Genomic DNA, 55494 nt, shown 5'->3' on the forward strand with positions numbered 1-55494 from the left:
CGCCGTCACCCAGGACGAACCTTGGGCTCCGACTGTTTGTAAGCATCCGGTTTCAGGTACTGTTTCACTCCCCTCGTCGGGGTGCTTTTCACCTTTCCCTCACGGTACTGGTTCACTATCGGTCGCTGAGGAGTACTTAGGCTTGGAGGGTGGTCCCCCCATGTTCAGACAGGATTTCACGTGTCCCGCCCTACTCAAATCCAACCCTCTCACTGACTCGTACGGGGCTATCACCCATCATGCCTGCTTTTCCAAACAGTTCCGATGACGATCAGGTTGGCATGGGCCTGGTCCGCGTTCGCTCGCCACTACTAACGGAGTCTCAATTGATGTCCTTTCCTCCAGGTACTTAGATGTTTCAGTTCCCTGGGTTCGCTTTAAACCCCTATGAATTCAGGGCCTAATACCTTCATCAGACCCTCCGTAGTGCAACGCCACCCAAAGGATGTCGTCACAATACAAAGGGTCGAAGGTGGGTTTCCCCATTCGGAGATTCTTGGATCAAAGCTCGTTCGCAGCTCCCCAAGACTTATCGCAGCGTACCACGTCCTTCATCGCCTCTCAGCGCCAAGGCATCCACCAGATGCTCTTACGACACTTGATTACTCTCATGATCGATGTCCGCTCGGCAGCGGCCATCGACCCAAAAGAAAGACCTGTCTTCGGATTGCTCCAAAGACATGTTTTGCTTGCCAAAGCATATCCGGCGCACCTGGCTGCGGGCCAGGGCTGGTTCGCGGGACTAGGTTGCCCGCTGGCCGAATATGCCGCCTCTTTACGATTTCAAACATCCGCGCCGCTCCCCCACAAGAGGGGAGGGCCCGAATTCGACAAGATCCCGCGCGCCCCAAGCGCGCAGAATTCCGGAACCACCCATCACCACCATCGCACCAAAGCAATGGTGGAGCCTGTCGGGATCGAACCGACGACCTGAAGCTTGCAAAGCTACCGCTCTCCCAGCTGAGCTAAGGCCCCGTTGACAATGGTGGGCCTGGGACGACTCGAACGTCCGACCTCACCCTTATCAGGGGTGCGCTCTAACCACCTGAGCTACAGGCCCGATCCGCCGTTAAACGGCAGGGTTTTCCGGAGAAGAAGAAGCGAAGACGGCAGCGTCCCGCAAAATAGGGTCTGACTTGACCCTGTATGTTCCAAGCGTTCCGATGTGAGCGACAGCCTGTTCGAGAACAGGAGCACCCAATCAAGAGAACATCCTTAGAAAGGAGGTGATCCAGCCGCAGGTTCCCCTACGGCTACCTTGTTACGACTTCACCCCAGTCGCTGACCCTACCGTGGTCGCCTGCCTCCTTGCGGTTGGCGCAGCGCCGTCGGGTAAGACCAACTCCCATGGTGTGACGGGCGGTGTGTACAAGGCCCGGGAACGTATTCACCGTGGCGTTCTGATCCACGATTACTAGCGATTCCGCCTTCATGCACTCGAGTTGCAGAGTGCAATCTGAACTGAGACGGCTTTTTGGGATTAGCTCCCCCTCGCGGGTTCGCTGCCCATTGTCACCGCCATTGTAGCACGTGTGTAGCCCAGCCCGTAAGGGCCATGAGGACTTGACGTCATCCCCACCTTCCTCGCGGCTTATCACCGGCAGTCCCCCTAGAGTGCCCAACCTAATGATGGCAACTAGGGGCGAGGGTTGCGCTCGTTGCGGGACTTAACCCAACATCTCACGACACGAGCTGACGACAGCCATGCAGCACCTGTGTTCCGGCCAGCCGAACTGAAGGAGAATGTCTCCACTCCCCACACCGGACATGTCAAAGGCTGGTAAGGTTCTGCGCGTTGCTTCGAATTAAACCACATGCTCCACCGCTTGTGCGGGCCCCCGTCAATTCCTTTGAGTTTTAATCTTGCGACCGTACTCCCCAGGCGGAATGCTTAAAGCGTTAGCTGCGCCACTGACGAGCAAGCTCGCCAACGGCTGGCATTCATCGTTTACGGCGTGGACTACCAGGGTATCTAATCCTGTTTGCTCCCCACGCTTTCGCGCCTCAGCGTCAGATCCGGACCAGTCAGCCGCCTTCGCCACTGGTGTTCTTGCGAATATCTACGAATTTCACCTCTACACTCGCAGTTCCACTAACCTCTTCCGGTCTCAAGCCTTGCAGTATCGAAGGCAATTCTGTGGTTGAGCCACAGGCTTTCACCCCCGACTTACAAAGCCGCCTACGCGCCCTTTACGCCCAGTGATTCCGAACAACGCTAGCCCCCTTCGTATTACCGCGGCTGCTGGCACGAAGTTAGCCGGGGCTTCTTCTGCGGGTACCGTCATTATCGTCCCCGCCGAAAGAGCTTTACAACCCTAAGGCCGTCATCACTCACGCGGCATGGCTGGATCAGGGTTGCCCCCATTGTCCAATATTCCCCACTGCTGCCTCCCGTAGGAGTTTGGGCCGTGTCTCAGTCCCAATGTGGCTGATCATCCTCTCAGACCAGCTACTGATCGTCGCCTTGGTGGGCCATTACCCCACCAACCAGCTAATCAGACGCGGGCCGATCCTTCAGCGATAAATCTTTCTGCTCTCGCACGTATCCGGTATTAGCCCAAGTTTCCCTGGGTTATTCCGAACTGAAGGGCACGTTCCCACGCGTTACTCACCCGTCTGCCACTCACCCCGAAGGATGCGTTCGACTTGCATGTGTTAAGCCTGCCGCCAGCGTTCGTTCTGAGCCAGGATCAAACTCTCAAGTTGAACTTCAGAATTCGATCTCGACTGTTCGTCTTGAAAACGCAAAATTGACAGAGCACCTCTCACTCCGGCCAAAGCCAGAGCGGTGTACTCACCAAAAGCGCAAGACCATGGTCGATGTCTTGTTCAAAGCAGCCCCAAAGGGCCGCCGCAAGGACACCGCCGCCTGCGCTTCTTCTTCCTTCTTCACTTGTCAAAGAGCAGCATCGTTAGATGCGATTTCCGAAGACGACAGCGCCTCACTCCGGTTTTACCCGGCTTGAGCCGCCAGCCTGTCAGGGAAACATCGGAACTGCCCATTTGGGACAGCGCCGCGATGAACCCGATTTAGGATCATTCAACCAGCTTGTCAACCCCATTCTTTTCAAAATCGGGCAGCCCGTCCGAAGACGGATCCAACTCGAAAGCTGCCCTCAAATCCGACTTTCGTCAGGTTTGCCGACCCGCTTTCTGGAAGGTGCTGGCGCCGTTCGCATTCAGCGGCGGCGTCGATGGGCGGGTTATAAGCCCGGCCCCTCCGGACTGTCAACACGGTTGTGAAGGTTTTTTGACAGCCGGCGGGACATTCTCGGATCCTCTCCTCACAGGATTCGATGGGTCCCGCCTCACTGCCGACACAGTAGCGGTTGAAGCAGCCTCAGCGACGCCTCTCCATCGGAGGAGCATCCGAGCGGCCTATTTCCTCTTATGCTGTGCCGGTGCCGTCTCTTGTGTTAGAGCGCCTCTACCCCCTATGGATTAGGCCACTCAATCGGATACGACTTCTCATGAGCCATGTTCCTCCTGATAACGGCCTGCCGAAGGCTTCCCGAAGGGAAGTGTTTCGCAAGTCGTCGGGAGTCGAGCTGGGCCATGAGCCGGCCTTGACCGCCAGCGGCGCCTCGGCCCCCGAGATCGACAAGCGCGAAATCAATCTGCGCTGGCTCGGCGCCAGCGTCCTGACAGGCGTCACCGGCGCCGTCCTGATCGGCGCTTCGATTCATGTTGCCATCGAGGGCGCCACCAATGCCGTTCAGCCTCCGGAACGCACTGCGGTGAGCGCCTATTCCCGTCCGGAATCGGAAGGGGAGCGCGCCACGAACGCCGCCCGCAAGGGCGACCGGCTGAACATGACCGAGATGACGGCCTCCGCGAAGCAGAGCTTCAGGGCTGCCATGACCATCCGCAACGGCGACCGCGAAGCGATCAAGGTCCGACAATTCGTCAAGATCGCCACGAACCTGTCTCTCACGGCCGGCACCTATGCGTCCGATATTCCTCCGTTCAATCCTATGCGGCTGTTCGCGGAGAATACTCAGGAGAAGATCGATCAGGTGCCTGAGATCACCGATGCCGATGTATCCGTGCTCCGGCGGGACCTCGCCTCCATGGTCATCGAGGCGAGTTCGCCGACACTGACGGACGACGACGTCCAGGCCATGCTGGAGGAGGAGCGGCGCGTCGGAGGAGGCGCCGGGAGACGCGCCTCCGTGCCGATTCCCGCTCAGCAAATGCTGTCCCGCACCCTGCGCCAGCCCGACAGTCTCGGGGATGCCCTTGGCTATGCGCGTGTCGTCGATGCGCCGTTCAGCACCATCGAAGTCCGGGTGGTGCCTGAAAACGTCACCGATCTGCCGAAGATCGAGCAGCGGGCCGTTCCGCCCCTGGTCGAGGAACGCGACGTCGTCTTCAAGAAGGGTGAGACGCTCGAGACGGTCCTGCGCAGCTACGGGGCGACTCCGGAGCAGATCGCGGCCATCACGACGGCTCTGTCGGCGCGGATGAAGGTCGCGACCATGGGGGAAGGCGCCCATCTGCGCATTCTCATCGCCCCCGGGCCGCGCCTGGGTGATCCCAAGCAGATCGTGCGCGTCATCGCGTTCGGCGAGAAGGGGATCGACGGCATCGCGGCCACGAACGATCGCGGCGTTTTCGTCTCCGTGACGCCTCCCGAAGATCTTTCAGACCGCAAGGCGACGGCCGACGTGCAGGAAGAGGATGAGGAGGAAGGCAGCGGCGGCGTCAGGCTCTACGAGAGCCTGTACGAAACGGCCATGAAGAACGATCTGCCACCGGAGACCGTGGAGGAGCTCATCCGGATCTTCGGCTACGACGTCGATTTCCAGCGCCGGGTTGCGCAGGGCGACAGCTTCGAAGTGTTTTTCGGCGCGGACGACGAGAATGCGCCGCCGGAAGTGCTCTACGCCTCGCTGACGATCGGCGGGGAGGCGCGCCGGGTCTACCGCTTCCAGGGGGAAGACGGATCGATCGACTACTTCGACGAGACCGGCCGCTCCCTGAAGAAGTTCCTGCTCCGCAAGCCGATCTCGGACGGCATTCTGCGGTCGGGCTTCGGATCCCGCTTCCACCCGATCCTGGGCTATAGCCGGCCGCATACGGGAATCGACTGGGCGAACAAGGTCGGCACGCCGATCCTGGCCGCCGGCAACGGCACCATCCGCATGGCGGACTGGAAATCGGGCTACGGCCGCCACATCGAGATCCAGCACGCCAACGGCTATGTGACCACCTATTCGCACATGTCGGGCTTTGCCAAGAACATGGCTGCCGGCGTCAAGGTCCGCCAGGGGCAGGTGATCGGGTATCTCGGCAGCACCGGCCTCTCGACCGGCCCCCATCTCCACTACGAAGTGCTGATCAACGGCAGCTTCGTCGACCCCCTGAAGATCCGCCTGCCGCAGGGCCGCGAGCTCGACGGCCGCAGTCTTGCCGAGTTCAAGCGCCAGCGTGAGCAGGTGAACGACCTGATGAGCCAGGCGGGCGCCACCGCAAGCCTCGCCCAGCGTGCCGAGTTGCGCTGAACCTAATGCTCGACCTGCTCACGATCGTCTTTCCGGTCTTCGGCCTGATCGGAATCGGGTATCTCGCACGCCGCACGGGGTTCGTCTCCGAGCGCATGGGCGAGGGTCTCTCGGAATTCGTCTTCACCCTGTCGGTCCCCTGCCTGATCTTCCGCACGCTCGTGAAGGCCGAGATCCCGCAGACGCAACCGTGGGGCTACTGGATTGCCTATTTCGTCGGCGTGGCCGTCGTCTGGGTCCTCGCGACCGCGATGGCCAAACGATATTTCGGGGTCAAGGGAGTCGCGGGCGTCGTGGCCGGGTTCTCGGCGGGACAGGCCAACACCGTCTTCGTCGGCGTGCCCATGATCCTCAAGGCCTATGGGGACGAAGGCGCCGTCCCGCTCTTCCTGCTGCTCGCCGTACATCTGCCCGTGACCATGACCTTGGCGACCGTGCTGGCGGAGGGACGCCAAGCCTCGCCGCTCGTCATCCTGCGGCGTCTCGCGACGCATCCGATCGTGGTCGGCATTCTCGCGGGCTCCGCCCTTCGCCCCGTCGCGGCGGTGGTGCCGACGCCTCTGTGGCAGATCATGGACCTGCTCGCGAGCGCAGCCGTGCCCTGTGCGCTGATTTCCATGGGCATTGCGCTGCGCCGCTACGGGATGAAGACCGGTTGGAAACTGCCGGCGGCGATCTCTATCCTCAAGCTCGTGGTTCATCCGCTCGTGGTGCTCCTGCTCGCGACTTTCGTGTTCCAGATGCCACCTGTCTGGGCGGGCGTGGCCGTGCTCTTCGCGTCATGCCCCTCCGGCATCAACGCCTATCTCTTCGCCGAGCGTTATGGAGAAGGCGTGGCCCTCGCCTCCAGCGCCGTGACGCTCTCCACGATCCTGGCGATGGGCACCACCCTGCTCTGGCTCTACGTGCTGGGTGTGGGCTGAGGATAAAAACCCAGCCTCCCGCGGACCTCCGCGGCCGCCACCCCTCGGGTTCGCAACGCGCACAAGGCTTCCGACCTCCGGCTCTTCGCGAGCTTGTCGCCGCCCGGATCGAGGATCAGGCCGTGATGGTGATAGAGCGGCGTGTCCAGACCGAGCAGGACCTGCAAAAGCACGTGCAGATCGGTCGCCGCCTCCAGGTCCTGCCCGCGCACCACATGGGTGACGCCCTGCAGGGCATCGTCCACCACGACGGACAGATGATAGCTCGTCGGCACGTCCTTGCGCACGATCATCGCATCGCCCCAGCGCCAGGGATCGGCCGCGACGATCTCCTCGTCGCCCGTGAGCGAAAACCGCGTGAAGGCATAGGGACCGGGGTGAAGACGGCGGACCACGTCGCTGTCGATCCGCCAGGCATGCGCCTCGCCCGCACGGATCCGTCCCTCGGCCTCGCCGCCGGGAAGACCCTTGCAGATGCCTGGATAGAGCGGCGCGCCGTCGGGGTCCCGCGGCCAAGCCTCGCCGCTCTCCGCCTCGATGGCCTCGACCCGCTCGGCGATGCGCTTGCGCGAGCAGAAGCAGGGATAGACGAGCCCCCTCCCCTTCAGGCTTTGCAACGCCGACCGGTAATCCGCGAAATGCTCCGATTGCCGGCGCACCGGCTCTTCCCAGGACAGGCCGAGCCAGGTGAGATCCTCGACGATGCCCGCCTCGTATTCGGGGCGGCAGCGTGCGATATCGATATCCTCGATGCGCAGCAGAAACCGGCCGTCGAGCCGCCGGGCGAGCGCATCGTTGAGCAGGGCCGAATAGGCATGGCCAAGGTGAAGCCGTCCGTTGGGACTTGGAGCGAATCGGAATACGGGCTTCGTCGGCTTCGTCACGGACGTCCTTCAGACACAAGGAGCGGAATGGGATGGTCACCCTCCTCGAAACGGATGCGGTTCTCAAGAGGGGTTTGACGGCGCTCGCGAAGGCCGATCCCGTCATGGCGAGGCTCGCCGCCGAAGGCGTGGTCCCGCAACTGCGCAAGCGGCCGCCCGGTTTCGAGGGGCTGGCCTGGATCATCGTCGGCCAGCAGGTATCGACCGCAAGCGCCGCGGCCATCTGGGGACGATTGCGGCTGATCCTGGATCCGCCGGAGCCCGCGCGCTTCCTGAGCCTTTCCGACGAGGACCTGAGAGGAGCAGGCCTCTCCGCCATGAAGATCAGGACGATCCGCGCGACCGCCATGGAAATCGTCGAAGGGCGGCTGCCCCTCGACCGGCTGGACGAGCTCCCCGCCGACGAGGCGCACGGCCTCCTGACCCGGGTGAAGGGCATCGGCCCATGGACGGCCGATATCTACCTGCTCTTCTGTCTCGGTCATCCCGATGCCTTCCCGGGCGGCGACCTCGCGGTGCAGGAGGCCGCCCGCATCGCCTACGGGCTGGCGGCCCGGCCCGACGCAAAGGCCTTGACGGCCCTCGCGGAGAGCTGGCGCCCGTGGCGCGGCGTAGCGGCCAAAGTGCTCTGGGCCTATTACCGGGTAGTGAAGGCGCGGGAGGGCAGCCCCGTCACGTGAGTGCTCACCCCTGCTGCGCGGCCGCGAGAGAGGCCTGGGCGCCCGCCCTCAGCATGGCAGTGTCGCTGCCGATGGAGACCATGTTGAAGCCCTTGCGGGCGAGTTCCCCGGCCCTCGCGCCCGAAGGCGCATAGATTCCGGAGAGCTTGCCGGCGGCTCTCACGCGGGCGAGCACATGATCGAGCGCCTTGTCGACTTCAGGGCCGGCAGGGTCGACGCTCTTGCCGCCCGACAATGCGATGGAGAGGTCCGCCGGACCGATGAAGACACCGTCGATGCCAGGCACGTTGAGGATCTCGTCGAGAATGGCGAGCGCCTCCCGGGTCTCCACCATGGCGAAGGACACCGTCAGATCGTTGGCCTGGCGCAGATAGTCCGCCGCATCCAGGCCCGAGAGGGACAGAGCGCCATAGGCGCCCCAGCTGCGCTGGCCCACGGGCGGGAACTTCATGAACGAGGCGAAGAGCCGGGCGTCGTCGACGGTGTTGATCATGGGCGCGATCACCCCCGAGACGCCGGCATCCAGGAAGCGGGAGGCGGTGGCGAATTCGCCCACCGGAACCCGGACCAGGGCCGGCTTCCCGGCCGCCGCGATCAGCGGCACGGCCCGGAGCGCGGCCGCGAAATCGATGGAACCGTGCTGCATGTCCATGACGACCGCGTCGAACTCTTCCCTCGCGAGCAGGCCCGGAACCGACGGATCCGGGATTCCGCACCAGGCGGTGAGCAGGGGCGTGCCTGCCTTCAGGAGGTCGGGGAAGGATGGATTAGTCAGCATGGCGCTCTTTCTTGTCCTGGTGTTTGCTGTCGTGCCGCGGATTCCCGCAAGGCTGACGAGGCTCAACGCCCCGCCTTGATCTCCTCGATGGCTCGGGCCATCAGCTGCTGCAGCTTAGCGCCAAGCTCGGCTTCGTCGAGAGGCTTTCCTGCCTGATTGAGGTCCTGCCGGATCTTGCGAACCGCATCCGCGTCCCCCGGTGCCCGGAAATCGGCCTGGACGACGCTCGCGGCGTAAGCCTTTGCCTCGTCTCCGGTCTTGCCCAGTTTCCCGGCGACCCAAAGGCCAAGCAGCTTGTTCCGGCGGGCCATGGCCTTGAAGCGAAGGTCCTGGTCATGGGCGAACTGCTTCTCGAAGGCGTCTTCGCGCTCGTTGAAAAGGGTCATGGATGCTCCTCCCGGCCTGGGGTCATCATGCGATATAAGGGCGCACTCGCGTCATCACCATGTCATCACCACCTAAAAGAAGGTGCTTCGAAGGGGCCACACCCTGCCCTCCTCCGTGCCGCGTTGTGCTTGCCCCCTTGATCGGATAGGTTGCCCTGAAGCGGAGCGCTGGTTTAATGCCGCGCATACGCCAGCCGCGGAACTGCATCATTTGTTGACCCAGGAGCCCACGGCACTATGGATTTTCTCAAACCACGGTACACGCCTATGAATCGTCGCCGTCGCGTCTATGAAGGCAAGGCGAAAGTCCTCTATGAGGGCCCCGAACCCGGAACGCTCATTCAGCACTTCAAGGATGACGCGACGGCCTTCAATGCCAAGAAGCACGAAGTGATCGACGGCAAGGGCGTGCTGAACAACCGGATTTCCGAGTTCCTCTTCCAGCACCTGAACGATATCGGCGTCCCGACCCACTTCATCCGCCGCCTGAACATGCGCGAGCAGCTGATTCGGGAAGTGGAGATCATTCCTCTCGAGGTCGTCGTGCGGAACGTGGCCGCGGGGTCCCTCGCCAAGAGGCTCGGTCTCGAAGAGGGCACGCAGCTGCCGCGCTCGATCATCGAATTCTATTACAAGAACGACGAGCTGGGCGACCCGATGGTCTCGGAAGAGCATATCACCGCCTTCGGCTGGGCCTCTCCCCAGGAGATCGACGACATCATGGCGCTGGCGATCCGCGTCAACGACTTCCTGTCCGGCCTCTTCCTCGGCGTCGGCATCCGCCTCGTGGATTTCAAGCTGGAGACCGGCCGCCTCTGGGAGGGCGAGATGATGCGCATCGTCGTGGCCGACGAGATCTCCCCGGATTCCTGCCGTCTCTGGGACATCAAGTCCAAGGACAAGCTCGACAAGGATCGGTTCCGCCGCGACATGGGCGGCCTGGTGGAGGCCTATACGGAAGTGGCGCGCCGCCTCGGGATCCTGTCGGAGAACGAGAACGTCGTCGCCGGCGGTCCGCGCCTCGTGCAGTGAGGCCTGCATCCCGAGCAACGACCGAGCCCGGCCCCGCGCCGGGCTTTTCTTTATCCGCCCATCGACCTGACCCGCATGTTTGCGCTAGAAAAGGCAATGTCGTTTCGCCTGCCCCTCCCCGGCTTTCTCCTCCTCCTGACGCTCGGCCTGACCGGCTGCGGCTACATCCCTCGCACGGTCGAGGGTGTGCCCCCCGGAGCGCCCTGGCAGGCACTGCCGCTCCGCAAATGGCTCGCGGAGGACCGGGCCGAACCGGTGGCTCTGGCCCTCTGCGCTCCGCCACAATGCAGCCCGGGCTTGGCCGTCGGCGTCATCCGCCTTAACGGAAAGGACGCTCAGATCACGGAGGCCGTGCTCAAGGACCCGGAACGCCTCGCCCGCGCCCTCCGCTCACCCGTGGGCCGGGACAAGCCGGTGCGGAGCGCGATTTCCGTCGAGCGCCTGAAGGATGCTCCCTATCCCGGCTTCGCCATCAGCCTCGCCCCGGCGGACGGGCAAAAGGCCCCCGCCTTCGGGGCGGCCCTGGGCAGGCGCTCCGGCGAGGAGCTGGACGTGGTTCTCGTGATCGGCGACACGGCCGAGGCCGTACAGCAGACGGCCCGCCAGGTCGCGGCCCGAGAATTGGGCACCTGAGCCGGGTTCCTGCACGATCTCGGGAGAACCGGAGATCACTTTACCGGATCCTGCTCCTAAGACATTGTTTCTTGCGGCCATTGGCTTTATGGCGTGGGGCAAATCTCAACAGCCCGAGGCCTCCCATGAAAGCTCGCGTCACCGTCACCCTGAAGAACGGCGTTCTCGACCCCCAAGGCAAGGCCATCGAAGGAGCCTTGACGTCCCTGGGCGTGGAAGGCATCGCCGGCGTGCGCCAGGGCAAGGTCTTCGATATCGAGCTGGACACGGCCGACAAGGCTCAAGCCGAGGCCTCCCTCAAGGCGGCCTGCGAGAAGCTGCTCGCGAACACCGTCATCGAGAACTACCGCGTCGAACTGATCTGACCGTCATGCCCGGACCTGGTCCGGGCATCCACGTTTGACCCGCGCCGCATGGCGTGGATGGCCGGGACGAGCCCGGCCATGACGAGAGAAGGATGGACCCATGAAATCCGCAGTCATCGTCTTCCCCGGCTCCAATCGCGAAGGCGACGTGGTGCGGGCCCTCAAGCAGGCCGGCTCCGATGCCCAAAAGGTCTGGCACGCCGAGACCGAACTGCCCCACGGGACGGACCTCGTGGTCCTGCCGGGCGGCTTTTCCTATGGCGACTACCTGCGCTGCGGCGCCATCGCGGGCCGTGCGACCGTGATGGACGCGGTGCGGGCTCACGCGGCGCGCGGCGGCCTCGTGCTCGGCATCTGCAATGGCTTCCAGATCCTGTGCGAATCCGGCCTTCTGCCCGGCATCCTGATGCGCAATGCGAACCTCAAGTTCATCTGCCACCGCCAGTTCCTGAAGGTGGAGCGTACCGACACCGCTTTTACCAAGCGCTATGGGCAGGGCCAGGCCATCGACGTCTGCGTCGCCCACGGCGAGGGCAACTACACGGCGGATGCGGAGACTCTGAAGCGCCTCGAGGGCGAAGGGCTCGTCGCATTCCGCTATTGCGATGCGCAGGGCCATGTGACGCCGGACGCCAACCGCAACGGCTCCATGAACTCCATCGCGGGCATCTATTCCGACAAGCTCAACGTGCTCGGCATGATGCCTCACCCGGAAAACCTGATCGAAGATCTCGTAGGCGGCACCGATGGGCGCGGCCTGTTCGAGAGCCTCGTGTCGTCCTTCCCCCGCGCTGCCTGATTTTTGAAATTACGAGACCCTGATGATCCGCAACGACGTCGCCATCACCCCGGAGCTGGTCAAGGAGCACGGGCTGAAGCCTGACGAGTACGACCGCTTCGTGAAGCTCATCGGCCGCGAGCCGACGCTCACCGAGCTCGGCATCGTCTCCGCCATGTGGAACGAGCATTGCTCGTACAAATCCTCGCGCATCCATCTGCGCGGCCTGCCCACGAAGGCCCCCTGGGTGATCCAGGGGCCGGGCGAGAACGCCGGCGTGATCGATATCGGCGACGGCCAGGCCTGCATCTTCAAGATGGAAAGCCACAACCATCCGTCCTTCATCGAGCCATATCAGGGCGCGGCGACGGGCGTCGGCGGCATCCTGCGCGACGTCTTCACCATGGGGGCCCGCCCGATCGCGGCTTTGAACTTCCTGCGCTTCGGCGAGCCGGATCATCCCAAGACGCCGCACCTCGTCTCGGGCGTGGTCGCCGGCATCGGCGGCTACGGCAACTCCTTCGGCGTGCCGACCGTCGGCGGCAGCGTCGGCTTCGACAAGCGCTACAACGGCAATATCCTCGTCAACGCCATGGCGGTCGGCCTCGCCCGCACGGACGAGATCTTCTACGCGAAGGCCACCGGCGTCGGGAATCCGATCGTCTATCTCGGCTCCAAGACCGGCCGCGACGGCATCCACGGCGCGACCATGGCGTCCGCCGAGTTCGACGACGCCTCGGAGGAGAAGCGTCCCACGGTGCAGGTCGGCGACCCCTTCGCCGAGAAGCTGCTGCTGGAGGCCTGCCTCGAGCTCATGAAATCCGGTGCGGTGATCGCGATCCAGGACATGGGCGCGGCCGGCCTCACCAGCTCTGCGGTGGAGATGGGCGCGAAGGGCAATCTCGGCGTCGAGCTCGACCTCGACAAGGTGCCCTGCCGCGAAGAGGGCATGACCGCCTACGAAATGATGCTGTCCGAGAGCCAGGAGCGCATGCTCATGGTGCTCAAGCCCGGGATGGAGAGGCAGGCCGAGGCCATCTTCCACAAATGGGGGCTGGACTTCGCCGTGATCGGCAAGACAACCGACACGCTGCGCTTCGTCATCAAGCACCAGGGCGAGGTGAAAGCCGATCTGCCGATCAAGGAGCTCGGCGACGAGGCTCCGATCTATGACCGTCCGTGGGTGGAAAGCCCCAGGCAGCCCGTGATCTCGGCCGAAAGCGTCCAGGCGCCGGTCTCGGAGGCCGAGGCGCTCCTGCAGCTCGTCGGCTCGCCGGACCAGTGCTCCAAGCGCTGGGTCTGGGAACAATACGACCACCTGATCCTCGGCAACACGGTCCAGACTCCGGGCGGCGACGCCGCCATCGTGCGCGTCGAGGACGGCCCGAAGGGGCTGGCGCTGACCACCGACGTGACGCCGCGCTACTGCGAGGCCGATCCCTTCGAGGGCGGCAAGCAGGCGGTTGCGGAAGCTTGGCGCAACATCACGGCCGTCGGCGGCCTGCCGCTGGCGATCACCGACAACCTCAACTTCGCCAGCCCCGAGCGGCCCGAATCCATGGGCCAGTTCGTCGGCTGCCTCAAGGGCATCGGCGAAGCCTGCCGGGCTCTCGACTTCCCCGTCGTGTCCGGCAACGTCTCGCTCTACAACGAGACCAACGGCCAGGGCATTCTCCCCACCCCGGCCATCGGCGGCGTGGGACTGCTCGACGATGTGACGGTCAACGCCTCCATTGCGTTCAGGAACGAGGGCGAGGCGGTCATCCTGATCGGCGCGACGGCAGGCTGGCTCGGCCAGTCGATCTATCTGCGCGATGTCTGCGGGCGCGAGGAAGGCGCTCCGCCTCCGGTGGATCTCGCCGAGGAGAAGCGCAACGGCGACTTCATCCGCCAGCTCATCCGCTCCGGACAGGTGAAGACGGTTCACGACTGCGCCGACGGCGGCATCGCGCTGGCGCTGGCCGAGATGGCGATGGCGGGCGATATGGGCGCCGAAGTCACGGCCGTTCCCGAGAACATGCCGCTTCACGCCTTCCTGTTCGGCGAGGATCAGGCGCGTTATCTCGTGTCGGTCGACGAGGATGCGGCCGCCGATATCCTCTACGCGGCAGGGGCCATTGGCATTCCCGCCGTGACGATCGGCGTCACGGGCGGCGATTCGTTGATTCTGCCGGGCCATCAGGCCATATCCGTGAGGCAGCTGAAGACCGCCCACGAGTCCTGGCTGCCCGAGTACATGGCCGGAGAGGCCTGAGGAGTTCCGATCCATGGCAATGGATGCACGCGATATCGAAAGCATGATCAAGACCGCCCTGCCCGATGCGGTCGTCGAAATCAGGGATCTGGCGGGCGACGGCGACCATTATGCCGCCACCGTCACCTCCTCGGCCTTCAAGGGGAAATCCCGCGTTCAACAGCACCAGATGGTCTATGCAGCGCTGCAAGGCCGCATGGGTGGGGCGCTCCACGCCCTTGCATTGACGACGCTGACACCCGACAATTGAGACACGAACCCGGCGCCTTGACGGCCCAAGATCCATCTGCTCCGCATTTTCTTCGCAAAGCCGGACCCGCTTTTGCGGAAAAGCCGGGGAATACAGGAGACTTCCATGGCTGATGCCAACCAGATCATCGACAACGAAGTGAAATCCAACGACGTCGTGCTGTTCATGAAGGGCACGCCGCAGTTTCCCATGTGCGGATTCTCGGGCCAGGTGGTCCAGATCCTCAACTATCTCGGCGTGCCCTATAAAGGCGTCAACGTGCTCGAGGACGAGACCATCCGCCAGGGCATCAAGGATTATTCCAACTGGCCGACCATTCCCCAGCTCTACGTGAAGGGCGAGTTCGTCGGCGGCTGCGACATCACCCGCGAGATGTTCCAGGCCGGCGAGCTGCAGCAGCTCTTTACCGACAAGGGCATCCCGGTTCAGCAGAGCGCCTGACCGTCTCACTCCCCGAAACACGACTGCATCAAAGCGGGGCTTCGACCTCGCTTTTTTGTTGCGCGTATATCCCGGGAAAACGCGTTTTATGTCGCATTCCGAATAACGGCCCGACTTCCTACATAAGCCCTGAGACACGGCCGCCCAAAAAACACAACCGGGCGGCGCAATCGGGGGTCTTTCCATGTTCGAGCAAGAAACGACGAATGTCGTCGCGTTCAAGCCGCGCAAGCCAGCGGCCGCGCAACACCATCCCAAAACCCTGATCGAACGCATCTACGCCGCAGGCTCGCTCGCCGTGCGGGCGGACGATGCCGCCACCAAGATGGCGGCCACGATGCTGCAACGCCTCGGCTTTCTCGTAATCGAAGCCATTTCGGCCGACGGAGCGCCGCATCGTCTCGAGCCCGGCGAAACCCGTCAGGCCATGGACCGTCCCTGGCGGCTCTCGAAGCCTGCCTTCTCGGGCGAGCAGGGCCAGCCCGACGGCGAAGGCGCTTTCCGGTCTTAGAGCATCGGACGCGGGAAGTGGACTTGTAAAAAAGTGGACTTGCACTTTTGGGTTTGAATCCGATGCGTCCGCTAGAGCATCGGACGTGAAAAGTGGAATCCACTTTTAGGATCGAATCCGATGCCCCCTTCCTGGAAAACGCGCATCGTATAAGCGAAAAACCGGATCCACTTTTCGCACGATGCGCTAAGAGCGTCCCAGCGCCGTGCGGACGAACGCGATGGCGTCCGGAGAGGCCCATTCCGCCGGGCCCTTCAGGAGCGCGATCTCGCAACCCGTGGCGTCGACGATGAAGGTCGTCGGCAGCCCGACCACGTGGCCTGTCTTCTGCAGGGTCTGGAGCACCTTGCCTGATGGATCGGCATAATAGGCCAGATTCCTGATGCCGTTGTCCTGCAGCCAGGCCCTGGGCTTGTCGGGATTGCGGGTATCGACATTGATGGCGACCACCTGGAAGTCGCCGCCGCCGAACTCGGCCTGCAGCTTGTCGAGGGCCGGCATTTCCTGGCGGCAGGGCACACACCACGTCGCCCAGAGATTCACGAGGATCGTCTTGCCCTTGAAATCGGCCAGGCTCAGAGCCTGCCCGTCCGAACCGGCAAAGCTGATCCCCGGCGGTGGCTTGGGTGCGCTGCTCACGCCGAGAGCGGCCAGTTCGCCCTTCGCAAGCGGCTTCAGATTGTCCGCAGCGGCGTTCGAGGCGCGGCATTCGCCCGCCTGGGCGATTCCGGCCCCATCGTGCGAGAGACCGTACCAGGCCGCGCCTCCGGCCAGGAGCGCGACGGCGGCAAGACCGGCAACCCAAGGGCGGCTGCGGGTTTTCACAGGGTCCGATGCGTTCGAGGTTTCCGGTGCGTTCGACATGGGCCCGATGTGGCTCTTTTTCGGCCAAGCCTCAAGCCCCCGTGGGGAAATCTCTCATCACGATGCCGTGGACGGGCGAAGCGTCGGGACAGGGATGACGAAGCCCCACCTTGCCTCTCGCATTGCCCATCGGTTCCCGTTATGGTGCGGCCATGTTTCGGAGCCTCTCGATGTCGACCTGCGTTTCCCTTTCCCGTACGGCCCTCGTGGCCGGCCTCATCGTTCTCGGCCTTTCGGCCTGCGGCCGCCGCGGCGCGCTCGAGCCGCCGCCGAACGGATCCGCCACGGCTCAGCCCCAGCAGCAAGACGCCGAGGGCCAGGCTACGCTCCCCTCCCCGGTCGGCACGCCCCGCTCGAAACCCAGCCGCGCCTATACCGTCCCCAACAAGCCCTTTATTCTCGATCCGCTGCTCTAAGGCAGACGACCCATGCACCATTTCGCCTATCGCGACGGCGTCCTCCACGCGGAGGATGTCAGCCTGCACCGCCTCGCGGACGAGGTCGGGACCCCTTTCTACTGTTACTCGTCGGCGACGCTCGAGCGGCATTATCGCGTCTTCGCGGAAGCCTTCGCGGGAACGGATGCTCTCGTCTGCTACGCCATGAAGGCGAATTCCAACCAGGCGGTGCTCAGGACCCTGGGCCGCCTGGGCGCGGGCATGGACATCGTCTCGGAAGGCGAGCTGCGCCGCGCGCTGGCGGCCGGGGTGCCGGGCGAGCGGGTGGTGTTCTCAGGCGTCGGCAAGACCCGGGCCGAGATGGCCTTCGCCCTCGACAGCGGCATTCTTTGCTTCAACGTCGAATCGGAGCCTGAGCTGGAGGCGCTCTCGGACGTGGCCCTCTCCAAGGGCCGGCGCGCGCCGGTCTCGATCCGAATCAACCCGGACGTGGACGCCAAGACCCACAAGAAGATTTCGACCGGAAAGTCCGAAAACAAGTTCGGCATCCCGATTTCCCGCGCCCGCGAGGTCTATGCCCGCGCGGCAGGGCTGAAAGGCCTCGAGATCACCGGCGTCGACATGCATATCGGCAGCCAGATCACGGATCTTTCGCCCTTCGACAACGCCACGGCCCTTCTGGCCGAGCTCGCCCGCGACCTGATGGCCGACGGGCACAAGCTCCATCATATCGATCTCGGCGGTGGCCTCGGCGTGCCTTACCGCGACGACAACGAGCCGCCGCCCGATCCACAGGCCTATGCGCAGATCATCAAGCGCCACACTAAGGATCTCGGCCTCAAGCTCGTTTTCGAGATGGGCCGCCTGATCGCCGGGAATGCAGGCGTTCTCGTGGCGAAAGTCATCTATGTGAAGGAGGGCGCGGACCGCACCTTCGTGATCGTCGACGCGGCCATGAACGATCTCATCCGCCCGACGCTCTATGACGCCTATCACAACGTCAAGCCGGTGGCGGAGCCTTCGGCCGATACCCCCCGCATCGTCGCCGACGTGGTCGGCCCGGTCTGCGAGACGGGCGATTACCTTGCGCTCTCCCGCGACATGCCGGCCGTGAAGCCGGGCGATCTCATCGCCGTCATGACGGCAGGCGCCTATGGGGCGGTTCAGGCCAACACCTACAACACGCGTCTGCTCGTGCCGGAGGTTCTGGTGCGCGGGATGGACAGCGCCGTCGTGCGGCCGCGTCCGACCTACGAGGATCTCATCGGCCTCGACCGCGTTCCGGACTGGCTGTCCTGATCATTGAGGGAAACCCCTCCGTCGGAGAAACGCCCCTATCCGAACAAAAAACCCCGGTGGATCTCCACCGGGGTTTTTAGTGTTACACGCCTCTACACGAGCCGGACGACCTTAGAAGACGAAGAAGTCCGCATTGGTCATCTTCAGGCCCTTGTCGAGCTGGGCGAACTTGACCGCGGCAACCCGACCCGAACCGTCCGCGTCGTAAGAGAGCGCGCCGGTCTTGTTGTCGTAGATGATATGGTCGTTCTTGTCCTTCGCCTTCGAGCCGACGGTGAAGAAGTCCTTCTTGAGGGTGCCCGTCTGGGTGAGCTTGCGGAAGATCGCATTCTCCAGACGGATCGTATCGTCCTTCACGCTGAAGTCGGTGATCGTGTCCACATTGAGCGTCTTGTTCAACGCGGTGTTGAACACGAAGGAGTCCCGGCCGGTGCCACCGGTCAGCACATCCTTCCCCGAGCCGCCCACCAGGGTGTCGTTCTCGGCGCCGCCCTTGAGCACGTCCTTGCCGGCGCCGCCCGAGAGCAGGTCCCTGCCCGCACCGCCGACGAAGGTCTCGTTCGCATCGGTGCCGTTGACGACCTCTGGGCTCACGTTGCCGAGATTGATGGTGAAGGTCTTCAGCGTGACCAGCCCCGTATCGTCCTTGGCCTCGACGGTGACCGTGTGCGACCGGGCCTGCTCGTAATCGAGCTTCAGCCCGTTCTTGACGACGATCTGGCCGTTCACGATGTCGAAGCGGCCGCCCGCATCGTCCACGAGGCGGAAGGACACATGATCCCCGTCGTCCTGGTCGGTGGCAGTAAGGTCGCCGACGACCGTGCCGTTCTGGGCCAGCTCGTTCACAGTCGGGTTCGCCGGGGTGAGCGCCACGTTCTCCGGGGCTTCCTCGGTGTTGTAGGCTCCGATGATGATCGACTTCACGAAGGAATGACCGGCGGCATCGGTGACCTTCACCCACAGCTCGTGGAGGCCGACCTGGGCGTCGTTCAAGGCCGCCTTCACCTTGATCTTGTTGCCCACGATCTCGAAGAAGTTGTTCTGCGCCTCAGTCGTGCCGGTCTGATCGGTGACCAGGGTGTAGGTGAAGGTATCCCCCGCGTCGTCGTCGTCCGCCGTCAGCGTGACGAACTCCTTCCCGACCGGCGCGTGCTCGGCGACAAGACCGCCCGTGACGTGGATGTCGGTCGGAACATGGTCGTTCTCGTCCGTAACGGTGAGGATGATGTCCTGGGTATGCGGCGCGTTGGCGCCGTCCGAGACTCTTACCCGGATCGTGTGCTGGCCGATGGCCTCACTGAGATCAGCCTTCACGCGCACCTCGTAAACGCCCTCGTCGTTCTCCACGATCTCGAACAAGGCGTCGTCGACCGGATTGCCGGCGGCATCCACGATGACGAAGGTGTGGGTGCCCCCGTCATTGGACCCGAGCGTGCCGACCACGTCACCGATCCCGGCATGCTCCGAGACAGTCTGGCTCGTCAGGGTCACGCTCGTCGGAGCGATCCTGTCGATGGTGACCGTCTTCTCGGTGGTGGTCTCGTTGCCGGCGGCATCCTTGGTCACCACCGTGACGGTGTAGGTGCCGTCCTCCAGATCGGTCGCGTCGAAGGTATAAGCCCCCGCCGTCGCGGTCAGCGTGAGGTCGACGTTGCCGATCTTGGCCGACACGATGGCGGCGTCGGCAGCCGGCGTGATCGCCACCGGCACGGCCGCGGTGACCTCTGCCGCGCCCAGGTGATCGTCCACGGTGATGACAGCGGCGGCCGGAGCCGTGGTGTCGAGGGTGAACGTGATCTCGACCACCTCCGACAGGTTGCCGACGGCGTCCTTGACGCGGACTTTGACCGTGTGCTCGCCATCCGCCAGCTCGGTCGGATCGTAGGTGGTGCTCCACTCGCCGCCTTCCTCCACCTGATACTCGACGGTGTCGCCGTCAGCCACGTTCCCGATCGTCAGGGCGCCATCGTTGGTGCGCAGATCGCCGGCGGTGCCGCTGTCCGTCGTCAGCGCCACGGTCGGATTCGCCGGGACCACCCGGTCGATGGTGATCGTCCTGGTGGTGGTGGTCTCGTTGCCGGCGGCATCCTTCGTCACCACGACGATCTCGTGTTCGCCCTCGTCCATATCGGTCGCATCGAAGGTATAGTCTCCGTCCGTGAGCGTCAGATCGACACCGTCGATCTTGGCCGACACGATGATGGCGCCGTTATCGGGCGTGATCGCCACCGGCACGGCCGCAGTCGCCTCGGCCGCCGTCAGAAGATCGTCCACGTCGATACCGGCATTCACCGGAGGCGTGGTATCGAGCGTGAAGGTGACCGTAGCCACGTTTGACACGTTGCCGGCGGCGTCCTTGACGCGGACTTTGATCGTGTGATCGCCATCCGCCAGATCGTCCGGATCGTAGGTGGTGCTCCACTCGCCGCCTTCCTCGACCTGATACTCGACGGTATCGCCGTCAGCCACGTGCTCGATCGTCAGGGCGGCGCTGTTGGTGATGCCGTCGTCGTCGGCGGTGCCGCTGTCCGTCGTCAGCGCCACGGTCGGAGCGGCGGGCGCCGCGGTGTCGAGCGTGAAGGTGATCGTGGTGACGCCCGAGACGTTCCCGGCCGCATCGGTCGCGCGGACCTCGACCGTGTGCTGACCATTCGTCAGATCGTCCGGATCGTAATCCTCGCTCCAGTCACCGTTGTCCAGCCGGTACTCGACCCTGGCGCCGTTCTCGGCCGCGACCGTCAGCGCGCCATCGTTGGTGCGCAGGTCGCCGGCGGTGCCGCTGTCCGTCGTCAGCGCCACGGTCGGAGCGGCGGGCGCCGCGGTGTCGAGCGTGAAGGTGATCGTTGCCTCGCCCGACAGGTTATCGTCCGCGTCCCTGACACGAACTTTGATCGTGTGCTCACCATCCGCCAGCCCGGTCGGATTATAGTTGGCGCTCCACTCGCCGCCTTCCTCCACCTGGTACTCGACCGTGGCGCCGTCGGCCACGTTCCCAATCGTTAGCGCGGCGCTGTTGGTGATGCCATCGCGGGCGGTGCCGCTGTCCGTCGTCAGCGCCACGGTCGGAGCCTCAGGCACTGCGAGATCGAGAGCGAGGGTTGTCGCCGATGTGTCTTCGGAAACCGCAAATGTGTCCATTGAAACTGCCATAATATTCCCCCTGGTGGTCGCGTATGGAAAGGTCGTCGGGGTGAAGCGTGTATGATGTTACATAGAATCAGTCAATGAAATAACATTTCTTTATTCAACCGATGAACGCCTGTGGCCACCATGCAACATTGAGGCCGAAGATCATGGCCACAACCTGTCCCGAGATCGGCGCGGCATGCACCGAGCGATCCCACCAGCGATGCAAGATCTGCTCCCGGCGGGCCGCTTGCGGAAAGCCGGGAGGACCGGCCGCGTGGATAGACCCGACCGTTCAGATCAAAACTTCTTGACTCCCCGGAGTCATTCCAGACTGGCCATTCCGACCCGACGTGCTAGCTTTCCCAAGGGGGGTGTGGGCACATCTGTGCTACGGAGAGAGTTGGCATGAGCGAAGGCCCGAACCCGTCGCCGGCGCAAAGCACCCTGAGCAGGAGGTTCGGGCGCCTGGTCAACCATGCGCGCTGGTCCCTCTGGTGGGAGGATGCGTGGCCCCGGATCTGGCTGCCGCTCGCCATCGTGCTTCTCTTCCTCACACTCTCGTGGTTCGGCCTCTGGCTCGATGTCAGGCCCTTCTGGCGCTCGATCGGCCTCGGCCTGTTCACGGCCGCGCTTCTGGTCTCCCTCTGGCCGCTGCTGCGTCTGCGGATGCCCAACCGCACACGGGCGCTCGACCGCCTCGACCGCGACACCGGCCTGGCCCACGGCCCGGCCCGGGTGCTCGACGACAACCTGGCGCTCGGATCGGGCGATCCCGGCACCCGGGCGCTCTGGTCGCTTCATCGCAGGCGGGCCGAGGACGCGATCGGGCGGATGCGGGTTGCCCCACCCAGGCCCGACATGCCGCGGCGCGACCGCTATGCATTGAGGGCCGCCGGCGTTCTGGCCCTCGTGACGAGCGCCTTCGTGGCGGGGCCGGAGATCGGCTCGCGCCTGAAGGCCGCCTTCGACTGGCGGGAGGCTTCGGCCTCCGCGCCGGCTTTCCGCATCGACGGATGGATCGACCCGCCGCTCTATACCCGCATGCCTCCGCTGATGATCGACCTCGCGAAGGGCCAGTCCCTGCGCGCGCCGATCCGTTCCACCATCGTCATCCGGGTGGCCGGCGACGGCAAGGCGGAGATCAAGGCCGGGAAGGGCCTGACCGCCCTGCCCCCGAAGGGCGCCCAGCGGGCGGATCTGCGCGAGGAGCGCTACACGCTCGACGGCAGCGGGGAGTTGACCGTCAGCACGGGCTTTGCCCAGAGCGTCACGCTCGAGATCCAAGCCATTCCCGACAATCCCCCCGAAATCGCGTTCGCCGGCCCGCCCGAAGTGAATGCGCGCGGCACCTTCACCCTCGTCTACAAGGGGAAGGACGATTACGGCATCGCGTCCATCGAGGGCCAGGTCGAGAAGGCCGACGGCAGCAAGGGGCGCTCCCTGGTGGCGGCCCCCTCCCTCACGCTCGCCCTGCCGAGCCACGAAGAGAATGCCCCCGAAACCCGCTCTCCCGTCGACCTGACGAACCATCCCTGGGCCGGAGCGCCCGTCACGATCAGGCTCAAGGCCAAGGACGAGGCCGGCCAGGAGGCGACGAGCGACATCCTCACCTTCACGTTGCCGCAGCGGCCCTTCACGAACCCGCTCGCGAAGGCCCTCGTGGAGCAGCGGCGCAACCTTGTGCTCGCTCCCGACGACCGCAAGCGCGTGCAGGTCGCCCTCGACGCCCTGCTGATCGAGCCCGCGATGTTCACGCCGCAATGGGGCGTCTTCCTCGGCCTGCGCACGGCGGCCGAGCGCCTGCGCGCGGCGAAAACCGACGAAGCGCTTCTCGACGTCGCCGACTGGCTCTGGACCATGGCGCTGCAGATCGAGGACGGCAATCTCTCCGATGCCGAGCAGCAATTGCGGGCGGCCCAGGAGCGCCTCAAGGAGGCCATGGATCGCGGCGCCCCGGACGAGGAGATCAAGCGTCTCACCGACGAGCTGCGGCAGGCGATGGACCGGTTCCTGCGCGAGTTCGCCCAGCGGATGCAGCAGAACCAGCAGCAGGGCGACAATCAGAATCAGCGCGCGCCGGACCGGGTGATTTCGCAGGACGATCTCAACCGGATGCTGCAGCAGATGGAAGACGCCATGCGCCGCGGCGACATGGCGGAGGCCCAGCGCCTTCTCGAACAGTTGCGCAACATCCTCGAAAACCTGCAGACGGCTCAGCCCAACAGCCGGATGACCGACCCGCTATCCCGCGAGATGAACCAAGCCATGCGCGACCTCGAAGACATGGCGCGCGAGCAGCAGGACCTTCGTGACGATACGTTCCGGCAGGGCCAGAACCGGCGCATGCAGCAGGGCGACCGCGATGCGCCGCGGCAAGGCCAGCGCCAGCCGGGACAGCGTCAGCAAGGGCAGCGTCAGCAAGGGCAGCAGGGCGGCCAGGAACAGGGCGAGAACGGCGACGGCTCGCAGGATCCGTCCGGGCTGCAGCAGCGGCAGCAGGCGCTGCGCGAGCGGCTTCAGGAACTGCAGCGGCGCATGGAAGGCATGGGCATGCAGGGCGAGCAGGGCTTCAACGAAGCCGAAGGGGCCATGCGGGAGGCGGAAGGCGCGCTCGGCGACGGACAGGACGGTCCTGCGGTCGATGCTCAGGGGCGCGCTCTTGAAAATCTGCGCCGCGGCATGCAGGGCATGGCCCAGCAGATGCAGCAGATGCAACAGGGTCAGGGCGACCAGCAGGCAGGCGATCAGCCCGGCCCGGGCGAGCCTCAGGGTCCCGGACAGGCCGGGCAGCGGAACAACGATCCCCTGGGCCGTCCCACCCGGAGCCGGGACTACGTGGACAACACGCGTGACGGCGTTCCCAACGTCAACGAGTCGCCGGCCCAGCGGGCCCAGCGCATCCTGGAAGAGTTGCGGCGCAAGCTCGGGGATCCGACGAGGCCGCAGGAAGAACTCGATTACTTCGAGCGCCTGCTTCGCAGGAACTAGAGCATCGGACGCTGGAAGTGGCTTCCACTTCTGGGATTGTCTGCGATGCTCCCCTCCTGGAAAGAGCGCATCGTTCTGGCGAAAAACCGGGTCCACTTTTTCGCACGATGCGCTAAGTTCGGGGTTAAGAGGAGCCCACGTCAGACGCTCAAGGCTCCCGCTCGACCGGGCCCGCGACCGCGGACCCGGGCATTCATGGAATCCAGATGACCAGCTTCGCCGACATCATTGTGCCTATCGCGGTTCTCGCCGTGGCGTTCGTCCTGCTGCTCGGCCTCATCAATATGCTGCGCGGCGGCAGCGCCAACAGGTCGCAGCACCTCATGCGGATGCGTGTGCTGCTTCAGTTCCTGACGATCATCATCATCATGGGGGTTATCTGGTGGAGGGCGGTCTAGCCTGCACTGTCTTGACACTTTTCCGCCACGATTTGTATTAAGAGATCATTAGCCATGCAGGCCTACCCTGATGGCCTCTTCGATTTTTCAGCGGCGGATCTCTTCACAATGCGCGTCAGCAAAGCCATCGGTTTGGGGCTTCTCGTCCTTATTGCAGGATCGACAAGTCTCCTCGCTGCCGATGCCAGAAAGCCCTCCGCGCAGGCGCCGAGCCTTCTGTCCGAATTCCGCATGGGCTTCTCCGCGCAGGATCCCTGGGGCCCTGAAGGCGACGACGGCTCCGCGAATCTCACCGGCGAAATCCTTCTCGCGAAGCCCTTCACCGCGTCGGACCTGTTCACGAGCTACTTCATTCCCCGTCCGCATTTCGGCGGCAGCCTGAATTTCGACGATCGGACGAGCTTCGCCTATACGGGCCTGACCTGGACCTTCGACGTGACGCCCTCGCTGTTCGTCGAAGGCAGCATCGGCGGCGCCTTTCACAACGGCAAGAAGGAGGTTCACGATCCCCTCTCGGATCGCCAGTCCCTGGGCTGCTCTCCTCTCTTCCGCGAGTCTGGATCGGTCGGCGTGCGCCTTTCGGCCAACTGGAGCGTGATGGCCACCATCGAGCATCTCTCCAATGCCGGCACCTGCTCCGAGAATCGGGGCTTGACGAATGTCGGCGCACGGGTTGGGTATTCGTTCTGAACGAATTCTCTCGCAACCGGACCGGCCATGGTCGTTCTCAATCGCATCTACACCCGCACCGGGGATAAGGGCACCACGGCGCTGGCCGCCGGGGGGCGCCGTCCCAAGCACGACCTCCGCATCGAGGCCTTCGGCACCGTGGACGAGACCAATGCCTGCATCGGCATGGCTCGCCTGCATGTGCAGGGGCAGCCGATCGATGCCATGCTGAACCGCATTCAGAACGATCTCTTCGATCTCGGGGCCGATCTCGCCACCGTGGAGACGGACAAGCCGCTTCCCTACGAGCCGCTGCGGATTACGCAGGGACAGGTGGATCGGCTCGAGCAGGAAATCGATGCGCTCAACGCCGACCTCTCTCCCTTGCGCTCCTTCGTCCTGCCCGGCGGCACCCCCGCGGCGGCCGCCTTGCATCTGGCCCGCACGGTCTGCCGCCGCGCCGAGCGCAACGTGGTCGAGCTGATGCAGAAGCCCGACGAGACGGTGTCGCAAGAAGTCGTCAAATATCTCAACCGGCTGTCGGATTTTCTGTTCGTCGCGTCCCGCCACGTGAACGGCAAAGGGGCCTTGGACGTCCTCTGGGTGCCCGGTCAGAATCGGTAGGACAGCGCGCGAATGGCCGGTCCAGGCCGATCGCAGGTCCAGCGTTTCGGCAGAACGCATCGTCCTTGCGAAAAACCGGTTCCCACTTTTTCCCACGATGCTCCCTTCCTGGAAAGAGCGCATCGTCCTTGCGAAAAACCGGTTCCCACTTTTTCCCACGATGCGCTAGGAGCCGATCATGTTTGTTCCGCTGCACGACGGCGTCCCGCTCCAGCACATGAAAACCCCGGTCGTGGCCCGGTCCCTGATCGTGGTCTGCACGCTCGTCCATCTCTTTTTCGTCTTCGGGCCCCTCGGCCCGGACGAAATGGTGGCCGGGTTCGGTCTCATCCCGGCGGTTCTCTTCGGCTTTGAAACCCTGCCCTCTGGCTATCCCTTCGTGCCCGCCTGGATGACGCTTGGCACCAACATCTTCCTGCACGGGTCATGGTTTCACCTGATCGGCAACATGCTGTTCCTCTGGGTGTTCGGCGACAACGTGGAGGACGCCATGGGGCATCTGCGCTTCCTGGCCTTCTTTCTCATCTGCGGCGTGGTCGCGAGCTTCGTTCACGCTCTCGCCTCCTTCTCCATGGTGGGGGCCAGCCTGCCCGATTCATTCATTCTGCCTGCTCCGCAGCGCCCTCTCATCGGCGCTTCGGGGGGCGTGTCGGGCGTGGTCGCCGCCTATGTGATCCTCTATCCGCGGGTACGGATCTGGGCCCTGTTTCTTGGCGGCATTCCCCTGCGCCTGCCGGCCTACTGGGCGATCGGCTTCTGGTTCGCCGTGCAGTTCGTGTCGGCCTTCTTCGGCTCCGACGAAGGCATCGGGTGGTTTGCCCATCTTGGCGGGTTCGTGGCAGGCGCTATTCTCATCCCGTTCATGCGTCACCGCTACGATCCGGTTCTGGCCCGCGCCGCGGCCCAGGAACTGCAGACGCCGCGTTGACATTCGAGGGCTTAAGGATACGGTCCGTTCCGCCTTTTTCCTATCTGTCCGGAGGGCTTCCCATGGGCCATTTCCGGACCTGACCTTCAATGAGGACAGACGAATGAAGCTTCTTGTGTGTGTGAAGCGGGTGGTTGATTACAACGTGAAGATCCGGGTGAAGTCGGACGGGTCTGGGGTGGAACTCGCCAACGTGAAGATGTCGATGAACCCGTTCGACGAGATCGCGGTCGAGGAGGCGGTGCGCCTCAAGGAGCAGGGCAAGGCCACCGAGATCGTCGCCGTCTCGATCGGCCCGCAACAGGCCGGCGAGACCATCCGCACCGCGCTCGCCATGGGGGCCGATCGCGGCATCCTGGTCAAGACCGATGCTCCCGTTGAGCCGCTCGCCGTCGCCAAGATCCTCAAGGGCGTGATCGCCCAGGAACAGCCCGATCTGGTGATCATGGGCAAGCAGGCCATCGATGACGATGCCAACCAGACCGGCCAGATGCTCGCCGCCCTGCTGGGCTGGCCGCAGGGCACCTTCGCGTTCAAGGTCAATGTCGGCGAGGGCGCGGTCGACGTGACCCGCGAGGTCGATGGCGGCCTGCAGACGGTCGGCCTCAAGCTGCCGGCCATCGTGACCACGGACCTGCGCCTCAACGAGCCGCGCTACGCGAGCTTGCCCAACATCATGAAGGCCAAGAAGAAGCCCCTCGACGAGACCTCGCCCGAGGCGCTCGGCGTCGATGTCGCGCCGCGCCTGAAGGTGCTCAAGACCGCCGAGCCCGGCGGCCGCAAGGCCGGCGTGAAGGTGGCTTCCGTGGCCGAACTCGTCGCTAAGCTCAAGACCGAAGCCGGCGTGCTCTAAGGGAGAACCAAGAACCATGACCACGTTGCTGATTGCCGAGCACGACAACGCTCAGCTGAAAGATACCACCCACAAGGCGCTCTCCGCCGCCAAGGCGCTCGGCGCGCCGGTGCACGTGCTGGTTGCCGGCGCCAACGCCCGCGCGGCGGCGGAAGCGGCCGCCAAGTGTGGCGGCGTCGAAAAAGTGCTGCTCGCCGACAGCCCGGCTTATGAACATCAGCTCGCCGAGCCGCTGGCGGCGCTGATCGTGGCGCTGGCCGGCCCGTATGACGCCCTGGTGGCGCCCTCGACCTCGACCGGCAAGAACACCATGCCACGGGTGGCGGCGCTGCTCGACGTGATGCAGGTCTCGGACATCACCAAGGTGGTGGCGCCCGACACCTTCGAGCGGCCGATCTATGCCGGCAACGCGATCCAGACCGTGCAGGCGACCGATGCCAAGACGGTGCTCACGGTGCGCACCGCCGCCTTCCCGGCGGCGGCGGCCGCGGGCGGGTCAGCCGCCATCGAGACGGTGAACGCGGCCGAGGATCCGCAGCTGTCGACGTTCAAGGGCGAGGAGATCGCGAAATCCGACCGGCCCGAACTGACCTCGGCCAAGATCATCATCTCGGGCGGACGCTCGCTCGGCTCGGCCGAGAACTTCCAGACCTACATCGAGCCGATCGCCGACCGGCTCGGGGCGGCGATGGGGGCCTCGCGGGCGGCGGTGGATGCGGGCTATGCGCCCAACGACTGGCAGGTCGGCCAGACCGGCAAGGTGGTGGCGCCTGATCTCTACATTGCGGTGGGGATTTCAGGGGCGATTCAGCATCTCGCCGGCATGAAGGATTCCAAGGTCATCGTGGCGATCAACAAGGACGAGGAAGCGCCGATCTTCCAGGTCGCCGATTACGGCCTCGTCGGCGACCTCTTCACAATCCTGCCCGAACTCAAGGAGGAGTTGACCAAAGCCGGTTAATGGGGTCAGGAATAGACGTATGATCGTCATCCGGGCGGCCTGTCCGTCCGGATACTTTAAGCATGGATGGTAGGCGAAGTCAGATGGGTATCGAGATCAAAACGGTGGGCGTGATCGGCGCGGGGCAGATGGGCAGCGGCATTGCGCATGTCTGCTCGCTCGCGGGTTTGAGCGTCCAGCTCCATGATCTCTCCGAGGACCGCATCAAGGCGGGCCTCGCCACCATCAACGGCAACATGGCCCGCCAGGTCGCCAAGGGGGCCATCGCCGACGCGGAGCGTCAGGCGGCGCTCGAGCGCATCAAACCTGCTTTGGGCTATGACGATCTCGCCGTCTGCGACCTCGTGATCGAGGCCGCGACCGAGAACGAGGACGTGAAGCGCAGGATCTTCACCAATCTCTGCCCCTCCCTGCGTCCTGAGACGATGGTCGCGACCAACACGTCCTCGATCTCCATCACCCGCCTGGCCGCAGCCACGGACCGCCCCGAAAAGTTCATTGGCATCCACTTCATGAATCCGGTGCCCGTGATGCAGCTCGTGGAGCTGATCCGCGGCATCGCGACCGACGATCCGACTTACGAATCCGCCAAGGAATTCATCGCCAAGCTCGGCAAGACCTCCACCGTCTCGGAGGATTTTCCGGCCTTCATCGTCAACCGCATCCTGCTGCCGATGATCAACGAGGCGATCTACACCCTCTACGAAGGCGTAGGCTCCGTCGAGGCCATCGACACCGCCATGCGCCTTGGCGCGAACCACCCGATGGGTCCTCTGCAGCTCGCCGACTTCATCGGCCTCGACACCTGTCTGTCGATCATGCAGGTGCTCTATGAGGGTCTGGCCGATTCCAAGTACCGCCCCTGCCCGCTCCTGGTGAAATACGTGGAGGCCGGTTGGCTCGGCCGCAAGACCAAGCGCGGCTTCTACGATTATCGCGGCGAGCACCCGGTTCCGACGCGCTGAACCGTCTTCCTCGCGCCGCCTCGTTTGCCAAGCCGCTTCCCGGAGCTGCTTCCCCTCGCGGGAGCAGCTCTTTTCTTTGCCTCGGCCGCATTCTCGACGGTGAACCGGATCCACTTTACCGAAAAATTCTCTACGGCTCCGGGTGTGAAATCGAACTCACGTCCGACGTTTCAATATTTTGGTCTTGAGAATCTTTTCACGCATGACCGGTTCCCACTTCCCACGTTCGATGCGCTGGAGCATCGGACGCGGGAAGTGGAATTCACTTTTGGGATCAATTCGATGCTCCCTTCTTAAAGAGCGCATCGCTCTGGCGAAAAACCGGGTCCACTTCTTCGCACGATGCGCTAAACGAAGCGGCGGAACAGATCCGCGAAGAAATAGGCCCCCAATCCCCAGAAGGCGGCCCAGGCCAGCGCACCCACGGCATTCGCCAGGGCGAATCGGGGCCAGGGCATGCCGATCGTCCCGGCCAGGATGCCGTTGAGCTGCCGCAGAACCACCACGAAGCGCGCCGTCATCACCATGATGAAGCCCTTCTCGCGGGCCAGGGTCTCCACCCGAGCCAGCTTGTCCGGCGTCAGCTTGATCCGCGGCGCCAGCCACAGCAGCAGCGGGCGGCCGCCGACGCGCCCGATCAGATAGCCGGTGCTGTCTCCCAGCACCGCCCCGAGCCACGCCGCCAGGACGACATGGCCGATGGCCGGATCTCCCCGGGCAGCCAGCAGGGACACGGTGATCAGGGCGCTTTCGCCCGGGAGCGGCACCCCGAAGGACTCGAAGTAGAGCACGACGAAGAGCGCGAGAGCCCCATAGGACGCGATGGCCGCTTCAAGCGACCCGAAACCGTGCTGAAGAATGCTCATGCTCCGCGGGATCCTCTCCTCTGCCGGAGTTAACCGGCCTAGCTTTCTTCCGTTGCGGAAGACCTGCCCCGCTTCCGATTCCTGTGAGGTGCGTCACAAACACCTTTGCATACCAACTTCACAACACCGTCACATTGCCTATAGTCTACTCAGACGGGACTACTCTTCTTTGAGAGGAGGCGATGTGACGATTCGCATCAAACCTGTTGCGAGGCCGGAGGCCAGTCCGGCCCTTATCCTCAATACCGGCGACCGGTCTTTGAGCGATGATCGTATGCCCATCCGTTGTTCGCAGGTTACGATCAAAGCGGCGTTCCTGGATCTCGTGAACGTCAGATCCGAATACGACAAAGCCTTTCGAAGTCCGAGCTCCGAACTTCGCTTCTCTTCGGCCTCCTGGAAAACCCGACCTTTCGCCCCTCCCAAACCCGGCCGTTCCCTGCTTCCACATCGTCCTGCGCATTCCCGGCAAATGCCTCGATGGACGCCTGCGCGGACCGGCAGCCCGCCTCTTTCGGCACAATGGCACGCTGAAATGGGGGGGCTTGCATGAACGTTCCCATCTCCAACCTGAGAACTCTCGTTCTGAATGCGGATCTGCAGCCGCTGAGCTGGGCCCCCTTGTCGATCTGGAACTGGCAGGACGCCTTCGTGGCCGTGATTCAGGACCGGGTCGTTCAGATCAAGACCTACGACGACGTCCTGGTCCACTCCGCCAATCAATCCTTCGAAGTTCCCGCAGTCGTCGCCCTCAAGCGCTATCGCAAGCGCAAGAAGGTCGCCTTCACCCGCTACCATCTGTTCCTGCGGGACGAATTCACCTGCCAATATTGCGGACAGAGGTACGACGCCAAGGACTTGACCTTCGATCACGTCGTTCCCAAGAGCCGGGGCGGCATGTCGGCGTGGAGCAATATCGTCGCCTCCTGCGGCGCCGACAATCTCCGCAAAGGTAGCAAGACCCCGCAGCAGGCCGGCATGAACCTCAGGCGCAAGCCGTTCGAACCGTCTCCCCACGAACTCGACGCCATCGCCCGCCGTCTTCCGCAGGCGCGGGACGATCTGCACCAGACCTGGATGGACTTCCTGTATTGGGATGCCGAGCTCGAAACATAGGCCGGGCCGCCCGCATCCCGCGCCTTAGCGCATCGAGCGAAAAAGTGGCCCCGGTATTCCCTGACGCGGCCCTTCAGGTCCGCTCGAACGATGCGCTCATCTCAGAAGGGAGCATCGGATTCAATCCCAAAAGTGGTTTCCACCTCCCGCGTCCGATGCTCTAACGTGCGAGAGTGAGCCCCTTGCCCGCAGCCGCCTTGGCGGCGAAGGCAGCAAGGGCGAGTGAAATCAGCACATTCCAGCCGGCCAACGACAGACCGAGAAAGCGCCACGCGGCTGCCGTGCAGCTCACCACGCGCGCATTCTGCAGCTGGCTGAGAAAGTCACCCACATTTCCCGCCCCGGCGCCCGAGCCGCCCCCGCAATCGCTGGGCCCGACGAAGAAGCCCCACTCGACACCCGCATGATAAGCCCCGAGCCCCGCGCTCACGAGGAAGATCAACGCGAGGAGCCACAGGCCCGCCCGCGTCCAGGAGGGCGGCAGCAAGGCCGCTACGACCCCCAGCGGCATGGCGACGTAATAGGGATTGCGCTGGATCAGGCACAGCTTGCAGGGCACATAGCCGAACACATGCTCGAACACGAGCGCGCCCCCGATGGTAGCGGCTGCGGCCAGAACAACGGCCAGGGCGGCTTGGCGCATGGTCAGGCGAAGGCGCATGCCTGTTCCCCTCAGAAGAGATAACGGAAGGCCACGAAGCCGCCGATGAAGACGAGAATGGCCACGGTTGCAACCAGATTGAAGTTGTTGTCGATCACTGATTTGATGCGCGGCCCGAACCGGCTCATGAGCAGGGCGACGAGGAAGAAGCGCGCTCCCCGGGTCAGGGCCGAGAGCAGGATGAACCAGCCTAGGGAATAGCCCGCAAGACCGGACGTGATGGTGACGAGCTTGTACGGGATCGGCGTGAGGCCCTTGAGAAGGATCACCCAATGACCGTATTCCGCATAGCCGTGCCGGAACGCCTCGACGCCCTGGGTCAGACCGTAGAATTCGAAGAGCCGGGCCCCGATCGTATCGTAGAAGGCCAGACCGATGGCATATCCCAGAATGCCCCCGAGCACGGACGCGATGGTGCAGATCAGGGCATAGAACCACGCCCGGTCCGGGCGCGCCAGCATCATGGGCACGAGCATCGCGTCCGGCGGCACGGGAAAGAACGAACTCTCCGCAAAGGATACGGCCGCCAATGCATAGGGGGCGGAGGGCTTCGAGGCGAGAGACAGCGTCCAGTCGTAGAGGCGTCTGAGCATGGGATCCCGGCAGGTATCGGTCGTGAGGGCCGTACGCCCCGGTTCTTTGAGCACAAGCGGCCGGGAATAGCGAGAGGCAGGCTCAGCTCAAGCTTTCACATCTGCCTGATTGACCATGCTCGATCCCTCATGGTACTCCGCAGTTCCTTGCCCCTGTGGCGGAATTGGTAGACGCGCTCGACTCAAAATCGAGTTCCGCAAGGAGTGCTGGTTCGATCCCGGCCAGGGGCACCAAGGTTCACGACGCTCCGTACGACCGAGGTTTTTTCGTGCGTGCGTTCCGCGATGCGGCATTCGCTCGTCGCGATCCGACGAGATGCCTGTGCCGGCCGCGATGGAGCGGAAGAATCAGACGCCGCTTTGAAGTGACAGCGGGTCCTCACTGTTCATCTCGCGCCTCGCGATGCCCCGCTGCCCTGCCCTCGTCCGGGCGGGCCGTCCAGCGTGTCGGACGCGGGAAGCGGATCCGCCCTTCTTGAAGGTCATCCGATGCTCTCGTACTGGAAAGAGCGCATCGTTCTCGCGAAAAACCGGGGCCACTTTTTCGCATGATGCGCTAGGTCTGGATCCCCGGCGGAGGGAAGCTTCGACCGACGACCGCGATCTCCCCGTCGCATTCACAAGCTCAGCGGCCACGCTCGACTTTCCGCGAGGACGAACTGGGAAAGAGGACATCCGTATTCGTCCCGGTTCAGATCACAGATCCATTGGGCTACCCCTTTTGCACATTTGGCAAATCAGGAACCTTTTGGGCAAATGGCGCTCGTTGAACGGCCAAGTCCTGTAGCTCGCTAAAATCTGTAAAAGATGCGTGGTGCAGGCGGCCGCAAGAAGCAACGACCAAAGACATGAAGGGGCACTATCATGGACCAAGAAGTCGAATTCGTCGCTCGCGCTCTTTATGAAGCGGAGGACGACGCGCTGCTATGGGATGCGGAGCCGGAAATCCTGAAGGAGGAATTCCGGCGGTATGCGCGTGCGGCCATCGCGATGATGCCGTCGCAGGAACCCCAGGCGCGCAAGAACGAGTTCCCATACGCGGCCTGAACCTTCACTGCGCCACGCAAAACGCCCGTGACGCGCTTTTTCGTCACGGGCGTTTCGAGGTGATGGAGTATCAGCGGTCTCAGCGCATCGTGCGGACCCAGCGGGCCGCGCGAGCGAAAAGTGGCCCCGGTTTTCCGCAAGAACGATGCGCTCCTCTATAGGGGAGCATCGGATTCAATCCCAAAAGTAGGTCCACTTTTTCGTCCGATGCTCTAGCCGCGACGCTCGATGACCGTCACGATCTTGCGTGTCTTCGGCTCCACGATCACGACCTGATCCCGCACGATGACGTAGCGGCATTCAGGCAGGCCGTGGAGGATGCGCACCACGTCGTTCGGGCATGCATGCAGGTGTGTCACGACAGTCTCCGGAACGACGGTGCCGACGCTCACCGTAAAGTTCACGTTGTTCATCGGCTCGGTCCTCACGCTGCTGAAGGCACGCGTGATTTCCGTGCGCTGCTCGCTCGTCACGTTGACGTTGGCAGAGCCGGAGGTGCTGCCGGTCGTGTTGGCAGCTCCGCCTCTCGTGTTGGCTGCTCCGCCTGCGGCGCCCGAGGTCCCGCCCGTCGAGCCGGACGTGGTGCCGCCTGCGGCCGCGCCGCCCGAAGTGCCCGATGTTCCACCCGACGCTCCGCCCGAGGTGCCACCGGAAGCGCCGCCCGAGGTGCCACCGGAAGCGCCGCCCGACGTGCCGGACGAGGCTCCTCCCGACGCGGCGCCGGAGCTCGTGCCCGACGCTCCACCCGAGGTGGTGCCTGCAGCACCGCCCGACGCTCCGCCAGAGGTGCCACCGGAAACGCTACCCGAAGCGCCACCCGACGTTCCACCTGCGCTGCCGCCTGAGCCGCCGCCCGTTTGAGCGATGGCCGCTACGCTTAACGAAAGAGCTGCCGCAGCAACGGTCGCCAACAAAGTTACGCGCATTGAGAACCCTCCATCGACGAGGAGCAGACCCCCTGCCCCTCACATGATCGTATCAACGGAGAGTATCCTTGAGGGTTCCGTTCCTAACGCCGCCCGATATGGGATCACAGAGGCGAAATGCCGTGCTTCATGGCGGCGTAAAGAAGAACACCTCCGACGCAGGCGAGCAGCAGCAAGCCCAGCAGCAACGCGATCAGGAATCCGGAATCGAGGAAGATGCGAAAGTCCTTCGCGAGAGGGCTGCTCGGTTCAGGATCGAATGGCTCGTTCGTCACGGTTAATCTCGGGCGGTTGCGCGAAAGCGCGGGGACAACTGCGCCGGCTTCGCTGCGGTTCCGGCAGAGCGCCGCAGTGACAGACAGATCGCCAGTGATCAGGCCCCAGTTTCCTGCGGAGCCAGATGGCCGAAGGCCGAGACGACATTCTCATACACGCCGCGTTTGAAAGGAATGATCAGTTCCGGCAGCCGATGCATCTCTTCCCAGCGCCACTCGTCGAATTCGGGCTTGTGGTGTCCGCCGCCCGGCTGGGTAATGTTGATCTCGCTCTCCTCGCCTTCGAACCGGAAGGCAAACCATTTCTGCGTCTGCCCGCGATAGCGCCCTCGCCACGCGCGCCCTGCCACCATGGATGGCAAATCGTAGGAATACCAATCGGGCGCTTCGGCAAGCAGCCTCACGGAACGGACGCTGGTTTCCTCGTATAATTCACGTAAAGCGGCCTGATAAGGATCCTCACCAGGATCGATGCCGCCCTGGGGCATCTGCCATGCATAGCCGTCGGCGACCTGATCGCTTGTGTCGGAATGGCGCCGCCCGATGAAAACTTGGCCCTGCTTGTTGAGCAGCATGACGCCGACGCAGGAGCGGTATGGTAGCTCCTTCCTGCTCTGCGGGCTTTTGGCGTTTCTCATCAGACATTCACTCCCTTGCCTCGCCCCCAGGTTCGCCGATCATCTCAGTCATCGCCGGCTTGCGTCGATGGTTCCAAAGATCGAGCTGCAGAGTGCCGTTTCGGAAGAGTCTGCACAAGCCGTTCCGTGCGATTGTCAAAGCCTGAATGAAAAAGCCTGGCGTCCGTCGACGCCAGGCTCGATGGTCTTGTGATGCTGCCGAGCTCAGTTCGGAGTCGGCGCGGTGTTGTTGGCCGCGCCCTTGCGCACGCCGTGGAGCAGATCATAAGCCGCCAGGAGCTGCTTGTCCTTGGCCGGATCCGGCGGAACGTAAGCGGAGGAACCGCCGCGCTCTTCCTTCTCGCCGCCGTTCTGCAGGTGACCGCGCAGACCGGCTTCACCCTTGGTCTCATCCTTGCCCTTCAGATCGTCGGGCACGTCCTGCAGCACCTCGATGTCAGGATCGATGCCTTTGGCCTGAATCGAGCGACCCGACGGAGTGTAGTAGCGCGCCGTGGTCAGGCGCACCGCGCCGTTGCCGCCGAGCGGGATGATGGTCTGCACGGAGCCCTTGCCGAAAGAGCGGGTGCCGAGCACCGTCGCACGCTTGTGGTCCTGCAGGGCGCCGGCCACGATCTCAGATGCGGAAGCCGAGCCGCCGTTCACGAGCACGACGAGCGGCTTACCCTTGGTCAGGTCGCCGGCCTTGGCGCTGAAGCGCTGCGTATCCTCCGCGTTGCGGCTGCGGGTCGAGACGATCTCGCCGCGATCGAGGAAGGCGTCGGAGACCATGATCGCCTGATCGAGCAGACCGCCCGGGTTATTGCGCAGGTCGATGACGAAGCCTGACACCTTGTCGGCGCCGATATCCTGGGTGAGCTTCTCGATTCCCGAGCGCAGACCATCATAGGTCTGCTCGTTGAACTGCGTGATGCGCAGGACGCCGATATCGCCTTCGGCGCGGGCGCGCACCGGCCGGACCTTGATGGTCTCGCGGGTCAGCTTCACCTCGATCGGATCCTTCGATTCCTTACGCTGGATCTTCAGCGTCACCGAGGAATTGACCGGGCCGCGCATCTTGTCGACGGCTTGGTTCAGGTTGAGGCCCTGAACCTGGTCGCCGTCGATCTGGGTGATCACGTCGTTGGCCAGGATGCCGGCGCGGGACGCCGGCGTGTCGTCGATCGGCGTCACCACCTTCACGAGGCCGTCTTCCATCGTCACTTCGATGCCGAGACCGCCGAATTCACCGCGGGTCTGGACCTGCATGTCGCGGAAGCTCTTGGCATCCATGTAGCTCGAATGCGGATCGAGCGAGGTCAGCATGCCGTTGATGGCGGACTCGACGAGCTTCGATTCGTCGGGCTTCTCGACGTAATCCGTACGGACCTTCTCGAAGACGTCTCCGAAAAGGCTCAGCTGTCGGTAGGTATCGGCCGAGGCGGCAACTGCGCCCGAGGTCATCAGGCTTGTCTGCGACACCATGGTCGCGCCGCCTGCGCCGATAGCCACACCGAGAATCAATAGGGAGAGTTTGCGCATTATCCGCGAACCTTTTCGCTTTGCGATTTCGCCCACCAGGGACCTGGGTCGATCGAACCGCCGTCTTTCCTGAACTCAACATAGAGGACGGGGTTGTTCTTTTCTATGGCAGATCCTGTCAGACTCATGGCGGAGATATCCCCCATGGTCGCAACTGGCTCGCCAGCGAGCACGAATTGCCCGACGTCGACGTTGATTTGGTCCATACCGGCCAGAAGAACATAATATCCTCCGCCCGCATTGATGATCAAGAGGCGACCGTAAGACCGAAAGGGCCCGGCGAAGGCAACCCAGCCGTCCGCCGGTGATACGACAGCTGCCTTCGGACGAGTGGTGATCGAAATGCCGCGCGTCGTTCCGCCATAGCCGTCATCCGAACCGAAATTCGATGTCACGTCCCCGCTGACGGGCCTCGGGAGCAAGCCCTTCGCCTCCGAAAACGGGATCTTGGGCGCCAGCCGGGCCGGATCGCGGAAGGCAGCCTGGGCGAAACGCTCCTTCGCCTCGCGTTCCTGCGCCTCGGCCGCCTTGCGGGCCTCCTCGGCTGCCCTTTGGGCGCTGGCGATTTCAGCCTCCATCCGGTCGATCAACTCTTTGAGAGTTCCCGCCTGGCGGGCGAGTTCCGCCGCCTTGTCCCGCTCGGCCCCGTAATTGCGCTCCACCTGGGACATGCGGCTCTGACGGGCATCCATGAGAGCGGTCAGGCGCTGCTGCTCGCCGTTCAAAGTCCCCAGTTCCGCATCGAGAGTGGTGCGATCGATCGCGATCGCCTCCTTGAGGCGGACCAGCTCGGCAAGATCCGAGGCCAGAACCTCGGCTTCGGCCCTGAGTTCGGGCAGCACCGCCCCCAGCATGATGGAGGCCCGCACGGCCTCGAGCATGTCCTCCGGCCGTACCAGGACGGCGGGCGGCGGGCGGCGGCCCATGCGCTGGAGGGCCGCGAAGACTTCGACGATCACGCCGCGGCGGCTCTCCAGGGAGCGGCGAATGGCCGCTTCGGAGGCCCTCAGCGTCTGGAGGCGCTGCTCCAGCCCCCGAATCCGGTCCTCCGTCTCCCGAACCCGCCCCGCGGTTTCGATCAGAGTTGCATTGAGCTTGGCCCGGTCCGTCCTGATGGTCTCGATCTCGGCCGCGAGGCGCCTCTGGGCTTCGGCGCTCGCGTTCATGGCCTCTTCCAGGACTTTGAGGTCGTTCTGGCGCTTCCTTTTCTCCTCCTCGGTCTCCGGCGCGGCCTTCGAAGTGCTGGCCGCAGGCGCAGGCGCCTGCTGGGCCCGGACCGGGCCCAGGGCGGAGACCACCAGGCATGCGGCAAAGCCCAAGGCTTTGCAGGAGGAGGGATTCATGGGGCGGATCATTCGTCAGGAATCATCGTGACCGGCACGATGATAAGGGTGCCCGGCAATGATTGTCAGCGCCCTATAAACCTGCTCGGCCACGAGCGCTCGGACAATCTGGTGCGGCATCGTGAGCGCACCGAAGGAAACCACCAGTTCGGCCCGCCGGCGGATCTTGGGATCGAGTCCGTCGGGCCCTCCGATCACGCAGGCCACCCCGGCCCGGCCCTCGTCGCGCCACTGCCTGATTCGCTCGGCGAAAGCCTCGCTCGAAGGGCTTTTGCCGCGCTCGTCGAACACGATCAGCACGGAGGATCCGGCCTTTTCCAGGAGGGCGTCAGCTTCTTCCGCGCGGCGGTCGTCATCCCGGCGCGCCCGGCTCTCCGGCAACTCGACAATGTCGAGGCCGGCCAGACCCAAGGCCCGGCCCATGCCGTCCACCCTCTGCCTGTATCGCTCGACCAGCTCCCGTTCGGGGCCGCTCTTGAGACGGCCCACGGCCAGCAAGCTCAGTCGCAACGGTTCAAGCCTTCAGTTCAGCTCGCTCGGTCCTGAGGGCGATCGGCGCCCCACATCTTCTCGAGGTTGTAGAAGCCGCGCACCTCGGGACGGAAAATGTGGACGAGAATGTCACCGGCGTCGATGAGCACCCAATCGCAGGCAGGCAGGCCTTCCACGCGCGGGGTGCCGAACCCCTTGTCCTTGAGATCCTTGACCAGACGGTCGGCGATCGCACCCACGTGACGGTGGGAACGGCCCGACGTGACGATCATGGTATCAGCAAGGGAGGTCTTACCGGCCAAGTCGATTTCGACCGTGTTTTCGGCCTTCATGTCCTCGATGGAAGCGAGGACGGCGGCCCGGATGTCCTCATCCTGCGGAGCAGTCGCTCCGGAGAGAGGGGGAAGCGTATTCATATCCGCTTCGAGAGAGTTCAGTCGGTTCAGGTTCAAGCCCTTTCTAAGCAGCGCTCAGAGGGAGCGCCGATTCTTAAGATAAGATCGGATGCCCCGATCTTTCAACGTCCCCCGGAAGGAGAAGTTCGCCCCATTTGCCGCAGCAAGGTGGAGGACAGGTGTGAGCGGGGGCCGTGCAGAAAGACCCAGGCCGGCGGCCTGAGATCCGCCAGCGCCCGTGCCTTCTCCTCGGGGATGCGCCGTCCCGAAAGGACCGCCGCGCCGCGGGAGCGCATCGCCTTGAGGGTCCAGCCGGGGCGGTCGATGACCGCGATGGGCATCAGCTGAGCGATGCGCCGCCAGCCGCGCCATCGATGAAAGCCCGCCAGATTGTCCGCGCCCATGATCCACACGAACCGCACGCCCGGAAACCGTCGCCTGAGATAGGCCAAGGTATCGATCGTGTATCGTGCCCCGATATCCTCCTCGAAGGCAGTGACGTCGATGCGCGGGTCGTCCGCGACGTCCCTCGCCTGTGCGACCCGCATCCGGGTGGACGCCAGATCGCCGGTGTCCTTGAGGGGGTTTCCCGGGGTGACGATCCACCAGATGCGGTCGAGCCCGAGGCGCTTGAGCGCCATGAGGCTCACGTGTCGATGGCCGGCATGGGCGGGGTTGAACGAACCGCCATAGAGCCCGATCCGCATGCCGGAAGCGGCCGGCGGCATGCGGACGAGCCCCGACGGCATGAGACGGAAACGGGAGGGAGATGAAATCACGGACGCGTCTGACCCGAACCGTGAATACGATACTTGAACGACGTCAGCTGCTCCACGCCGACGGGACCGCGCGCATGCATGCGGCCCGTCGCGATGCCGATCTCGGCGCCGAACCCGAACTCGCCGCCATCGGCGAATTGCGTCGAGGCATTGTGGAGCACGATGGCCGAATCCACCTCCCTGAGGAAGCGCTCCGCCGCCGCCGCATCGTCCGTGACGATGGAGTCGGTGTGATGCGAGCCGTAGGTCTCGATATGCGCGATGGCCTCGTCCAACCCATCCACCACGCGCACGGAGATGACGGCATCGAGATATTCGGTGCGCCAATCCTCGTCCGTTGCAGGCGTCACGCGCGGATCGACGGCCTGCGTGGCCGTGTCGCCGCGCACGGCGCAGCCGGCATCCAGCAGCAGCAGCACGAGCGGCGTCACATGAGTGTCCGCGCAGGCGCGATCGACGAGCAGGGTCTCGGCCGAACCGCAGACGCCCGTCCGCCGCATCTTGGCGTTCAGCACGACCCTCTTGGCCATCTCCAGATCGGCCTTCCCATGCACGAACACATGGTTGAGACCTTCAAGATGCGCGAAGACCGGCACGCGCGCCTCCTCCTGAACCCGGGCCACGAGGCTCTTGCCCCCGCGCGGCACGATCACGTCGAGATTCCCGTCGAGGCCCGCCAGCATGGCCCCTACGGCGGCGCGGTCGCGCGTGGGAACGAGGCGAATGGCGTCGGCGGGCAGCCCTGCCTTTTCCAGGCCCTGGCTCATGGCGTCCGCGATGGAAAGCGCGCTGCGGAAGCTGTCGGAGCCGGTGCGCAGGATGGCGGCATTGCCCGCCTTGAGGCACAGGGCGCCCGCATCCGCCGTCACATTCGGGCGGCTCTCGAAGATCACGCCGATGACGCCGAGCGGCGTCGCGACGCGCTCGATCCTCAGGCCGTTGGGACGCTCGAACTGCGCCAGAAGGCGGCCGACGGGGTCGGGCAGTTCGGCGATACTCTCCACGGCGGCCGCGATGGCTTCGAGGCGCTCCGGGTTGAGGACGAGACGATCGATGAAGGCCGGCGTCTGCCCCTTGGCCCGGGCCTCGGCCAGATCCTCGGCATTGGCTGCAAGGATGGCGGATTCCCGCGCCCGAATGCTGGCCGCCATGGCGTGCAGGGCCGCATTCTTCTCGTCGTTCGAGGCCAGGGCGATGCTGCGGGCGGCCCGGCGGGCGCGGCGCCCGAGATCGGCCATGAGCGACGGGACGTCCGGATTTCCAACCGAAGCCGCACCTGATGTGTCGAGGTGTTCGACAAGCGGCTTCCCGCTCAAGGCTCGCGTATCGTCCATGTCCAAGTCCCAGCCCTCCAATCCGCGGAGGGAAACCTAGAGCCTATTGCATTCTGACGGGATCAGAATGCTTGCTCTATCTCTTTGATGAAGCATCGTTCGTCGCGAAGAACCGGGTCCACTTTTTCGCACGATGCGCCGGCACTATAAATCCTGGCACGGACCTTTCTACCCTACGACCTTAAAGATCAAGGACTTCCTTTCCTAGGACACCGGCTGCCCAGAGCCTGTTGAGAATCCTGAGCGCCGATCAGTCGCTGAGCGCCATGTCGTCCCGGTGAACCATCTCGGCGCGGCCGGCATAGCCGAGGATCGCCTCGATCTCGCGGCTCGGGCGACCGATGATGCGCGAGGCCTCCTCGGCGTCGTAGGCGACGAGGCCGCGTCCGAGGACACGGCTCTCGTCACGGATCGTGACCGCATCGCCCCGATGGAACGTGCCCTCGATGCGGCGGACGCCGACCGGAAGGAGACTTGCGCCGCCCTTCAGAGCGCGCGCCGCTCCCTCATCGACGATGATCGTCCCGCGTGGCTCGAGCGCGCCGGCGATCCACGTCTTGCGCGCGGTCGCGGGATTGGATGGCGAGAGAAACCAGGTGCAGAGCCCGCCCTCGGTGATGCGCTTCAAAGGATTTTTCGCGCGCCCGTCCGCGATGATCATGTGCGTGCCGCCGGACGTGGCGATCTTGCCCGCTTCGATCTTGGTGCGCATGCCTCCGCGCGACAGCTCGGACGCCGCGCCTCCCGCCATGGCTTCGATGGCCGGCGTGATTCGCTGGACGACGGGAATATGCTGCGCATCGGGATCGGATGCGGGCGGCGCCGTGTAGAGCCCGTCGATATCCGAGAAGAGCACCAGAAGATCCGCGCCGATCATGGTGGCCACGCGAGCCGCCAGACGATCGTTGTCGCCATAGCGAATCTCGGACGTCGCCACCGTATCGTTCTCGTTGATCACCGGGACGGCGCGTAGTTCGAGCAGCTTCAGCGTCGTCGCGCGCGCATTAAGATAGCGCCGCCGCTCCTCCGTGTCGGAGAGCGTCACCAGGATCTGGCCTGCGGTGATGCCGTGGTGCGCCAGAACCTCCGACCAGGTGCGCGCGAGTGCGATCTGGCCGACGGCCGCGGCTGCCTGGCTCTCCTCGAGCCTCAAGGGGCCGGACGGCAGCCCCAGAACCGTGCGTCCCATGGCGATCGCGCCGGAGGAGACGACGAGAACATCCGCGCCTTTGGCATGGAGGTCGGCGATATCCTCGGCGAGCGCTGCCAGCCATGCATGATTGAGGCGGCCCCGCGCGCGATCCACCAGGAGCGCAGAGCCGACTTTCAGAACGACGCGGCGAAACTGGCCGATCTGGGGGCTCACGGACGCCACTCTTCTTCGGTTGCGACGGTCTCTTCCTCCGCCTTCGCCTCGTCGATGACTGTCAAAAGCGCCTGCAGAACCTCCTGCACGCCCTGGCCCGACGCGGAGGACATCACGAGAGGCGTGCGCTTGCAGGCCTTCTTCAGAACCTTGAGCTGCTCTTTCAGCGTGTCCTCGTCCAGAGCATCGGCTTTCGAGAGCGCGACGATCTCCGGCTTATCGGCAAGCCCGTGGCCATAGGCCTCGATCTCGTGACGGACGGTCTTGTAGGCCTCGCCCGCATTCTCGCTCGTGCCTTCGACGAGATGCAGCAGCACACGGCAGCGTTCCACATGGCTCAAGAAACGGTCGCCGAGACCGACGCCCTCCGAGGCTCCCTCGATCAGGCCCGGGATGTCCGCCAGCACGAACTCTCGCCCGTGGACGCGCACGACCCCGAGGCCCGGATGGAGCGTGGTGAACGGATAATCGGCAATCTTGGGCTTCGCTGCGGTGACGGCGGCCAGAAAGGTCGACTTGCCGGCATTGGGCAATCCGACGAGACCGGCATCGGCAATCAGTTTCAGACGCAGGATGAGCGTGTGCTCCACGCCCTCCTGGCCCGGATTGGCCCGGCGCGGCGCACGGTTGGTGGAGGTGGTGAAATAGGCATTGCCGAAGCCGCCGTTGCCGCCTTTGGCGAGCAGCACGCGCTGGCCCACATGAGTCATGTCGGCAATGACGGTTTCCCCGTCCTCTTCCAGGATTTCCGTACCGGCCGGCACTTTCAGCACCACATCGGCGCCCTTGGCGCCGGCGCGGTTCTTGCCCATGCCGTGGCCGCCGGTCTTGGCCTTGAAATGCTGCTGATAGCGGTAGTCGATGAGCGTGTTGAGCCCCTCTACACACTCCGCCCATACGTCGCCGCCGCGGCCGCCGTCACCGCCGTCCGGCCCGCCGAATTCGATGAATTTTTCACGGCGGAACGACACGGCGCCGGCACCGCCATTGCCTGAGCGAATATAGATTTTGGCTTGGTCGAGAAATTTCATAACCCGTATCCTTTACGGGACAACATGCCCATGAGCAACGCACACGCACGGGCAACGCGGTCAAAAGAGAAGCGCTCCCGAAACCATTCGGGAGCGCTTCGGTTGGTTCAGAGTTCGCCTAGAGCATCGGACCCAAAAGTGGAATCCACTTTTGGGATCGGATCCGATGCTCCAGCCTAGAAGAGCGCATCGTTTGAGCGGAAAACCGGATCCACTTTTCCGCACGATGCGCTAACTCGCCAGCGAGATGGAGCGGTCCAGCTCCACCTCGACGCAAGCGGGCTCGGGAATGAAGCCCGTATGGCTCCAGGTCTTCAGGCTTTCCCAGGTCCGCCGGTCGAGACGGAAATGGTCGACCGGGTAGAAGCCGCACCGGGCCGGCAGCTCGGACAGCCCCGCGCCCTGATAGGCGAAGCCACACTTTTCCAGCACGCGCCGCGAGGCCGGATTGATCACCCGGGCACAGGCCGTGACCTCGCTCCCATCGCCATAAGCGAAGAAGGCGTCGATCAAGGCCCGGGCCGCTTCGGTGCCATAGCCTTGCCCCCAGGACGGAATGCCGAGCCAATAGCCGAGGTTGGGCTTGGCGGTCTCGGGATCGGCCGTGATGGCGACCATCCCGATGAGGCTGTTCGGCTTGCCTTTGGGGGTGATCGCCAGCTGCAGGCCCTCGCCATTCGCGTTGGACCGCCTCGCCTCGAAGATGAATCTCTCGGCTTGGCCCGGATGGTACGGATGCGGAATTCGAGCCGTCATGTCCGCGACAGGTTTCTCACCGGCAAGGCGTACGACGGCTTGTGCATCCGCAAGGCGAGGCCAGCGCAGCCACAGGCGGCGGGTCTCGAGACGGAAAACATCGTCACGGGTGAGGTCGGGAAACATGATCTTGCTCCGATCCGAATGGGCCTCCCTGGCCCGGAAAACACGAAGGGGAGGTGGACATCCCACCTCCCCTGTCGGTTCTTGGATCTGAGCTTGGCCTTTTGGGCCTATTTCGGAGCTTCGATCCGCCGGGTCGGTGTGATGCCGGCGGGAGCTCCTTCGTTTTGCTCTCGCCGTTTACTCTGCGGCCTCTTGGGCCGGGACGACCGATACGAAAGCTCGGCCTTGACGCGTAAGGAATCGGACTCGGCCATTGGCCGTGGCAAAGAGGGTATGATCCTTGCCCATGCCAACGTTCGTGCCCGCGTGCCATTTCGTGCCGCGCTGACGAATAATGATGTTGCCGGCGACGACCTGTTGATCGCCGAACTTCTTGACGCCGAGACGACGGCCTTCGGAATCGCGACCGTTGCGAGACGAACCGCCTGCTTTTTTGTGAGCCATGGGTCTACTCCCGTGTTCCTGTCAGTTGCCTTGCGCTTATTCAGCGGTGGCCGGCGCAGCGTCGTCCGCCGCAGCCTTGGTGGTCTTCTTGGCCGCAGCCTTCTTGGGCTTCGCGCCACCGGCAAGGATCTCGGTGATCCGCACCACGGTGTAATCCTGGCGATGCCCGCGCTTGCGGCGCGAATTCTGGCGACGGCGCTTCTTGAAGGAAATGACCTTCTCGCCGCGGGTGTGCTCCACCACCTCGCCTGCCACGGTCACGCCCTCGACGAGCGGGGCGCCCACCTGGGTCTCGCCTTCGTCGGTGACCATGAGAACCTGGTCGAACGTAATGGCGGTGCCCGGCTCGCCCGCGAGCGTGGCGACGGTGATGACGTCATTGGCGGCAACGCGATACTGCTTGCCGCCGGTCTTGATCACTGCGAACATCTTGATCCTCGTGTTCAAACCCAAATCTCACCGGGGTATCAGACCCGCTGGTTTGGCTTTTTGGCAGTTTCCGGCTTCGGTTCACGGCCGCTTGACACAGCCGCATGGATACAAGCAGGCACTCTGACCCGCTCATAGAGGATGTCTACCTACGGACGGCCCTGAGATTTGTCAATCAAAAACCTCTCAAAAACATTCATCAAGGTGCTTGAAGAGCCGCCAAGCCCATGATATCCACCCGGCCTCAACCAGCGGGGCTACGGCCCTTCGCACCCCGGAGAGGTGGCAGAGTGGTTGAATGCACCGCACTCGAAATGCGGCATACGGGCAACCGTATCGGGAGTTCGAATCTCCCCCTCTCCGCCATTATCACGCACTAAGTTGCTGAAATTCTTTTTAAGCTCCGAATTTTAGCTGGCAGGCCTCAAGAGCACCTGCGGCACTTCCATTCGTCGACTGAGCTGCAACCCGCGTGATTGAGTTCGCATTCCAGCACGCTGCCGTAGTCTAATTGCCCACGATCAAAGTGCGCCCTCTGCTTCATTGGCGCAGGAGCCGAGGTGAGCAGCGCGCAACAGATCCCGCAGGGGATCCTGTCAAAGCCAACCACATTCACTCGACTCTTTTTGGGTCCCTTCCGCTCTGGCACAAGGCAGCCGGCGAGCCGAGGGTGATTATTTCGATCACATGCGGGCGCCACGCCATTCGTCGCTGCGAAGCTCTGCTGCGCTTGTGCAACCGTTAGAGGAGGTGCCCTTCCTCCTGAAAACAAACGGGCCTCCGAAGAGGCCCGCCTCGTGCGCCGGCTGACCGCTCTTGGATCAGAAGTCCATGCCGCCCATGCCACCGCCCATGCCGCCCGGCATCGCGGGCGCGGTTTCCTTCTTAGGCAGCTCGGCCACCATGGCCTCGGTGGTGACGAGGAGGCCTGCCACGGAAGCGGCATCCTGCAGCGCCGTGCGAACAACCTTGGCCGGATCGACGATCCCGGCTTGAACCAAATCGACGAAGTCTTCCGTCTGGGCGTCGAAGCCGAACGTCTCGGACTGGGCGTTGTCGCTGATCTTGCCGACCACGATCGAGCCCTCAACTCCGGCGTTTTCGGCGATCTGGCGGATCGGAGCCTCAAGGGCGCGCAGGACGATGTTGATGCCCGCCTGAACGTCCGGGTTTTCGCTCTTCAATGTGGCGACCGCTCCTTTCGCGCGCAGCAGAGCCGTGCCTCCGCCAGGCACGATTCCCTCCTCGACCGCAGCCTTGGTGGCGTGCAGCGCGTCGTCGACACGGTCCTTCTTCTCCCTTACCTCGACTTCGGTCGCGCCGCCGACGCGGATCACCGCGACGCCGCCTGCGAGCTTCGCCAGGCGCTCCTGGAGCTTCTCACGGTCGTAGTCCGAGGTGGTCTCCTCGATCTGCGCCTTGATCTGGCCGACGCGGGCTTCGATGCCTTCCTTCTTGCCGGCGCCGTCGATGATCGTGGTGTTTTCCTTCTCCACCCGCACGGTCTTTGCCCGCCCCAGCATGTCCAACGTGACGGTCTCGAGCTTGATGCCGAGGTCTTCGGAGATCGTCTGACCGGCGGTCAAGACAGCGATATCCTCGAGCATGGCCTTGCGGCGGTCGCCGAAGCCCGGAGCCTTGACGGCGGCGATCTTCAGGCCGCCCCGCAGCTTGTTCACGACCAATGTCGCAAGCGCTTCACCCTCGATGTCCTCGGCGATGATGAGCAGCGGCTTGCCGGTCTGAACGACAGCCTCGAGGATCGGCAGCATGGCCTGGAGCGAGGAGAGCTTCTTCTCGTGGATGAGGATGTAGGGCTCCTCGAGCTCCGCGATCATCTTCTCGGCATTGGTGATGAAGTAGGGAGACAGGTAGCCGCGGTCGAACTGCATGCCTTCCACGATATCGAGCTCAGTGGCCGCCGTCTTGGCCTCTTCGACCGTGATCACGCCCTCGTTGCCGACCTTCTGCATGGCTTGGGCCAGCATGCGGCCGACCTCGGCATCGCCGTTGGCCGAGATGGTGCCGATCTGCGCGATCTCCTCCGACGAAGCAACCTTCTTGGCGCGGGCCTGGATGTCCTTGACGGCTGCGGCCACGGCCATGTCGATGCCGCGCTTGAGGTCCATCGGGTTCATGCCGGCGGCCACGGCCTTGGCGCCCTCGCGGACGATGGCCTGGGCCAGAACCGTCGCGGTCGTGGTGCCGTCCCCCGCCACGGTACTGGTCTTGCTCGCGACTTCGCGCACCATCTGGGCGCCCATGTTCTCGAATTTGTCGGCAAGCTCGATCTCCTTGGCGACGGTGACACCGTCCTTGGTGATACGCGGCGCGCCGAAGGACTTCTCGATCACGACGTTGCGGCCTTTGGGGCCGAGCGTCACCTTCACCGCATTGGCCAAGATATCGACGCCGCGCAGCATCTTCTCGCGGGCGCTTGCAGAAAATTTGACTTCCTTGGCAGCCATCATCGTTCCTCCTGTGCTGATTGTTGTCTGGACCGGTGCTCAAGCCGCCCTCGTGGAGGCAGCAGCCGGTTCGATCCGCACCTCGGTGCAGACCACGTGCCGAACAGAACGTGGGCGCCGGGGCCGCCGGCGACGACTTCGGCATCCATGCGGCGGACGGCGACTCGGTCGTGCAGCGGAAGAACGGTCATGGGTGCCTCCTCGCGTTGTTCTTGGATCGGGAGCACTTGTATTCGCCGGGCAGCATTGTTGGCACTCGATGTATGAGAGTGCTAATAGAAGATAATCATGCTGCCGGGAGGGCTGCAAGACCACCCTTAGGGATAGGTAGAGCACAAAACGAACCCGAACTGCAGGAACAACGTTGAACCTGCATAGGCTGCTTGGCCGTTCGGAGGTTCAGTGGTGTTGAGTTTTGAGGCCGTTGAAGAGGTCTGTGAAAGCACGCAGACGACGCTTGTCATCCACCCGGCAATTCGCCGCGCGATCAAAGGATACGAGGAAAGCTTCTATGTCGGATTGCGCTGCTACCTGGCGGGAGAGGCCGATGGCGCGTACTTCCTTCCCCTCCACGAGGGGGGCTATGTGCGCCTCGTTTTCTCGAAGCGGGTCTCGTCCGGAGGACACAAGCTCCTCAGAATCGATCCGCTGACCAAGGAGGGGCTGGCGCGGATCAAAGCCTCCCTGGACTGACCAGGTTTGGCGCAACGGCACGACAGCATCGGACGTGACATCGAACCCGCATCCGATGCTGCCAGTCGATATCTCACCGATAGCCGGAGGCCTGCAGCTCGAACAGCTCGGCGTAACGACCGCCCGAGGCAACCAGCTGTTCGTGCGAACCGGTCTCCACGACCTGTCCATTTTCCAGAACGAGAATGCGATCCGCCATCCGCACGGTCGAGAACCGGTGCGAGATCAGAATCGCGGTCTTCCCCAAGCTGAGATCCCGGAACCGCTGGAAGACCTCGTATTCCGAGCGGGCGTCGAGAGCGGCGGTCGGCTCGTCCAGGATGAGCACCTCGGCATCCCGCATGTAGGCCCGCGCGATTGCGATCTTCTGCCATTCGCCCCCGGAGAGGTCGGCCCCCTCATGGAACCGCTTGCCGAGCGGATGATCATAGCCTCGGGGCAGGCGTCGGATGATGCGGTCGGCGAGGCTGCGCTCCGCCGCCTGCCGGATCCGGGCACGATCATCCGTCGCCTCGATATGGCCCGTCCCGATATTCTCGCCGGCCGTGAAATGAAACCGCACGAAATCCTGAAAGATCACGCCGATGTGGCGTCGCAGATCCGCCAGATCGTATTCGCGTAGATCATGGCCATCGAGAAGGATCCGTCCCTCCGTCGGGTCGTAGAGACGGGCCAGGAGCTTCACGATCGTGGTCTTGCCCGCTCCGTTCTCTCCGACCAGAGCCACGACCTCACCGGCTCTCAGCGTCAGGCTCAGGTGATGGACCGCCCAGCGATCCGAATCCGGATACCGGAAACCGACATTCTCGAACACGATCCCCGACCGCAGCGGCTGCGGGAACGGCCGCGGGTTCGGCGGCGATGCGATGCTCGGGCGCACATCGAAGAAGGAGAACAGATCCTCCAGGTACATTGCCTGCCCGGCAATCTGGGAGAACCCCAGAAGCAATCCCTCAAGCAGGCCGCGCAGGCGCAGGAAAGAGCCGGACAGGAATGTCAGGTCGCCGAGGCTGAACTCGCCCTGGACGGTCCGCCACACGATCAGCGCATAGGCCAGGTAATAGGCGCATGACGCGAGTGCGGCGAAAAGCGTGCCCCATGCGGCCCGGCGGATCGCAAGCCCCCGGTTGTCCGCATACATCCGGTCCGCGAAGCCCCTGAAGCGCTCGACCAGGAAGGCGTTGAGCCCGAAGAGCTTGACCTCCTTCGCAGTTTCGACGCTCGAACCGAGATAGCGGATGTAGTCGAGCTGGCGCCGTTCCGGAGTGCGGAAGTAGTTGAGCCGATAGCCTTGGGCGTTGAAATGCACCTCGCCGACAAAGGCCGGCAAAAGCGCAAGGATGATCAGGACGATGAGCCATGGCGCATAGGCGAGCAGGCCGGCAGCGAGGGACAGGGCCGTGAGCACGTCCTGGACCTGCCCGAACATCTGGGTCAACAGAGTGGTTCGACCGGTGACCTGCCGGCGGGCCCGCTCCAACCGGTCCTGTTGATCGCTGCTTTCGAACTGTTCGAGATCGAGCGTCGTTGCATGCTCCATCAGGCGCACGCTGGCGAAGTTGCTGTAGCGCTCCGACAGGAGACTGTCGACAAGGGAACTGCTCCGCCCCAGGAGATCGGCCATGACGGCAAGGCCCAGCTCCAGAAGGAGAAGCCCTCCGAGAACATCAAGCCGTCCACTCCCGATCCAATCGCCGAGGCTTCCGCCCGGCGAGGGGAGCCGGGTCTGGGCCACGACCTCATCGATGATGAGCTTGCCGACATAGAGGACCAGAATAGGCAGGGCCGAGCGTGTCAGCCTCAGCCCGAAGCTCGCGATGGTGAGCCCGGGGCTCGCCTGCCAGACCAGGCGGAACAGGGACGGAAGGTGACGCAAGGCGCCGATCCGCTCACGCAGGGAGCGGCGGGCGGGGAACATGGAAGCGATCATCCCCTTAACATGGGAGCGCAAGGTCCCCTGGTCGAGCCAAGGTCCCCTCGTCGAGGCAAGAGAATGTCGAAGGAGAATGTCGGAGCCGGGTCATCCGCATATCGGTAGGGTCCATCCGGCCATGCAGGAGGCGCTGGACGGATCCTCCTTCGCCTGGATGGAGCCTGTCACCGATGAACGGTACGATGCCCCACCGGAGGCTTGAACCGGTCCGCCCCTGCCCCGGCCTCCTTCCTCGCCATTTTGCAACGACTGAAGGCTAAACCGCCCCGGAGAGTGCCATGACAGACCACGACCATGACGGCAGCCACGACCCGCACGAGCACTGGAAGCACCACGGCGTCCAGGTGATCAAGGGCGACCGCCTCGATCCGAACACGGCCCAGACCCCGGGCATGTTTCGCCAGGCCGCGATCAATCATGCCCGGGTGGGCGCCCAGAAGATCTGGGCGGGCACGGTATCGATCCAGCCGAATGCCAAGACCGGAGTGCACCATCACGGTGAACTGGAGAGCGTCATCTATGTGGTGCGGGGCAAGGCCCGCATGCGCTGGGGCGAGCGGTTGGAGTTCGTCGCGGAGGCCGGACCGGGGGACTTCATCTACGTGCCGCCCTTCGTGCCCCATCAGGAGATCAACGCCAATCCCGACGAGCCCCTCGAATGTGTCCTGGTGCGCAGCGACAACGAGGCCGTAGTGGTGAACATCGCCGATGTGGATCCGGTCGAAAAGCCGGAAGAGGTTTATTGGGTTGACCCGATCCACAAGCATCCCGAATAGAGGCGGGACAGCGGCTCGGAGGCGGGCCCCAATGGAGCCGTTGCTTGATCCGGGATGGCTGTGGGTTCATTTTGCCCGCCCGCTCGCCCGCAAGATAACCCCCAAGATCATAACCCCCAAGATCACTCCCCAAGGACGGAACTGTCGCCCCCATGAAAGCCTACAGGACGCTGGAAGAACGCTTTGCCCGCATCAGCTCGATCGAGGACGCGATCGGCATTCTGCAATGGGATGCCGAAACCCTGATGCCGGAGGGCGCGGCCGACAGCCGGTCCGACCAACTCGCAACGCTCAAAAGCATCGCCCATGAACGTCTCACCGCACCCGACATGGCCGATCTCCTGGACAAGGCGGATCAGGACAGCGACCATCTCGACGCGTGGCAATGCGCCAACCTGCGTGAGATGCGCCGGATCTACCTCCATGCCGCCGCAGTTCCGGCCGACCTCGTCGAGGCGAGCTCGCGGGCCGTCTCCCGGGCGGAGCTGGTGTGGCGCGAAGCGCGGCAGAACAACGACTTCGCCCTGCTCCTGCCGCACCTGTCCCAGGTGCTCGCCTTCCAGCGGCGGATCGGCCAGGCCAAGGGCGAGGCCTTGGGATTGTCGCCGTACGATGCACTCCTCGACAGCTATGACCCGGGGCTCCGCCAAGCCGCCATCGATCCCCTTTTCGCCGAGCTCGGCGCCGAGCTGCCGGACCTGATCCAGGAGGCGCAGGAACGCCAGCAGGGCCGCCCTGCCATCCAGCCGCTCAGTGGCCCCTTCGCTGTCGACGATCAGCGCCGCATCGGCGAGCAGTTGATGAAGGCGGTCGGGTTCGATTTCGACAGGGGGCGGCTCGATGTCAGCCTGCATCCGTTCTGCGGCGGATCCACGGGCGACGTCCGGATCACCACCCGCTACAGCGAGGCGAACTTCATGAGTGCGCTCATGGGGGTGCTGCATGAGACCGGTCACGCCCTTTACGAGCAGGGCCGCCCCGAAGCGTGGCGCCGCCAGCCGGTCGGGCTGGCGCGCGGGATGAGCCTGCATGAGAGCCAATCGCTGCTGATCGAGATGCAGGCCTGCCGAAGCCGGGAGTTCGTCACCTATCTTGCTCCCCTCGTGCGGGAAGCGTTCCAAGGAGAGGGGCCGGCCTGGAGCCCGGAGAACCTGCATCGGATTCTGACCAGGGTCGAGCCGGGCTTCATTCGCGTGGATGCGGACGAGATCACCTATCCGGCCCACATACTGGTCCGCTACACGCTTGAAAGGGCGCTGATCGCCGGCGACCTCCCGATCGAGGACCTGCCGTCCGCCTTCAACGAGAAGGTCGGAACATACCTTGGCCTCACGGTGCCCGATGACAGCCTGGGCTGCCTGCAGGACATCCACTGGCCCGGCGGCGCATGGGGCTACTTCCCCACCTACACGCTCGGGGCCATGACCGCAGCCCAGCTTTTCAGGGCGGCCTGCCAGGCGGATGCCGACATCCTCCCGGGCCTAGCGAAAGGCGATTTCGCACCCTTGCGGACCTGGCTGCGCGCCAATGTCCATGCGAAGGGGAGCTTGATGACCACCGACCAACTGCTGGTCGCCGCAACCGGGCAGCCGCTGACGGCGGAGGTCTTCCGCGCTCACCTGCGGGAACGCTACCTCGCGCACTGACCCTTGTGCCCCATCTCCATTGATCCATGGTGTCGCGGGACCAGGATCGATCTGCGGGCAAATCTACGGGCAAGCAAGAAAAGGACCTTGGAAACGAATGAAGTCGACCCGTTTCAACCTGCGCCACGTGGCGTGCCGAACCCTTGTCCTGCTGTCCGGGGTTCTTGTTTTGCTTGGGCTGGTTGCCCAACAGGCAGCGGCGCAACCCAGTCAGGATCCGTGCCGGCGGGTCCGATTTGCGGACAGTGCCTTCGTGGTCTGCTCGGTGGATCTGCGCCGGTACGAGGTGAAGCTGTTCTGGCGCGGGCCGGATGGGAATGCGCTTGGCTCGTTCAGCCGGCTGAAAGCGACGCCGGACGGAGCACGCCTGGCCTTCGCGATGAATGCGGGCATGTACCACGAAGATCGCTCGCCGGTGGGACTTTACGTCGAGAACGGCCAGGAGCTCAAGGCGGCCAACACCCGAAACGGGCCGGGAAATTTCCATCTCAAGCCCAACGGCGTCTTCTATGTGAAAGGTGATCGGGCCGGCGTGCTGGAGACAGACACCTATCTCAAGCGGAAGATCAGGCCGGATCACGCGACACAATCAGGTCCGATGCTCGTCATCAATGGACGCATTCATCCCAAGTTTTCCGAGCAGAGCACATCCTTGAAGATCCGCAATGGCGTCGGCGTGAAAGACCCGCACACGGTTGTGTTCGCGATTTCGGAAGATCCCGTCACGTTCAGCACATTCGCCCGATTGTTCCGCGACCATTTGGGCTGCGCCAACGCGTTGTTCCTGGACGGCAGCATTTCCAGCCTCTACGTGCCAGCACTGGAACGGATGGACTCGCTCCTGCCCATGGGCCCCATCGTCGGGGCTCTTCGGCGTCCATGATGCCGGGCGACGTCCCATTCCGAGATCGCCTGGAGCATGTTTTGTGTTCGAGGAGGACCTTCCGATCCCGCGACATCTAGGAGACAGGGTGACGTCCGGAGATAACCCCGAGCCTTGAAATCTTGATCGTTCGCAGCCATCTCGTTGCCTGCCTGAGCAACAAGGTTCATCGCACGCCATGACGACTGCTGACACCACTCCCGTCCCTGAGAACCACACCTTCGAGGCCGATGTCGCCAAGCTGCTGCACCTGATGGTGCACTCGGTCTATTCCGACAAGGAGGTCTTCCTGCGCGAGCTGATCTCCAATGCGGCCGATGCCTGCGAGAAGCTGCGCTATGAGGCGATCTCCCACCCTGCCCTGTTCGGCGATGATCCCAAGGCGCGGATCACCTTGCGGATCGATGCCGACAACCGCCGCCTGACGGTTGAAGATAATGGCATCGGCATGAGCCGGGACGAGATGATCGAGGCGCTCGGCACCATCGCGCGCTCGGGCACCAAGGCCTTCATGGACCGGATCCAGGCCGCCTCAGGCGGCGAAGGGGCCCAGCTCATCGGCCAGTTCGGAGTCGGATTCTACTCCGCCTTCATGGTGGCCGACCGGGTCGATGTCGTCTCGCGCCGGGCCGGCAGCGAGGAGGCGACGCTCTGGTCGTCCGACGGCCAGGGCTCCTATACGGTGACGCCGATCGCGCTGGATGAGGCCCCCGCCCGCGGCACCCGGGTCATCCTGCACCTGATGGAGGAGGCAAAGTCCTACACGGAGCGTCACCGGCTCGAACACATCGTCAAGGAGCAGTCCGGCCATGTTCCCGTACCGATCTCGATCATCGAGAAGCCCGGCGCGGAGCCGCAGGAAGTCGCCGATGGAGCGGCGCTTTGGGTCAAGCCGCGTTCCGAGATCACGTCCGAGGACTACACCGACTTCTACCGCGGGGTGGCCGGCCAGTTCGACGAACCGGCCCTGACGGTGCATTTCCGGGCCGAAGGCCGCCACGAATACACCGCTCTGGCCTTCGTGCCGGGCTCCACCCCGTTCGATCTGTTCGACCCCGACCGTCACGGGCGGATGAAGCTCTATGTGAAGCGTGTCTTCATTACCGATGAGGCCGAGCTCCTGCCGCGCTACCTACGGTTCGTCCGCGGACTCGTCGACTCGGCCGACCTGCCGCTCAACGTCTCGCGCGAGATGATCCAGGAGAGCCCGCTTCTGGCCGCCATCAAGAAGGGGGTGGCGAACCGGGTGCTCGGCGAACTCGAGAAGCTCGCGCAGAGCAACGGGGACGCCTACATCAAGGTGTGGGAGACCTTCGGTCCGGTGCTGAAGGAAGGGCTCTACGAAGATTTCGAGCGGCGTCAGACGCTGCTGGGCCTGGCCCGGTTCAAGACCACCGCGTCCGGTGGCGGGTGGCGCTCGCTTAAGGATTATGTCGGCGCCCTCAAGGAGAATCAGACCGCG

At 64.0% G+C, this 55494-nt stretch carries 53 protein-coding genes, 4 tRNA genes and 2 rRNA genes (2 of these 59 cut by a window edge); 31 read left to right on the plus strand and 28 right to left on the minus strand.

Annotated features, from left to right (window positions below):
* A 23S ribosomal RNA gene (locus AB8841_RS26670) occupies positions 1 to 604 on the minus strand (it extends 2205 nt beyond the left edge of the window).
* Between the two features lie 6 nt (positions 605 to 610).
* Here AB8841_RS26670 and AB8841_RS26675 point away from each other — a divergent pair.
* A complete protein-coding gene (locus tag AB8841_RS26675; protein ID WP_370433915.1) occupies positions 611 to 934 on the plus strand; it encodes a hypothetical protein in 324 nt (107 codons plus the stop codon).
* Here the strand turns inward: AB8841_RS26675 and AB8841_RS26680 are convergent.
* The 3 genes from AB8841_RS26680 to AB8841_RS26690 all read right to left on the minus strand — a co-directional run bounded on the left by AB8841_RS26680 (position 900) and on the right by AB8841_RS26690 (position 2706).
* Positions 900 to 975 (minus strand) — tRNA-Ala (locus AB8841_RS26680). The genes AB8841_RS26675 and AB8841_RS26680 overlap by 35 nt on opposite strands.
* An 8-nt stretch (positions 976 to 983) precedes the next feature.
* Positions 984 to 1060: transfer RNA gene (locus tag AB8841_RS26685), tRNA-Ile, on the minus strand.
* Positions 1061 to 1219: 159 nt separating this feature from the next.
* A 16S ribosomal RNA gene (locus tag AB8841_RS26690) occupies positions 1220 to 2706 on the minus strand.
* Together the 16S and 23S rRNA genes with 2 tRNA genes alongside form the textbook arrangement of a ribosomal RNA operon.
* Before the next feature lie 764 nt (positions 2707 to 3470).
* Between AB8841_RS26690 and AB8841_RS26695 the strand changes: the two genes are divergently transcribed.
* Complete coding sequence (locus AB8841_RS26695) at positions 3471 to 5504, plus strand: M23 family metallopeptidase (protein WP_370438759.1); 2034 nt, start codon at positions 3471 to 3473, stop codon at positions 5502 to 5504.
* A gap of 5 nt (positions 5505 to 5509) precedes the next feature.
* On the plus strand, positions 5510 to 6427 hold the full coding sequence (locus AB8841_RS26700; protein WP_370438760.1) for an AEC family transporter: 918 nt from the start codon (positions 5510 to 5512) through the stop codon (positions 6425 to 6427).
* On the opposite strand, the gene gluQRS is transcribed toward AB8841_RS26700, so the two are convergent.
* Positions 6406 to 7311: a tRNA glutamyl-Q(34) synthetase GluQRS gene (gluQRS, locus tag AB8841_RS26705; RefSeq protein WP_370438761.1), complete on the minus strand. Its 906-nt coding sequence runs from the start codon at positions 7309 to 7311 to the stop codon at positions 6406 to 6408. The two genes, AB8841_RS26700 and gluQRS, sit on opposite strands and share 22 nt — an antisense overlap.
* Before the next feature lie 32 nt (positions 7312 to 7343).
* Here gluQRS and AB8841_RS26710 point away from each other — a divergent pair, with 32 nt between their 5' ends.
* A complete protein-coding gene (locus AB8841_RS26710; protein WP_370438762.1) occupies positions 7344 to 7991 on the plus strand; it encodes a DNA-3-methyladenine glycosylase in 648 nt (215 codons plus the stop codon).
* A gap of 4 nt (positions 7992 to 7995) precedes the next feature.
* Here the strand turns inward: AB8841_RS26710 and AB8841_RS26715 are convergent, their stop codons facing one another.
* Positions 7996 to 8769, minus strand: a complete 774-nt coding sequence (locus tag AB8841_RS26715) for an HpcH/HpaI aldolase/citrate lyase family protein (protein ID WP_370438763.1) — start codon at positions 8767 to 8769, stop codon at positions 7996 to 7998.
* A gap of 62 nt (positions 8770 to 8831) precedes the next feature.
* The gene (locus tag AB8841_RS26720; RefSeq protein WP_370438764.1) at positions 8832 to 9155 is read right to left on the minus strand and encodes a DUF1476 domain-containing protein; all 324 of its coding nucleotides are present in this window, start codon (positions 9153 to 9155) and stop codon (positions 8832 to 8834) included.
* A 237-nt stretch (positions 9156 to 9392) separates the two neighbouring features.
* Between AB8841_RS26720 and purC the strand changes: the two genes are divergently transcribed.
* The 8 genes from purC to AB8841_RS26760 all read left to right on the plus strand — a co-directional run bounded on the left by purC (position 9393) and on the right by AB8841_RS26760 (position 15419).
* A complete protein-coding gene (purC, locus tag AB8841_RS26725) occupies positions 9393 to 10187 on the plus strand; it encodes a phosphoribosylaminoimidazolesuccinocarboxamide synthase (protein WP_370438765.1) in 795 nt (264 codons plus the stop codon).
* A gap of 96 nt (positions 10188 to 10283) precedes the next feature.
* Positions 10284 to 10820: a hypothetical protein gene (locus AB8841_RS26730; RefSeq protein WP_370438766.1), complete on the plus strand. Its 537-nt coding sequence runs from the start codon at positions 10284 to 10286 to the stop codon at positions 10818 to 10820.
* 125 nt (positions 10821 to 10945) lie between these two features.
* Positions 10946 to 11185 carry a phosphoribosylformylglycinamidine synthase subunit PurS gene (purS, locus tag AB8841_RS26735; protein WP_370438767.1) on the plus strand — a complete coding sequence of 80 codons (240 nt, stop codon included), beginning with the start codon at positions 10946 to 10948 and terminating at the stop codon, positions 11183 to 11185.
* Positions 11186 to 11285: 100 nt separating this feature from the next.
* On the plus strand, positions 11286 to 11984 hold the full coding sequence (purQ, locus tag AB8841_RS26740) for a phosphoribosylformylglycinamidine synthase subunit PurQ (protein WP_370438768.1): 699 nt from the start codon (positions 11286 to 11288) through the stop codon (positions 11982 to 11984).
* Between the two features lie 22 nt (positions 11985 to 12006).
* The gene (purL, locus tag AB8841_RS26745) at positions 12007 to 14217 is read left to right on the plus strand and encodes a phosphoribosylformylglycinamidine synthase subunit PurL (protein WP_370438769.1); all 2211 of its coding nucleotides are present in this window, start codon (positions 12007 to 12009) and stop codon (positions 14215 to 14217) included.
* A gap of 13 nt (positions 14218 to 14230) precedes the next feature.
* Positions 14231 to 14467: a BolA family protein gene (locus AB8841_RS26750; protein ID WP_370438770.1), complete on the plus strand. Its 237-nt coding sequence runs from the start codon at positions 14231 to 14233 to the stop codon at positions 14465 to 14467.
* 105 nt (positions 14468 to 14572) lie between these two features.
* The gene (grxD, locus tag AB8841_RS26755; protein WP_370438771.1) at positions 14573 to 14908 is read left to right on the plus strand and encodes a Grx4 family monothiol glutaredoxin; all 336 of its coding nucleotides are present in this window, start codon (positions 14573 to 14575) and stop codon (positions 14906 to 14908) included.
* 184 nt (positions 14909 to 15092) lie between these two features.
* Entirely contained in the window at positions 15093 to 15419 is a 327-nt protein-coding gene (locus AB8841_RS26760; protein ID WP_370438772.1) for a hypothetical protein, read from the plus strand.
* A 186-nt stretch (positions 15420 to 15605) separates the two neighbouring features.
* Here the strand turns inward: AB8841_RS26760 and AB8841_RS26765 are convergent, their stop codons facing one another.
* Complete coding sequence (locus AB8841_RS26765) at positions 15606 to 16283, minus strand: TlpA family protein disulfide reductase (protein ID WP_370438773.1); 678 nt, start codon at positions 16281 to 16283, stop codon at positions 15606 to 15608.
* Positions 16284 to 16453: 170 nt separating this feature from the next.
* Between AB8841_RS26765 and AB8841_RS26770 the strand changes: the two genes are divergently transcribed.
* Complete coding sequence (locus AB8841_RS26770) at positions 16454 to 16699, plus strand: lipoprotein (protein ID WP_370438774.1); 246 nt, start codon at positions 16454 to 16456, stop codon at positions 16697 to 16699.
* A gap of 12 nt (positions 16700 to 16711) precedes the next feature.
* Positions 16712 to 17980 carry a diaminopimelate decarboxylase gene (gene lysA, locus AB8841_RS26775; protein ID WP_370438775.1) on the plus strand — a complete coding sequence of 423 codons (1269 nt, stop codon included), beginning with the start codon at positions 16712 to 16714 and terminating at the stop codon, positions 17978 to 17980.
* A gap of 111 nt (positions 17981 to 18091) precedes the next feature.
* Here the strand turns inward: lysA and AB8841_RS26780 are convergent, their stop codons facing one another.
* Positions 18092 to 21118 (minus strand): Ig-like domain-containing protein, encoded by a 3027-nt coding sequence (locus AB8841_RS26780; protein WP_370438776.1) that lies wholly within the window; start codon positions 21116 to 21118, stop codon positions 18092 to 18094.
* 396 nt (positions 21119 to 21514) lie between these two features.
* Between AB8841_RS26780 and AB8841_RS26785 the strand changes: the two genes are divergently transcribed.
* The 8 genes from AB8841_RS26785 (at position 21515) to AB8841_RS26820 (ending at position 29495) form a co-directional block, all read left to right on the plus strand.
* The gene (locus tag AB8841_RS26785; RefSeq protein ID WP_370438777.1) at positions 21515 to 24097 is read left to right on the plus strand and encodes a TIGR02302 family protein; all 2583 of its coding nucleotides are present in this window, start codon (positions 21515 to 21517) and stop codon (positions 24095 to 24097) included.
* Between the two features lie 206 nt (positions 24098 to 24303).
* Positions 24304 to 24495: a twin transmembrane helix small protein gene (locus AB8841_RS26790; protein WP_370438778.1), complete on the plus strand. Its 192-nt coding sequence runs from the start codon at positions 24304 to 24306 to the stop codon at positions 24493 to 24495.
* Positions 24496 to 24549: 54 nt separating this feature from the next.
* On the plus strand, positions 24550 to 25185 hold the full coding sequence (locus AB8841_RS26795; RefSeq protein ID WP_370438779.1) for an acyloxyacyl hydrolase: 636 nt from the start codon (positions 24550 to 24552) through the stop codon (positions 25183 to 25185).
* Between the two features lie 27 nt (positions 25186 to 25212).
* Complete coding sequence (locus AB8841_RS26800) at positions 25213 to 25788, plus strand: cob(I)yrinic acid a,c-diamide adenosyltransferase (protein ID WP_370438780.1); 576 nt, start codon at positions 25213 to 25215, stop codon at positions 25786 to 25788.
* A gap of 178 nt (positions 25789 to 25966) precedes the next feature.
* The gene (locus tag AB8841_RS26805) at positions 25967 to 26716 is read left to right on the plus strand and encodes a rhomboid family intramembrane serine protease (RefSeq protein WP_370438781.1); all 750 of its coding nucleotides are present in this window, start codon (positions 25967 to 25969) and stop codon (positions 26714 to 26716) included.
* Positions 26717 to 26819: 103 nt separating this feature from the next.
* Positions 26820 to 27569, plus strand: coding sequence for an electron transfer flavoprotein subunit beta/FixA family protein (locus AB8841_RS26810; protein WP_370438782.1), 750 nt, complete (start codon positions 26820 to 26822; stop codon positions 27567 to 27569).
* Positions 27570 to 27585: 16 nt separating this feature from the next.
* Complete coding sequence (locus AB8841_RS26815) at positions 27586 to 28530, plus strand: electron transfer flavoprotein subunit alpha/FixB family protein (RefSeq protein ID WP_370438783.1); 945 nt, start codon at positions 27586 to 27588, stop codon at positions 28528 to 28530.
* 83 nt (positions 28531 to 28613) lie between these two features.
* The gene (locus tag AB8841_RS26820; RefSeq protein WP_370438784.1) at positions 28614 to 29495 is read left to right on the plus strand and encodes a 3-hydroxybutyryl-CoA dehydrogenase; all 882 of its coding nucleotides are present in this window, start codon (positions 28614 to 28616) and stop codon (positions 29493 to 29495) included.
* Between the two features lie 347 nt (positions 29496 to 29842).
* Here the strand turns inward: AB8841_RS26820 and AB8841_RS26825 are convergent, their stop codons facing one another.
* The gene (locus AB8841_RS26825) at positions 29843 to 30361 is read right to left on the minus strand and encodes a DedA family protein (RefSeq protein ID WP_370438785.1); all 519 of its coding nucleotides are present in this window, start codon (positions 30359 to 30361) and stop codon (positions 29843 to 29845) included.
* A gap of 549 nt (positions 30362 to 30910) precedes the next feature.
* On the opposite strand from AB8841_RS26825, the gene AB8841_RS26830 reads away from it, so the two are divergent.
* Complete coding sequence (locus tag AB8841_RS26830; protein ID WP_370438786.1) at positions 30911 to 31477, plus strand: HNH endonuclease; 567 nt, start codon at positions 30911 to 30913, stop codon at positions 31475 to 31477.
* A 160-nt stretch (positions 31478 to 31637) separates the two neighbouring features.
* On the opposite strand, the gene AB8841_RS26835 is transcribed toward AB8841_RS26830, so the two are convergent.
* Together AB8841_RS26835 and AB8841_RS26840 are read right to left on the minus strand one after the other, a co-directional pair.
* Positions 31638 to 32138 (minus strand): disulfide bond formation protein B, encoded by a 501-nt coding sequence (locus AB8841_RS26835; protein WP_370438787.1) that lies wholly within the window; start codon positions 32136 to 32138, stop codon positions 31638 to 31640.
* Between the two features lie 11 nt (positions 32139 to 32149).
* Positions 32150 to 32731, minus strand: a complete 582-nt coding sequence (locus tag AB8841_RS26840; RefSeq protein ID WP_370438788.1) for a YqaA family protein — start codon at positions 32729 to 32731, stop codon at positions 32150 to 32152.
* Between the two features lie 149 nt (positions 32732 to 32880).
* Here AB8841_RS26840 and AB8841_RS26845 point away from each other — a divergent pair.
* Together AB8841_RS26845 and AB8841_RS26850 are read left to right on the plus strand one after the other, a co-directional pair.
* Positions 32881 to 32965: transfer RNA gene (locus AB8841_RS26845), tRNA-Leu, on the plus strand.
* Between the two features lie 630 nt (positions 32966 to 33595).
* Positions 33596 to 33778 (plus strand): hypothetical protein, encoded by a 183-nt coding sequence (locus AB8841_RS26850; protein ID WP_370438789.1) that lies wholly within the window; start codon positions 33596 to 33598, stop codon positions 33776 to 33778.
* Positions 33779 to 33990: 212 nt separating this feature from the next.
* Here the strand turns inward: AB8841_RS26850 and AB8841_RS26855 are convergent, their stop codons facing one another.
* The 14 genes from AB8841_RS26855 to rplU all read right to left on the minus strand — a co-directional run bounded on the left by AB8841_RS26855 (position 33991) and on the right by rplU (position 45633).
* Complete coding sequence (locus AB8841_RS26855) at positions 33991 to 34704, minus strand: DUF1236 domain-containing protein (protein WP_370438790.1); 714 nt, start codon at positions 34702 to 34704, stop codon at positions 33991 to 33993.
* A gap of 104 nt (positions 34705 to 34808) precedes the next feature.
* A complete protein-coding gene (locus tag AB8841_RS26860) occupies positions 34809 to 34979 on the minus strand; it encodes a hypothetical protein (RefSeq protein WP_370438791.1) in 171 nt (56 codons plus the stop codon).
* A 98-nt stretch (positions 34980 to 35077) separates the two neighbouring features.
* Positions 35078 to 35617 (minus strand): RNA pyrophosphohydrolase, encoded by a 540-nt coding sequence (locus AB8841_RS26865; RefSeq protein ID WP_370438792.1) that lies wholly within the window; start codon positions 35615 to 35617, stop codon positions 35078 to 35080.
* Between the two features lie 204 nt (positions 35618 to 35821).
* Positions 35822 to 37138, minus strand: a complete 1317-nt coding sequence (locus tag AB8841_RS26870; RefSeq protein WP_370438793.1) for a S41 family peptidase — start codon at positions 37136 to 37138, stop codon at positions 35822 to 35824.
* Positions 37138 to 38481 carry a murein hydrolase activator EnvC gene (locus tag AB8841_RS26875; protein WP_370438794.1) on the minus strand — a complete coding sequence of 448 codons (1344 nt, stop codon included), beginning with the start codon at positions 38479 to 38481 and terminating at the stop codon, positions 37138 to 37140. The genes AB8841_RS26870 and AB8841_RS26875 overlap by 1 nt, the downstream gene beginning before the upstream one ends.
* A 15-nt stretch (positions 38482 to 38496) precedes the next feature.
* Entirely contained in the window at positions 38497 to 38991 is a 495-nt protein-coding gene (rlmH, locus tag AB8841_RS26880) for a 23S rRNA (pseudouridine(1915)-N(3))-methyltransferase RlmH (protein ID WP_370438795.1), read from the minus strand.
* A gap of 17 nt (positions 38992 to 39008) precedes the next feature.
* Complete coding sequence (gene rsfS, locus AB8841_RS26885) at positions 39009 to 39389, minus strand: ribosome silencing factor (RefSeq protein WP_370438796.1); 381 nt, start codon at positions 39387 to 39389, stop codon at positions 39009 to 39011.
* Between the two features lie 101 nt (positions 39390 to 39490).
* The gene (locus tag AB8841_RS26890) at positions 39491 to 40117 is read right to left on the minus strand and encodes a nicotinate-nucleotide adenylyltransferase (RefSeq protein WP_370439381.1); all 627 of its coding nucleotides are present in this window, start codon (positions 40115 to 40117) and stop codon (positions 39491 to 39493) included.
* Positions 40118 to 40143: 26 nt separating this feature from the next.
* Entirely contained in the window at positions 40144 to 41385 is a 1242-nt protein-coding gene (locus AB8841_RS26895; RefSeq protein WP_370439382.1) for a glutamate-5-semialdehyde dehydrogenase, read from the minus strand.
* Between the two features lie 346 nt (positions 41386 to 41731).
* The gene (proB, locus tag AB8841_RS26900) at positions 41732 to 42847 is read right to left on the minus strand and encodes a glutamate 5-kinase (RefSeq protein WP_370438797.1); all 1116 of its coding nucleotides are present in this window, start codon (positions 42845 to 42847) and stop codon (positions 41732 to 41734) included.
* Positions 42844 to 43878, minus strand: coding sequence for a GTPase ObgE (obgE, locus tag AB8841_RS26905; RefSeq protein WP_370438798.1), 1035 nt, complete (start codon positions 43876 to 43878; stop codon positions 42844 to 42846). The genes proB and obgE overlap by 4 nt, the downstream gene beginning before the upstream one ends.
* A 231-nt stretch (positions 43879 to 44109) precedes the next feature.
* Positions 44110 to 44760, minus strand: a complete 651-nt coding sequence (locus AB8841_RS26910) for a GNAT family N-acetyltransferase (RefSeq protein WP_370438799.1) — start codon at positions 44758 to 44760, stop codon at positions 44110 to 44112.
* Between the two features lie 177 nt (positions 44761 to 44937).
* Entirely contained in the window at positions 44938 to 45204 is a 267-nt protein-coding gene (rpmA, locus tag AB8841_RS26915; protein WP_370438800.1) for a 50S ribosomal protein L27, read from the minus strand.
* A 36-nt stretch (positions 45205 to 45240) separates the two neighbouring features.
* Positions 45241 to 45633: a 50S ribosomal protein L21 gene (gene rplU / locus AB8841_RS26920; RefSeq protein WP_370438801.1), complete on the minus strand. Its 393-nt coding sequence runs from the start codon at positions 45631 to 45633 to the stop codon at positions 45241 to 45243.
* A 276-nt stretch (positions 45634 to 45909) separates the two neighbouring features.
* Between rplU and AB8841_RS26925 the strand changes: the two genes are divergently transcribed.
* Positions 45910 to 45999, plus strand: a tRNA-Ser gene (locus tag AB8841_RS26925).
* Between the two features lie 455 nt (positions 46000 to 46454).
* Here the strand turns inward: AB8841_RS26925 and groL are convergent.
* Entirely contained in the window at positions 46455 to 48101 is a 1647-nt protein-coding gene (gene groL / locus AB8841_RS26930) for a chaperonin GroEL (protein ID WP_370439383.1), read from the minus strand.
* 402 nt (positions 48102 to 48503) lie between these two features.
* On the opposite strand from groL, the gene AB8841_RS26935 reads away from it, so the two are divergent.
* Positions 48504 to 48794: a hypothetical protein gene (locus AB8841_RS26935; RefSeq protein WP_370438802.1), complete on the plus strand. Its 291-nt coding sequence runs from the start codon at positions 48504 to 48506 to the stop codon at positions 48792 to 48794.
* Between the two features lie 73 nt (positions 48795 to 48867).
* On the opposite strand, the gene AB8841_RS26940 is transcribed toward AB8841_RS26935, so the two are convergent.
* Positions 48868 to 50712 (minus strand): ABC transporter ATP-binding protein, encoded by a 1845-nt coding sequence (locus AB8841_RS26940; protein WP_370438803.1) that lies wholly within the window; start codon positions 50710 to 50712, stop codon positions 48868 to 48870.
* A 293-nt stretch (positions 50713 to 51005) separates the two neighbouring features.
* Here AB8841_RS26940 and AB8841_RS26945 point away from each other — a divergent pair, with 293 nt between their 5' ends.
* The 4 genes from AB8841_RS26945 to htpG all read left to right on the plus strand — a co-directional run.
* The gene (locus tag AB8841_RS26945) at positions 51006 to 51503 is read left to right on the plus strand and encodes a cupin domain-containing protein (RefSeq protein ID WP_370438804.1); all 498 of its coding nucleotides are present in this window, start codon (positions 51006 to 51008) and stop codon (positions 51501 to 51503) included.
* A gap of 152 nt (positions 51504 to 51655) precedes the next feature.
* A complete protein-coding gene (locus AB8841_RS26950) occupies positions 51656 to 53149 on the plus strand; it encodes a carboxypeptidase M32 (RefSeq protein ID WP_370438805.1) in 1494 nt (497 codons plus the stop codon).
* 97 nt (positions 53150 to 53246) lie between these two features.
* Positions 53247 to 54032 carry a phosphodiester glycosidase family protein gene (locus tag AB8841_RS26955; protein WP_370438806.1) on the plus strand — a complete coding sequence of 262 codons (786 nt, stop codon included), beginning with the start codon at positions 53247 to 53249 and terminating at the stop codon, positions 54030 to 54032.
* Between the two features lie 178 nt (positions 54033 to 54210).
* Positions 54211 to 55494: the 5' portion of a molecular chaperone HtpG gene (htpG, locus tag AB8841_RS26960; RefSeq protein ID WP_370438807.1), read on the plus strand. The gene runs 609 nt beyond the window's last position; the window shows 1284 of its 1893 coding nt (coding positions 1-1284); its start codon is at positions 54211 to 54213; its stop codon lies off the right edge, out of view.

Origin of the sequence: Microvirga sp. TS319 (genome assembly GCF_041276405.1) — a bacterium.
Taxonomy (GTDB): domain Bacteria; phylum Pseudomonadota; class Alphaproteobacteria; order Rhizobiales; family Beijerinckiaceae; genus Microvirga.

Bases quoted from the DNA above. Each gene is read 5' to 3' on its own strand.
- AB8841_RS26815 (WP_370438783.1), top strand. From the start codon at position 27,586: ATGACCACGTTGCTGATTGCCGAGCACGACAACGCTCAGCTGAAAGAT.
- AB8841_RS26865 (WP_370438792.1), bottom strand. From the start codon at position 35,617: ATGAGAAACGCCAAAAGCCCGCAGAGCAGGAAGGAGCTACCATACCGC.
- AB8841_RS26875 (WP_370438794.1), bottom strand. From the start codon at position 38,481: ATGAATCCCTCCTCCTGCAAAGCCTTGGGCTTTGCCGCATGCCTGGTG.
- AB8841_RS26710 (WP_370438762.1), top strand. From the start codon at position 7,344: ATGGTCACCCTCCTCGAAACGGATGCGGTTCTCAAGAGGGGTTTGACG.
- AB8841_RS26795 (WP_370438779.1), top strand. From the start codon at position 24,550: ATGCAGGCCTACCCTGATGGCCTCTTCGATTTTTCAGCGGCGGATCTC.
- AB8841_RS26855 (WP_370438790.1), bottom strand. From the start codon at position 34,704: ATGCGCGTAACTTTGTTGGCGACCGTTGCTGCGGCAGCTCTTTCGTTA.
- AB8841_RS26780 (WP_370438776.1), bottom strand. From the start codon at position 21,118: ATGGACACATTTGCGGTTTCCGAAGACACATCGGCGACAACCCTCGCT.
- AB8841_RS26830 (WP_370438786.1), top strand. From the start codon at position 30,911: ATGAACGTTCCCATCTCCAACCTGAGAACTCTCGTTCTGAATGCGGAT.
- rplU (WP_370438801.1), bottom strand. From the start codon at position 45,633: ATGTTCGCAGTGATCAAGACCGGCGGCAAGCAGTATCGCGTTGCCGCC.
- AB8841_RS26730 (WP_370438766.1), top strand. From the start codon at position 10,284: ATGTCGTTTCGCCTGCCCCTCCCCGGCTTTCTCCTCCTCCTGACGCTC.
- AB8841_RS26785 (WP_370438777.1), top strand. From the start codon at position 21,515: ATGAGCGAAGGCCCGAACCCGTCGCCGGCGCAAAGCACCCTGAGCAGG.
- purL (WP_370438769.1), top strand. From the start codon at position 12,007: ATGATCCGCAACGACGTCGCCATCACCCCGGAGCTGGTCAAGGAGCAC.
- AB8841_RS26950 (WP_370438805.1), top strand. From the start codon at position 51,656: ATGAAAGCCTACAGGACGCTGGAAGAACGCTTTGCCCGCATCAGCTCG.
- AB8841_RS26810 (WP_370438782.1), top strand. From the start codon at position 26,820: ATGAAGCTTCTTGTGTGTGTGAAGCGGGTGGTTGATTACAACGTGAAG.
- AB8841_RS26850 (WP_370438789.1), top strand. From the start codon at position 33,596: ATGGACCAAGAAGTCGAATTCGTCGCTCGCGCTCTTTATGAAGCGGAG.
- AB8841_RS26750 (WP_370438770.1), top strand. From the start codon at position 14,231: ATGGCAATGGATGCACGCGATATCGAAAGCATGATCAAGACCGCCCTG.
- groL (WP_370439383.1), bottom strand. From the start codon at position 48,101: ATGGCTGCCAAGGAAGTCAAATTTTCTGCAAGCGCCCGCGAGAAGATG.
- purQ (WP_370438768.1), top strand. From the start codon at position 11,286: ATGAAATCCGCAGTCATCGTCTTCCCCGGCTCCAATCGCGAAGGCGAC.
- grxD (WP_370438771.1), top strand. From the start codon at position 14,573: ATGGCTGATGCCAACCAGATCATCGACAACGAAGTGAAATCCAACGAC.
- AB8841_RS26955 (WP_370438806.1), top strand. From the start codon at position 53,247: ATGAAGTCGACCCGTTTCAACCTGCGCCACGTGGCGTGCCGAACCCTT.
- AB8841_RS26840 (WP_370438788.1), bottom strand. From the start codon at position 32,731: ATGCTCAGACGCCTCTACGACTGGACGCTGTCTCTCGCCTCGAAGCCC.
- AB8841_RS26835 (WP_370438787.1), bottom strand. From the start codon at position 32,138: ATGCGCCTTCGCCTGACCATGCGCCAAGCCGCCCTGGCCGTTGTTCTG.
- AB8841_RS26790 (WP_370438778.1), top strand. From the start codon at position 24,304: ATGACCAGCTTCGCCGACATCATTGTGCCTATCGCGGTTCTCGCCGTG.
- rsfS (WP_370438796.1), bottom strand. From the start codon at position 39,389: ATGAATACGCTTCCCCCTCTCTCCGGAGCGACTGCTCCGCAGGATGAG.
- AB8841_RS26940 (WP_370438803.1), bottom strand. From the start codon at position 50,712: ATGTTCCCCGCCCGCCGCTCCCTGCGTGAGCGGATCGGCGCCTTGCGT.
- AB8841_RS26820 (WP_370438784.1), top strand. From the start codon at position 28,614: ATGGGTATCGAGATCAAAACGGTGGGCGTGATCGGCGCGGGGCAGATG.
- AB8841_RS26700 (WP_370438760.1), top strand. From the start codon at position 5,510: ATGCTCGACCTGCTCACGATCGTCTTTCCGGTCTTCGGCCTGATCGGA.
- AB8841_RS26805 (WP_370438781.1), top strand. From the start codon at position 25,967: ATGTTTGTTCCGCTGCACGACGGCGTCCCGCTCCAGCACATGAAAACC.
- AB8841_RS26760 (WP_370438772.1), top strand. From the start codon at position 15,093: ATGTTCGAGCAAGAAACGACGAATGTCGTCGCGTTCAAGCCGCGCAAG.
- lysA (WP_370438775.1), top strand. From the start codon at position 16,712: ATGCACCATTTCGCCTATCGCGACGGCGTCCTCCACGCGGAGGATGTC.
- AB8841_RS26695 (WP_370438759.1), top strand. From the start codon at position 3,471: ATGAGCCATGTTCCTCCTGATAACGGCCTGCCGAAGGCTTCCCGAAGG.
- purC (WP_370438765.1), top strand. From the start codon at position 9,393: ATGGATTTTCTCAAACCACGGTACACGCCTATGAATCGTCGCCGTCGC.
- AB8841_RS26715 (WP_370438763.1), bottom strand. From the start codon at position 8,769: ATGCTGACTAATCCATCCTTCCCCGACCTCCTGAAGGCAGGCACGCCC.
- purS (WP_370438767.1), top strand. From the start codon at position 10,946: ATGAAAGCTCGCGTCACCGTCACCCTGAAGAACGGCGTTCTCGACCCC.
- AB8841_RS26890 (WP_370439381.1), bottom strand. From the start codon at position 40,117: ATGCCGTCGGGGCTCGTCCGCATGCCGCCGGCCGCTTCCGGCATGCGG.
- AB8841_RS26870 (WP_370438793.1), bottom strand. From the start codon at position 37,138: ATGCGCAAACTCTCCCTATTGATTCTCGGTGTGGCTATCGGCGCAGGC.
- AB8841_RS26765 (WP_370438773.1), bottom strand. From the start codon at position 16,283: ATGTCGAACGCACCGGAAACCTCGAACGCATCGGACCCTGTGAAAACC.
- AB8841_RS26720 (WP_370438764.1), bottom strand. From the start codon at position 9,155: ATGACCCTTTTCAACGAGCGCGAAGACGCCTTCGAGAAGCAGTTCGCC.
- AB8841_RS26770 (WP_370438774.1), top strand. From the start codon at position 16,454: ATGTCGACCTGCGTTTCCCTTTCCCGTACGGCCCTCGTGGCCGGCCTC.
- AB8841_RS26895 (WP_370439382.1), bottom strand. From the start codon at position 41,385: ATGGCCGATCTCGGGCGCCGCGCCCGCCGGGCCGCCCGCAGCATCGCC.
- AB8841_RS26675 (WP_370433915.1), top strand. From the start codon at position 611: ATGATCGATGTCCGCTCGGCAGCGGCCATCGACCCAAAAGAAAGACCT.
- rpmA (WP_370438800.1), bottom strand. From the start codon at position 45,204: ATGGCTCACAAAAAAGCAGGCGGTTCGTCTCGCAACGGTCGCGATTCC.
- AB8841_RS26825 (WP_370438785.1), bottom strand. From the start codon at position 30,361: ATGAGCATTCTTCAGCACGGTTTCGGGTCGCTTGAAGCGGCCATCGCG.
- AB8841_RS26945 (WP_370438804.1), top strand. From the start codon at position 51,006: ATGACAGACCACGACCATGACGGCAGCCACGACCCGCACGAGCACTGG.
- AB8841_RS26910 (WP_370438799.1), bottom strand. From the start codon at position 44,760: ATGTTTCCCGACCTCACCCGTGACGATGTTTTCCGTCTCGAGACCCGC.
- obgE (WP_370438798.1), bottom strand. From the start codon at position 43,878: ATGAAATTTCTCGACCAAGCCAAAATCTATATTCGCTCAGGCAATGGC.
- AB8841_RS26800 (WP_370438780.1), top strand. From the start codon at position 25,213: ATGGTCGTTCTCAATCGCATCTACACCCGCACCGGGGATAAGGGCACC.